Source organism: Burkholderia alba (assembly GCF_034721475.1).
Classification (GTDB): Bacteria; Pseudomonadota; Gammaproteobacteria; order Burkholderiales; family Burkholderiaceae; genus Burkholderia; species Burkholderia alba.
The window spans coordinates 1-55,356 of the sequence record NZ_JAWJWL010000018.1 but is presented as its reverse complement, the minus strand read 5'-3'; the positions used below and the strand labels follow the sequence as shown (position 1 = coordinate 55,356).

Genomic DNA, 55,356 nt, shown 5'->3' with positions numbered 1-55,356 from the left:
CTCCGCCGCCGCCGAGCACGTCGACCGGCCCGGTCACCGGATAGGCGGCGACCGGCGTGCCGCATGCGAGCGCTTCGAGGAGCACCAGCCCGAAGGTATCGGTGCGGCTCGGGAACACGAACACATCGGCGGCGGCATATACCTTGGCGAGCTCCGCCTGCGTCAGCACGCCCAGATAGTTGACTTCAGGATAGCGCGATTTCAGTTCCGCGAGGGCCGGCCCCTCGCCCGCGACCCACTTCGAACCCGGCAGGTCGAGCTTCAGGAAGGCCTCGACGTTCTTCTCGATCGCCACCCGCCCGACATAGAGGAAGATCGGCCGCGCGGTGTTGAGCACCTTCGATTCGATCGGCCGGAAGATATCGAGATCGACGCCGCGGGTCCACAGCACCACGTTGTCGAAGCCGTACGTCTCGAGGTCGTCCTTGACCACGGGCGTCGGCGCCATCACCGCGAGCGAGCTGCCGTGGAACCAGCGCAGGAAGCGGTAGGTCGCGGACAGCGGGATGCCGAAGCGCGCCTGCACGTATTCAGGGAAGCGGGTGTGGTACGCGGTCGTGAACGGCAGCTTGCGGGCACGTGCGTAGCGGCGTGCGGCAAGGCCGAGCGGGCCTTCCGTCGCGATGTGCAGCGCATCGGGCGCGAATTCGTCGATGCGGTCGCGCAGGCGGCCGTACGGCAGCAGCGACAGGCGGATTTCCGGGTAGGTCGGACACGGGATCGTGCGGAATTCGAGCGGCGTCAGCAGTTCGACCCGGTGGCCGAGTTCGGTCAATTCGCGCGACGTGCTCTTGAGCGTGCGGACGACGCCGTTGACCTGCGGTTCCCAAGCATCGGTGACGATCATGATTTTCATCGCGGGCAATCCTGTAGAGGGTCAGACAGTGGCTTTCGTTTTGCGCGGCACGGCGACGGGCGGCGAGTGCATCACCGTCCAGTAGACGATCTTCAGTTCGCCTTCCATCGTCTCGACGAGCGCGGACAGGCTTTCGACCCAGTCGCCGTCGTTGCAGTACAGCACGCCGTCGATGTCGCGGATCTCGGCCTTGTGGATGTGGCCGCAGACGACGCCGTCGCAGCCCCGCCGGCGGGCCTCGTCGGTCATCGCCAGCTCGAACGACGAGATGAAATTCACCGCGTTCTTCACCTGGTGCTTCAGGTACTGCGACAGCGACCAGTACTGGAAGCCGAGCCGGCTGCGGATCCGGTTGAACCAGCGGTTCAGCACGAGGATCAGCGTGTACAGCGTGTCGCCGAGATACGCGAGCCATTTCGCGTGCTGGATCACGCCGTCGAACAGGTCGCCGTGGACGATCCAGAGGCGCTTGCCCGCGAGCGTCGTGTGGAACGCCTCGCCGCGCACGTGGATGTCGCCGAACGCGAGGTCGCAGAACTGCCGCGCCGCCTCGTCGTGGTTGCCGGGGATGTAGACGACCTGGGTGCCCTTGCGGGCCTTGCGCAGGATCTTCTGCACGACGTCGTTGTGCGCCTGCGGCCAGTACCAGCCCTTGCGCAGTTGCCAGCCGTCGATGATGTCGCCGACCAGGTACAGGTATTCGGATTCGTTGTGCCGCAGGAAGTCGAGCAGATAGGTGGCCTGGCAGCCGCTCGATCCGAGGTGGATATCCGACAGCCAGATGGTCCGATAGCGGTGGGAGGCGGCGTCGTGATCGTCGTGAGGGGCCGCGACGACGGCGGGTGGCTGGGGTGGAGCGAGCGCTTCGCCTGCCGCCGAGCCGGACAGGAAGGCGCTGGTGGCGGCGCGGGGGCCGACCGGGTGACGGAAGAAAGAGGTCGCGGACGTTTTTTGGCCCATGCATGACTCGCGCCGGTTGACATTACCGGCATTGCGCCATGCGGCCGTGACTGTGCCATGACAGTCACGAGACGTTCTTATTACGGTGGAATACGGTGGGCGCCAGGCCGGCAGCGTCTAGCGCGGCGCGGACACGATGCGGGTGCCGGCCAGCCGGTCGTGCAGGAACTGGCGGGTCGGATGGAGCCGCGCGGCGCACGCCCACATCAGAAACCAGACGGCCGTGAGCGCGAGCGTGTACGGCACGCTGAAGCCGAGCAGCGGATGCAGCGCGAGCGGCGGCAGGAACCACAGCCAGCCGAGGAGGTAGCGCACCAACGCGCGCGCGGCGGACAGCGGCGCGCCGTCGGCGGCTTCGATGCGCAGCCGCCAGGTCTTCATCGGCAGGGTCTGGCCGCCATGGGTCCAGAACCAGACGAAATATGCACCGACGACGAGCGCGACCCATGCGGCAAGCAGGTTGTGATGGACGAGGCCGTTGCGTTGCTGCATCGCGAGCCCGAAGATCAGCCCCGCGAAGAACACGACGCCGAACAGCAGGAGGCTTTCGTAGAGCAGCGCGGCGAGCCGGCGCCGCACGCTGGGCGGCGCGGCGGGAACGGGGGACGCGACGGAGGGCGCCACGGGCGGCTACGATCCGTTGAAGATCGACGGCGCCTCGGACGGCGAGACGGGAATCGGCGTGGCGGGCACCGCGGAGCCGGGCGCGGGAGAGGTCGCGGCCGGGGCACTGGCGGGCGCGGGCGGGACGATCGACGGAGCGGCGGCTCCGCTCGCCGGGCGGTCGTGCGCGTTCACGAGCCGGTTGATGTCACGGTCGCTCTTGCCGGTGGGCGGCGCGCTCACGACGGTCGGGCGGCGCCGCCGCTCGGCGGCCGCGAGCTTCTCTTTCAGGTCCTCCGGCAATTGCTGATAGGCCTTCCATGCCTTTTCGCGGGCCTGGGCCGGCAGATCCTTCGACACCTGGTAGTTTTCACGCGCGACGCGCCGCTGCTCGGGCGTCATCGTGACCCATTCGGTCATGCGTTCCTGTAGGCGTTTTTGCGCTTCAGGCGACATCTTCGAGAAACGTGATGCGATCTTCAGCCATTTTCGCTTTCTTTCGTCGCTGAACGAATCCCACTGATTGGCGAACGGCGCGAGCGCGACGCGCTGCGCGGGCGACAGGCGCGCCCACGACAGCGGGCCGGTCGACGGCAGGGCGGGAAATTCGCTGGACAGCGCGATGGCCGCCGATGCGAGCGCCGGCGCGCTCGCCACGGCGATGGCGGCCGGTTGCGGGTGAAAGCGCGGATATGTGGCGGCATACGCGACGACGATCGCGATCACGCATCCGAAAAAGACAGCCAGTCCCCGTTTCTGACTCACCCGTGCGGTCCTCTTGGTATCGTTAGTGGGTGTGCGAAAGGTACGCGTTGAACCCGTGGTCGAGATACGCGTTGAGGGGCAGGTTGTCGCTCAGCATCGCGGCGTCGATATCCGCGAGTTCGGCCGTGCGCTGCATGTCCTCCCAGTAGGCGATGCCGATCAGCCCCGCGAGCAGCAGCGCGAGCGGCCACGCGCGCACGAGCCGGCGCGTCAGCGAGGCCGGGCGCGACATGTCGGGAGGCGGCAGGCCGATCGAGCCGGCCGCGCCCGCGAAGGCGGGCACGAGCACCAGTTCGGCCTCGGGCTTCTTGCGGGCGAGCGCGGTACGGCGCGCGGCCGCCAGGCGCTCGGCCGTGCCGGCGGGCAGGTCGGCCGCGCGCTCGTCGAGCGCACGGCGCACCTTCAGGGCGAATTCGAGTTCTTTCGTTACGGGAGCGGAGCTCATAGCGTGATTCCTTTGGCCTTGAGCGCAAGCGCCAATGTGTGCGTAGCCCGCGAGCAGTGCGTCTTGACGCTGCCCTCGGAGCACCCCATGGCGGCGGCCGTCTCGGCGACATCCATATCTTCCCAGTAACGCATCAGGAAGGCTTCCCGTTGACGTGTCGGCAGTTTCTGGATTTCGTCGTCGATCAGCGTGAGCACTTGCGCCCGTTCGAGGCGGGTTTCGCTGCTTTCGACCCCACTGCCGCTATCGGCCGATTCCAGGGTCTCGAGCGGGTCGAACTCGTCATCGTCGGTATTGTTGAGCGACGAAAAAAGGCTCACCCAGGTATTTCGCACCTTCTGGCGGCGGAAATAGTCGTGGATCGCGTTTTGCAGGATTCGCTGAAAAAGCAGGGGCAACTCGGCGGCCGGGCGGTCGCCGTATTTTTCCGCGAGCTTGATCATCGCGTCCTGCACGATGTCGAGCGATGCGTCGTCGTCGCGCACGGCGTAGGCGGCCTGCTTGAACGCGCGCCTTTCGACGCCCGCCAGAAAGTCGGCGAGTTCCTTGTCTGATGCCATTCCGTGAAAGGTCTGCGCTGCGCTCTTGTTGCGGCGAAAAGGTCGAAAAATTTCGTAAAACTGGCGGATGCTAACAAATTTTCGCGCCCGGCGGCATCCCCGTCGGTTTTCGCGTTGCGGCGAAACCGCCTCGGCGTCCCGCCGGAAGGGGCGAGCGGGGCGGATGATGCGGTGCGGGATTTTCCGCTTGACCGTCCGCGCACGAGTCGCTATCGTTGCCAGTTCGCAACATATGTGATGGTCACAATTGAGGTGAGCCCAAGAAGCTCCCTTTCAACTGGACGCGCCGCTTGAACCTGAGCCACAAGCCCAGCAGAGAGCACCCGATCAATTTTTTGCCGAAAATTCGAAAGGTCAACGAATGAACATGCCCAGCGCGGAATTCTCCACGTCGGAACTTCTTTCCCCTACGCAAACCGATTCCATCGGCGGCACCGTGCTCATGAAGGCGCTGGCCGACGAGAATGTCGAGTTTATATGGGGCTACCCCGGCGGCTCGGTTCTCTATATCTACGACGAGCTGTACAAGCAGGACAAGATCCAGCACGTGCTCGTGCGCCACGAACAGGCCGCCGTGCATGCCGCCGACGCGTATGCGCGCTCGACGGGCAACGTGGGCGTCTGTCTCGTCACCTCCGGCCCCGGCGTCACCAATGCGGTCACCGGCATCGCCACCGCCTACATGGATTCGATCCCGCTCGTCGTGATCAGCGGCCAGGTGCCGACTGCCGCGATCGGCCAGGATGCATTCCAGGAGTGCGATACCGTCGGCATTACGCGGCCGTGCGTGAAGCACAACTTCCTCGTGAAGGATGTGCGCGAGCTGGCCGAAACCGTCAAGAAAGCGTTCTACATCGCCCGTACCGGCCGTCCCGGCCCAGTGCTGATCGACATCCCGAAGGATGTGTCGAAGACGCCGTGCGATTACGTGCCGGTCAAGAACGTATCGCTGCGTTCGTACAACCCGGTCACCAAAGGTCACTCGGGGCAGATCCGCAAGGCGGTCTCGCTGCTGCTGTCGGCCAAGCGGCCGTACATCTACACCGGCGGCGGCATCATCCTCGCCGACGCGTCGCGCGAACTGAACCAGTTCGCGGACCTGCTCGGCTATCCGGTCACCAACACGCTGATGGGCCTCGGCGGCTATCGCGCGTCCGACCGGAAATTCCTCGGCATGCTCGGCATGCACGGCACGTACGAAGCCAACATGGCGATGCAGCACTGCGACGTGCTGATCGCGATCGGCGCGCGCTTCGACGACCGCGTGATCGGCGACCCGGAGCACTTCGCGTCGCGGCCGCGCAAGATCATTCATATCGACATCGATCCGTCGTCGATCAGCAAGCGCGTGAAGGTGGACATCCCGATCGTCGGCGACGTGAAGGAAGTGCTGAAGGAGCTGATCGAGCAACTGCAGACGGCCGAACACGGCCCCGACACCGAAGCGCTCGCGCAATGGTGGAAGGACATCGAGAGCTGGCGCGAGAAGGACTGCCTGAAGTTCGACCGCGAGAGCGAGATCATCAAGCCGCAGTACGTGGTCGAGAAAGCGTGGGAGCTGACGGGCGGCAATGCGTTCGTGTGTTCCGACGTCGGCCAGCATCAGATGTGGGCCGCGCAGTTCTATCGCTTCAACAAGCCGCGCCGCTGGATCAACTCGGGCGGCCTCGGCACGATGGGTTTCGGCTTGCCGGCGGCGATGGGCGTCAAGATGGCGCACCCGGACGACGACGTGCTGTGCATCACCGGCGAAGGCTCGATCCAGATGTGCATCCAGGAACTGTCGACCTGCAAGCAGTACGACACGCCCGTGAAGATCATTTCGCTGAACAACCGCTACCTCGGCATGGTCCGCCAGTGGCAGCAGATCGAATACAGCAAGCGCTATTCGCATTCGTACATGGATGCGCTGCCGGATTTCGTGAAGCTCGCCGAGGCGTTCGGCCATGTCGGCATCCGGATCGAAAGGACCGCGGACGTGGAGCCGGCGCTGAAGGAGGCGCTGCGCCTCAAGGATCGCACCGTATTTCTCGATTTCCAGACCGATCCGACCGAAAACGTCTGGCCGATGGTCCAGGCCGGTAAGGGCATCACGGAGATGCTGCTCGGGTCGGAAGATCTTTAACGGCGCCGCGCGCCGGCCGCGCGCACCCGCTTTCACGAAGAGCGGGCGCGGCGAGGGCGTTGCGGGCGAATCTGGATTAGTCGAGAACGAATCGGGAAGAAGCGAACATGAGACACATCATTTCCGTCCTGCTGGAAAACGAACCGGGCGCGCTGTCGCGCGTCGTGGGGCTGTTTTCGGCACGCGGCTACAACATTGAAACCTTGACGGTGGCGCCGACCGAAGATCACTCGCTGTCGCGGCTCACCATCGTATCCATCGGCTCCGACGACGTGATCGAACAGATCACGAAGCATCTGAACCGCCTGATCGAGGTGGTGAAAGTGGTGGACCTGACCGACGGTGCCCACATCGAGCGCGAGTTGATGCTGATCAAGGTCAGAGCGGTAGGCAAGGAGCGCGAGGAGATGAAGCGGATGGCGGATATCTTCCGCGGCCGCATCATCGACGTGACCGAAAAGACCTACACGATCGAATTGACGGGCGCGAGCGACAAGCTCGACGCATTCATCCAGGGGCTGGACGCCAGCGCGATCCTAGAGACCGTGCGCACCGGCAGCTCCGGCATCGGCCGTGGCGAGCGCATCCTGAAGGTTTGACGCCGGCCCATCGAATGAAGCCGGGTACGCCGTCACGTCCCGGTCGCAGTCCCTCATTAAACCTATTTCATTGAATCAGCGAAGGAACCCATCATGAAAGTTTTCTACGACAAAGACGCCGACCTCTCCCTCATCAAGGGCAAGCAGATCACGATCATCGGCTACGGCTCGCAAGGCCACGCGCACGCGCTCAACCTGAAGGACAGCGGCGTGAACGTGACGGTCGGCCTGCGCAAGGGCGGCGCGTCGTGGAGCAAGGCCGAGAACGCCGGCCTGACGGTGAAGGAAGTGGCGGACGCGGTGAAGGGCGCCGACGTCGTGATGATGCTGCTGCCCGACGAGCAGATCGCCGAGGTGTACGCGAAGGAAGTGCACGCGAACATCAAGCAGAACGCCGCGCTCGCCTTCGCGCACGGCTTCAACGTCCATTACGGCCAGGTGATCCCGCGCGCCGATCTCGACGTGATCATGATCGCGCCGAAGGCGCCGGGCCATACGGTGCGCGGCACCTACTCGCAAGGCGGCGGCGTGCCGCACCTGATCGCGGTGGCGCAGGACCAGTCGGGCGCGGCGCGCGACATCGCGCTGTCGTACGCGGCGGCGAACGGCGGCGGCCGGGCCGGCATCATCGAAACCAACTTCCGCGAAGAAACCGAAACCGACCTGTTCGGCGAACAGGCCGTGCTGTGCGGCGGTACCGTGGAGCTGATCAAGGCCGGCTTCGAAACGCTGGTGGAAGCGGGCTACGCGCCGGAAATGGCGTACTTCGAGTGTCTGCACGAACTGAAGCTGATCGTCGACCTGATCTATGAGGGCGGCATCGCGAACATGAACTACTCGATCTCGAACAACGCCGAGTACGGCGAATACGTGACGGGTCCGCGCGTCGTGACCGAAGAAACCAAGAAGGTCATGAAGGACGTGCTGAAGGACATCCAGACCGGCGAATACGCGAAGAGCTTCATTCTGGAGAACAAGGCGGGTGCGCCGACGCTGCAGTCGCGTCGCCGTCTGACGGCCGAGCACCAGATCGAGCAGGTGGGCGGCAAGCTGCGCGCGATGATGCCGTGGATCGCGAAGAACAAGCTCGTCGACCAGTCGAAGAACTAAGCGAGCAGGTCATCCGGCCCTCTGAAACGGAGGGTCGGTATCAAAAAGCCGCCCGAAGGCAGCAGTGCCACGGGCGGCTTTTGCTATCCTACGGGCTTTGCAATTCACCGAACGAATCATGAACTATCCTCATCCGATCATCGCGCGCGAAGGCTGGCCGTTTATCGCGATTGCAGCCGTCGTCGCGTTGCTGATCCATGCCGTTGCCGGGTTCGGCCTTGCATGGCCGTTCTGGCTGCTGCTGATCTTCGTGGTGCAGTTCTTCCGCGATCCGCAGCGCCCGATCCCGACTCAGGCCAATGCGGTGCTGTGTCCGGCCGACGGCCGTATCGTCGCGGTGGAAACGGCGCACGATCCGTACGCCGGCCGTGACGCGCTGAAGATCAGCGTGTTCATGAACGTCTTCAATGTCCACTCGCAGCGTTCGCCGGTGGACGGCGCGATCAGCAAGGTCCAGTATTTCCCGGGCGCGTTCCTGAACGCGGCGATCGACAAGGCGTCGACCGAGAACGAGCGCAACGCCGTCGTGATCCAGACGGGCAGTGGTCATACCGTGACCGCCGTGCAGATCGCCGGCCTCGTCGCGCGTCGGATCCTGTGTTACGTCCGCGCGGGCGAGCCGCTGTCGCGCGGCCAGCGCTACGGTTTCATCCGCTTCGGTTCGCGCGTCGATGTGTACCTGCCGCTCGGCAGCCGGGCGCGCGTGTCGATCGGCGAAAAGGTGTACGCGTCGTCGACGATTCTCGCCGAACTCGAACAGTAAGCGGCAAGGAGTCTCGATGGCCGCATTCAAACCGCGCAGGCCGCGCAACGGCAACGCTCCGTTGCCGCGGTCGTTCCGCCACAACAAATCGGTCGGGCAGGACGCCGTACCGGTCGAGAGTCGGCGCGCCGCGCGCCAGCGTTTCCTCCGGACGCGCGGGATCTACCTGCTGCCGAACGCCTTCACGACGGCCGCGCTGTTCTGCGGCTTCTTCGCCGTGGTCCAGGCGATGAACGTGCGTTTCGAGACTGCCGCGATCGCGATTTTCGTCGCGATGGTGCTGGACGGCATGGACGGCCGCGTCGCCCGGATGACGCACACGCAAAGCGCGTTCGGCGAACAGTTCGACAGCCTGTCCGACATGGTGTCGTTCGGCGTCGCCCCCGCGCTGGTGATGTACGAATGGGTGCTGAAGGACCTGGGCCGCTGGGGCTGGCTGGCCGCTTTCGTCTACTGTTCGGGCGCGGCGCTGCGGCTCGCGCGCTTCAACACCAACATCGGCGTGGTCGACAAGCGCTTCTTCCAGGGGCTGCCGAGCCCGGCCGCCGCGGCGCTGATCGCGGGCTTCGTGTGGCTCGCCACCGATAACCGGGTGCCGGTCCAGCTGGGCTGGCTGCCGTGGGTCGCGTTCGTGCTGACCGTGTACGCGGGCGTGACGATGGTGTCGAATGCGCCGTTCTACAGCGGCAAGGCGCTCGATGTCCGGCACCGGGTGCCGTTCGCGGCGATCCTGCTGGTGGTGGTCGCGTTCGTGCTGGTGTCGTCGGATCCGCCGCTGATGCTGTTCGGCCTGTTCGTGCTGTACGGCCTGTCGGGCTATGTGTTCTGGGCCTATATGGCCGTGCGGGGGCGGGCCAATCCGGCGCGCTCGTCGCAGCGCGAGCACTGACCTCGTTTTGCGCCTGGACGGCGGCCCGCGCGGCCGCCGTTTTTACGAGATGCCGGCGTCCGGGCGGGCGCGCGGATGTGCGGGACGGCGCCGATTGCATGGCCCTCTGAATGCCGCTATATTCGTCGGCATGACTGATTTTCCCCGCCTCATTCTTCTTTCCGCCGGTGTGCCGCTAGGCGTGCCGGCGCCGGCGCCCCTGCCGCGCTGACTGTTTTCGCCCCCGTCGCCTCGTCTGTTGTCGAGCGTCGCCAGCGGTGGCGCAAGCGCACTCGTTTGTTCCTACATAAAAAGTCCCCGGAGTTCCCATGACAGACAAGCTGATCATTTTCGACACCACATTGCGCGACGGCGAGCAATCGCCCGGGGCGTCGATGACGAAGGAAGAGAAGATCCGCATCGCGAAGCACCTCGAGCGGATGAAGGTCGACGTGATCGAGGCGGGCTTCGCGGCCAGCTCGAACGGGGATTTCGACGCGATCCAGACGATCGCGTCGCAGGTCAAGGACAGCACGATCTGCTCGCTCGCCCGCGCGAACGACAGGGATATCCAGCGCGCCGCGGATGCGCTCAAGCCGGCCGACCATTTCCGGATCCACACGTTCATCGCGACGTCGCCGCTGCATATGGAAAAGAAGCTGCGGATGACGCCCGACCAGGTGTTCGAGCAGGCGCGCCTTGCCGTCCGCTTCGCTCGCCAGTTCACCGACGACATCGAGTTTTCGCCGGAAGACGGCAGCCGTTCCGACATGGATTTCCTGTGCCGCGTGCTGGAAGCCGTGATCGCCGAAGGCGCGACCACCATCAACATCGCCGACACGGTCGGCTACGGCGTGCCCGAGCTGTACGGCAATCTCGTCAAGACGCTGCGCGAGCGCATCCCGAATTCGGACAAGGCGATTTTCTCCGTGCATTGCCACAACGATCTCGGGATGGCGGTTGCGAACTCGCTCGCCGGCGTGAAGATCGGCGGCGCACGCCAGATCGAATGCACGATCAACGGTCTCGGCGAGCGCGCGGGCAACACGTCGCTCGAGGAAATCGTGATGGCGGTCAAGACCCGCAAGGACTATTTCGGCCTCGATCTCGCCATCGATACGACACAGATCGTGCCGGCGTCGAAGCTGGTGTCGCAGATCACCGGCTTCGTGGTGCAGCCGAACAAGGCGGTGGTCGGCGCGAACGCGTTCGCGCATGCGTCGGGCATTCACCAGGACGGCGTGCTGAAGGCGCGCGACACCTACGAGATCATGCGCGCGGAAGACGTGGGCTGGAGCGCGAACAAGATCGTGCTCGGCAAGCTGTCGGGTCGCAACGCGTTCAAGCAGCGCCTGCAGGAGCTGGGCGTCACGCTCGACAGCGAGGCCGAACTCAACGCCGCATTCATGCGCTTCAAGGATCTGGCCGATCGCAAGGCGGAGATCTTCGACGAGGACATCATCGCGATCGTGACCGAGGAATCGGCGCTCGCGCAGGAGAAGGAATACTACAAGTTCGTCTCGCTGTCGCAGCGCTCGGAAACCGGCGAGCAGCCGCAGGCGAAGGTGGTGTTCTCGATCGACGGCGCGGAAATCGCGGGCGAGGCGCGCGGCAACGGCCCGGTCGATGCGACGCTGAATGCGATCGAGAGCGGGGTGGGCAGCGGGGCCGAACTGCTGCTGTACTCGGTCAATGCGATCACGACGGGCACGCAGGCGCAGGGCGAAGTGACGGTGCGCTTGTCGAAGAGCGGCCGCATCGTCAATGGCGTCGGCACGGACCCCGATATCGTCGCGGCCTCGGCGAAAGCGTATATCTCGGCACTCAACAAACTCCACTCGAACGTCGACAAGCTGAACCCGCAGCGTTCGTGAGCGCGGCGGGCGCCTGCCCGGCCGGATCGAAGGCAAACGCCCCGCGAGGCTGTCCGGCCCGCGGGGCGTTTGTCATTCCGGCTCGCCCGGGCTATTGCGCGCTCGGGTTGCGGAACAGCCAGCGGCCGCGGCCGCCGCGCGCATGCTGGGGTTGCCGGTAGTCGACCGTGATCTCGCGGCCGGGGGCCTCCGCGACGAACGCCTCGATCAGTTCGCGCACGTCGTGGTCGATATAGTCGGCGCGGGTCGCGTCGATGATGACGATCGCGCGATCCGGAATCTGCCGCAGGTAATGCTTCACCTGCACCTTGCCGAGAAACGATACGTCCTTGCGGAAGGTCAGCAGGTAGTGGTCGTCGTGCTGCGCGAGCGTGGCAGGGCTGCGCAGATTGGCGAACGCGACGACGAGCACGCTGCACACGAGCCCCAGTGCGATGCCGAACAGCAGGTCGACGGCGAGCACGCCTGCAATCGTCGCGACGAACGGTACGAATGCGCCCGGTCCTTGTTTCGCGACGGACAGGAACAGCGACGGCTTGGCGAGTTTCACGCCGGTATGGATCAGGATCGCCGCGAGCGTGGCGAGCGGGATCAGGTTGATGAGCCCCGTCAGCGCGAACACGCTGACGAGCAGCAGCGCGCCGTGGACGATTGCGGACACCCGGCTTTGCGCGCCCGCGTTGACGTTGACCGAACTGCGCACGATCACCGACGTGATCGGCAGGCCGCCCATCACGCCCGCCACCAGATTGCCGACGCCTTGGGCCTTCAGTTCGCGATTGGGCAGCGACGGCCGGCGCTTCGGATCGATCTGTTCGACGGCTTCGAGGCTCAGCAGCGTTTCGAGACTGGCGACGACCGCCAGCGTGATCGCGACCCGCCACACGTCCGGATTCCACAGCTGCGCGTAATGCGGTCCGAGTTCGGCGCTCTGGAGCGCCGCGCCGAGCGCGGCGAACGACGCCAGTTCCGGCAGCGCGACCCGATGTTCGGCCGGCGGCGCGAGGCTTGGCGAGAGCATGCCGAGTACGAGCGTGGCGCCGATGCCGAGCAGCACGACGGCAAGCGGGGCGGGAATCGTCCGCACGATCGCGAAGCGCCGCAGTGCCCGGGTTTCCCAGCCGGCGAGCAGCGCCAGCGATACGATCGCGATCGCCGAGGCGACGAGTGCGGCGTGGGAGAGCGCCATCCCGCCGGCGTCGCCCGTGATGCCGAGGGCGAACGGCACCTGCTTGACGATCAGCAGCAGGCCGATCGCGGCGAGCATGCCCTTGATCACCGGCGACGGCACGTATGCGGCGAGCTGGCCGGCTTTCAGCATGCCGAGTCCGAACTGGATCACCCCGGACAGCAGGACGGCGAGCAGGAACGCGGGGAAGCTGCCGAGCTGCGCGATGCCCTCCACGACGATCACGACGAGGCCCGCGGCGGGGCCGCTGACGGAGAGCGGCGAACCGCTCAGCAGTGCGACGACGAGGCCGCCGACGATGCCGGATACCAGCCCGGCGAAGGGTTCGACGCCGGAGGCGTTGGCGATGCCGAGACACAGCGGCAGCGCGACGAGAAAGACGACGGTACCGGCGACGAAGTCGCGCGGAAACGTGGTGAAGGAGGCGCGTAGATTCATGGCGTGCGGGAGCGGTTGGGGTCGGAAAAGTCGGTTCGTCGGGGATGGGGGCGGTGCCGGGCCGGTGATCAGGCCAGGGCGGGCGTCATGTCGCGGCGCGCGGCGTCCGGTGCCGCAGGGGCGTAGCCCGACGCCAGTTCCTTGAGGCGGCCGTCGGCGAGCGAGAAGATCCAGCCGTGCACGAGCGGGGCGGGATCGCTGTCGCGGACGATCGCGGTGTCGCGCAGCAAGCGCACCTGTTCCAGCACGTTGAATTCCGCCAGGCGGTCGGCGGCCCGGTCCGGCGGAAGGCCGTCGAGTTCGGTGTGGTGGCGGCCTGCCAGCGCGCATAGCGGCGCGATCCGGCGGTTCACGTGCGGCAGGTCGGGCGACAGGGGCAGCAGCGATGCGCGGACGCCCCCGCAGCCGTAGTGGCCGCAGACGATCACGTGATCGACCTTCAGCACCCGCACCGCATACTCGAGCACGCTCGCGCAATTGTCGTCGTCGGGCTGGAACAGGTTCGCGATGTTGCGATGGACGAACAGCTCGCCGGGGACGCTGTGCGTGATGGTTTCCGCTGGAACCCGGCTGTCGGCGCAGCCGATCCACAGCACTCGGGGGTTCTGTCCGCGCGATAGCGCGTCGAAGAAGTCGGGCGCCCGTTCGGCGGTTTCGCGGGCCCAGGCGATGTTGGCGACGAGCATGCTTTTGGGGCGATTCATAAGTATTCCTTCGGAATGGATCGGATGAAACGAAAGATCGAGGCGTTCGAAACCTAGCACCTTTCTAAGTTGAAAGCTTGTGTTTCGAGTGATATTAGGGGTTAGCCCTATTCGAAAGTTCGTGTTGAAACAATCTGTTTCAAATTAATCAAATGTGCGACGGTTCTGCACCGGAATCGACAATGCGATGGCGGGAGGCGGTGCGAATTGCACCAGAATGGAAGAGGTGGCTGGAGGGTTGGAGCGTGGCGTTAGACGGGCGTCTCACGCTATTTCGTCAATAATTTAAGCCGTTTTATTTCAGATTTTGCTGAATGGATGACGGCAACATGAAAATCAAATAACAAAAAAGCCATTTAGGCGCGAAGCGTAATCTCGCTTCGGCTTAAATGGCTTTTTATCAATCGGTCAGAATGACCGCGGCAGGAAATAATTTCAGAAAATCGACCGGCGATCCGGATCGTGCAGCGGATCGGGCGTCTTCTGCGTGAGACGCAGGATGCCCTGGTCGTCGAAGTAGAAGCTGTAGAGCATGTACCAGACGTTGTCTTCCTGGTAGCGGTAGGTCCAGACCTCGCGCTTCATCAGCGGAAAGTAGGCGGTTTCGACCGGGCGGCCGAAATTGACCAGCACGTCGGTCTTGGTCCACGCGCCGATTTCCGCCCGGTAGAACTCGAGCGGCTGCAACACCTGGCGCACGCTGACGATCTTGCCGGCGGCGTCGACGTCGGCGGCCGTCGTGACCTCGCCCATCGGCTGAGTCGGCCACATCAGGCGCTTGCCGCCGTTCGGCAGGTCGTAGATTTCGCGCGGCGGCCCCATCCGGGCGACGATCGCCGACTGATCCTCGCCCGCTTGAAACTGCTGCCACGGCTGGGCGCACCCGGCGAGGAGCGCCGCGGCGCAGACGAGCAGGACCGGGAGACGGGTGAACATAGGCTTCTCCATGACACGGAATACGGACGTTTTATCACGCCCGGCGTGCCGTCGCGCGCCGCGGTGGCGGAAAAGTTCGCCGGGGCGGCGCACGGACCGCGTCTGTCCGGCGGCCGTACGGCTGCGTCCCCCTTGCCGCCGGGGCGCGGGCGGACCTATGATCCGCGCTTCCCGAATCGAGATACGAGAGGACACACGATGCACGGATGGATGCGGTTGGCCGTCGCCGCCTGGGCCGCCGGCGCGCTGCTCGCGGCCGCACAGGTGCCCGAGGCGCGGGCGCAGGCAACCGGTGCGCCGGTCAGGCTCGCGCTCATCGAGGGAATGTCGGGTCCGTTCGCGAATGCGGGCGCGGCGGTCGAGCGCAACCTCCGCTTCGGCGTCGAGCGGGTGAACGCGCAGGGCGGCGTGAAGCTGCGCGACGGCGCGCATCCGCTCGAACTCGTCGTGCTCGACAGCAAGGGGGGTGTCGAGGAGGCGCTCGTCCAGCTGCGGGCGGCGGCCGACCGCCGGATCGGCTTCGTGATGCAGGGCAACAGCTCGGCGGTGGCCGCGGCGCTCGTGACCGCGCTCGACCGGCAGAACGCCCGCGACCCGGCGCGCCGCGCGCTGTTCCTGAACTATTCGGCCGACGACCCCGCGTTGACCGGCAGCGCCTGCAGCTTTTGGCATTTCCGCTTCGACGCGCACGCCGGCATGCGGATGGATGCGCTGGTTGATCTGCTGGCCGGCGATCAAGCCGTGAAGAAGGTCTATCTGCTGAACCAGGATTACAGTTTCGGCCGCGACGTCAGCGCGCTCGCCCGGGCCGCGTTGAAAATGCAACGGCCGGACATCTCGGTCGTCGGCGACGAGTTCCATCCGATCGGGCGCGTCAAGGATTTTTCGCCCTACGTGGCGAAGATCCGCGCGAGCGGCGCCGACGCGGTGATCACCGGCAACTGGGGCAACGATCTCGCCTTGCTCGTGAAGGCGGCGCGCGAGCAGGGGCTCGGTACCAAGTTCTATACGTTCTACGGCAACAGCCTCGATGCGCCTGCGGCGCTCGGCGATGCCGGGGTGAAGCGCGTGCTCGCGGTGGCCGAATGGCACCCGAACGCGGGCGGTGCACAATCGGACGCGTTCTATCGCGCGTACCGGGCGCGTTTCCCGGCTGCGCGGGACGACTATCCGGTGCTGCGCATGAGCATGATGGTCGAGATGCTGGCCGCCGCGATGTCCAAGGCCGGCACGGCCGATCCGGTCGCGGTCGCGAAGGCGCTGGAGGGCCTGCGGTTCGACAACGGGTTCCATCCGGTCCGGATGCGCGCGGCCGATCACCAGCTGATCCAGCCCCTTTACGTGATGGAAATGGACAAGGCGGGCACGCCGGGCGTGCGTTTCGACAACGAGGGGTCGGGTTATGGTTTCCGGACGGTGCTCGCGCTGGGGCCCGAGCGGACCGAGGCGCCGTCGGTCTGCCGGATGACGCGGCCCTGACGGGACGCGGCGGCCGGGAGGGAGAGTTGTGTTACACTCCCGGCCTGCTGTAAATCACGGCACGGCCATTCTTCCGTGTCCGCCTGTTTAGTCTGAAAGGAAATCAAATGTCTGTTGCTGATATCAAGAAGTCGGAAGTTGTTGCTCAGTTCGCCCGTGGCACGGGTGACACGGGCTCGCCCGAAGTGCAGGTTGCTCTGCTGACGGCGCGCATCACGGAACTGACGGGTCACTTCAAGGCCCACGCGAAGGACCACCACAGCCGCCGCGGTCTGCTGCGCATGGTGAGCCGCCGCCGCAAGCTGCTCGACTACCTCAAGGGTAAGGACGCCGACCGTTACCGCGCGCTGATCGAGAAGCTGGGTCTGCGTAAGTAAGCGGGGCGATCGCCTCTAGCAAGATGCCTGTGTCAGCCCGCTGATACAGGCATTTTGTTTTTGCGCGGTACGCAGCGTCATGCGTATCGCCGGACTTCCGCTCCCCGTCGAGCGGTGCGGAGTCCAACCGGCCTGGCCTCAGGGTTGAGCTTTGTGTCATTCCAGCGCGTTGCTCGCGCGGCGAGCGCGGCGCTGGAATGGCATAAATAACACACCTCATCCCGAGCGGCCCGGTCGCGACGCCGCCGTGCCGGCCGTGTCCGCGCGCGGTGAATGATATGAACGAACAAAAGGAGCGACCATGTCTCTGTTCAATAAAGTCGTGAAGGAATTCCAGTGGGGCCAGCACAAGGTGCGCCTCGAAACCGGTGAAGTCGCGCGTCAGGCGAGCGGTGCCGTGATCGTCGACGTCGAAGACACCGTGGTGCTTGCCACCGTCGTCGGTGCGAAGTCGGCGAAGCCGGGTCAGGATTTCTTTCCGCTGACCGTCGACTACCTCGAAAAGACCTACTCCGCCGGCAAGATCCCGGGCGGCTTCTTCCGTCGCGAAGGCCGTCCGTCGGAGCACGAAACGCTGACGTCGCGCCTGATCGACCGTCCGCTGCGCCCGCTGTTCCCGGAAGGCTTCTACAACGAAGTGCAGGTCGTGATCCACGTGCTGTCGGTGAATCCGGAAGTGCCGGCCGACATCCCCGCGCTGATCGGCGCATCGGCCGCGCTCGCCGTGTCGGGCCTGCCGTTCAACGGCCCGGTCGGTGCCGCGCGCGTCGCCTACATCAACAACGCCTACGTGCTCAACCCGACGCGCGATCAGTTGAAGGCATCGAGCCTCGACCTCGTCGTCGCGGGCACGGAGCGCGCGGTGCTGATGGTCGAATCGGAAGCGGATCAGCTGCCGGAAGACGTGATGCTGGGCGCCGTGGTGTTCGGCCACGAGCAGATGCAGACGGCGATCGATGCGATCCACGAACTGGTGCGCGAAGGCGGCAAGCCCGAGTGGGACTGGCAGCCGGCGCCGAAGAACGAGGCGCTGATCTCGCGCGTGACAGAACTGGCGCAGAACGATCTGCTGGCCGCTTACCAGCTCCGCGACAAGCAGGCCCGCTCGACGAAGCTGAAGGAAGTCTACTCGGCGACCTCGGCGAAGCTCGAGGAAGACGCGCAGGCGGCCGGTACGGTCGCGGCCGACAAGGCCACCGTCGGCAACGTCCTGTTCGACATCGAAGCGAAGATCGTCCGCTCGCAGATCCTGAACGGCGAGCCGCGCATCGACGGTCGCGACACGCGCACCGTGCGTCCGATCGAGATCCGTACCGGCGTGCTGCCGCGTACCCACGGTTCGGCGCTGTTCACGCGCGGCGAAACCCAGGCGCTCGTCGTCGCGACGCTCGGTACGAAGGGTGACGAGCAGATCATCGACGCGCTCGAAGGCGAATACCGCGAGCGCTTCATGCTCCACTACAACATGCCGCCGTTCGCCACCGGCGAAACCGGCCGCGTCGGCTCGCCGAAGCGCCGCGAAATCGGCCACGGCCGTCTCGCGAAGCGCGCGCTGGTCAAGTGCCTGCCGAGCGCCGAGGAATTCGGCTACTCGATCCGCGTCGTGTCGGAAATCACCGAGTCGAACGGGTCGTCGTCGATGGCATCGGTGTGCGGCGGCTGCCTCGCGCTGATGGACGCCGGCGTGCCGATGAAGGCGCACGTCGCGGGCATCGCGATGGGCCTGATCCTCGAAGGCAACAAGTTCGCGGTGCTGACCGACATCCTCGGCGACGAAGATCACCTCGGCGACATGGACTTCAAGGTTGCGGGTACCGAGCAAGGCGTGACCGCGCTGCAGATGGACATCAAGATCCAGGGCATCACGAAGGAAATCATGCAGGTCGCGCTGGCGCAGGCGAAGGAAGGCCGGATGCACATCCTCGGCAAGATGACGTCGGCGGTCGCGGGTGCGAACACGCAACTGTCCGAATTCGCGCCGCGCATGATCACCATCAAGATCAACCCGGACAAGATCCGCGACGTGATCGGCAAGGGCGGTTCGGTGATCCGCGCGCTGACGGAAGAAACCGGCACGACGATCGACATCTCCGACGACGGCGTCGTGACCATCGCAAGCACGAGCAGCGAAGGCATGGCCGAAGCGAAGAAGCGCATCGAGAACATCACGGCCGAGATCGAAGTCGGCCAGGTGTACGACGGCACGGTGCTGAAGCTGCTTGATTTTGGTGCGATCGTGAACCTGCTGCCGGGCAAGGATGGTCTGCTGCACATCTCGGAAATCGTCAACGAGCGCGTGAAGGACATCAACGACTACCTGAAGGAAGGCCAGCCGGTGAAGGTCAAGGTGATCCAGACGGACGAGAAGGGTCGTGTCCGCCTGTCGGCCAAGGCGCTGCTGAACGAAGCAGCGGCTGCCGCACCGCACGAAGATACGCCGCCGCAACAGTAAGCGGCGAACGGCCGGCAGCGCGAATGCGCCGCCGGCCGTTTTTTTGCAGGATGGATGGGTTTGCGCCGGGTGCGGTGCAAACCCATCACGGTCTTGGAGTGGCGCGAATGAAAGCGATCGAAATCACGGAATTCGGTGCACCGGACGTGCTGAAGCTCGCGGAGCGTCCGCGGCCCGAGTTGAAGCGCGGCGAAGTGCTGATCAAGGTGTCGGCGTCGGGCGTCAATCGTCCGGACGTATTCCAGCGCAAGGGCGGCTACGCGCCGCCGCCGGGTGCGTCGGACCTGCCGGGCCTGGAGGTCGCGGGCGAGATCGTCGGCGGGGAGTTGAGCGCCGCCGCGGCGAATCCGTTCGGCCTCAAGCTTGGGGATCGCGTCTGCGCGCTGCTGGCGGGCGGCGGTTACGCCGAATATGCGTCCGCGCCGCTCGCGCAATGCTTGCCGGTGCCGCAGGGGCTCACCGATATCGAGGCTGCGTCGCTGCCCGAGACTTTCTTCACGGTGTGGAGCAATGTGTTCGACCGCGCGCGGCTCGGCGCGGGCGAGGGCGGCGAGCAGGAAACCCTGCTGGTGCAGGGCGGCTCGAGCGGTATCGGCGTGACGGCGATCCAGATCGCGCATGCGCTCGGCTACCGGGTGTTCGCGACGGCGGGCACCGACGACAAGTGCCGCGCGTGCGAAAAACTGGGCGCCGAACGGGCGATCAACTATAAATCGGAAGATTTCGTCGAGGTCGTGAAGTCGCTGACGCATGATCGCGGCGTCGATGTGATCCTCGACATGGTGGCGGGCGCCTATGTGCCGCGAGAGCTGACCGCGCTGGCGGACGGCGGCCGTCTGGTGCTGATCGCGCTGCTGGGCGGCGCGAAGGCCGAGGTGAATCTGAACGAGATCCTGCGCCGGCGCCTGACGATCACGGGCTCGACGCTGCGCCCGCGTCCGGTCGAGTTCAAGGCGCGCATTGCCGCGCAGTTGCACGAGCGGGTGTGGCCGCTGCTCGCGGACGGACGCATCAAGCCGGTGATCTACCGGGTGCTGCCGGCCGCGCAGGCCGCAGCCGCGCACGCGCTGATGGAAAGCGGCGAGCATATCGGCAAGATCGTGCTCGATTGGGGTGCGAACGCTTGACATCGCCGGTTTGACCGGCTCCCGAGCCGCGCAGTAAAATCGCGGGTTTGCTTCGCCAGATGAACCCGACGGCCGGTTTCCCGGCGCGTCCACGACGAGACAAACGATGTCGAAACAGAGAACAAAGCGGGTAATCGGCAACTGGAAGATGCAGGGTCGCCTCGACGGCAACCAGGCGTTGCTGAAGGACGTGATGCAGGGCGCGCAGTCGGTGCCGGGCGAGGTTGGTATCGGCGTGTGCGTGCCGTTCCCGTATCTCGCGCAGGTGCAGGCGCTGCTGCACGGTAGCCGGGTCGCGGCGGGTGCGCAGGACGTGTCGGCGCACGAGCAGGGCGCCTATACGGGCGAAGTGGCGGCCGGCATGGTGGCGGAGTTCGGTGCGACCTATGCGATCGTCGGGCATTCCGAGCGGCGCGCCTACCACGGCGAGACGAGCGAGACGGTGGCCGCGAAGACGCAGCGCGCGCTGGAGGCGGGATTGACGCCGGTCGTATGCGTCGGCGAAACGCTCGACCAGCGCGAAGCCGGCACGACCGAGTCGATCGTCGGCGCGCAACTCGATGCGGTGCTGGCGGTGCTGTCGGCCGACGACGCGGCGCGCATCGTGGTGGCCTACGAACCGGTCTGGGCGATCGGTACGGGCAAGAGCGCGACGGCGGAGCAGGCTCAACAGGTGCATGCCTTTTTGCGTGCTCGCCTCGCAGCGAAGGGCGTCGCGCACGTGTCGCTGCTGTATGGCGGCAGCGTGAAGCCCGAGAATGCGGCCGAGCTGTTCGGCCAGTCCGATATCGATGGCGGCCTGATCGGCGGCGCATCGTTGAAGAGCGAAGATTTCCTGGCGATCTGCCGGGCCGCGCAGTAAGCAGCGAGCTGTCCCGAGCGGCGCTGCCGCGCAATGAATCCAGGTGGCCGGCGGCAATGCCGGCTGCTCAAACCCAAACTCAGGTGAGTGTGATGCCGTATTTGAAAGTATTGATTATTGTGGTGCAGCTGATGTCCGCGCTGGGTGTGATCGGTCTCGTGCTGCTGCAGCATGGCAAGGGTGCCGACATGGGGGCGGCATTCGGTAGCGGCGCGTCGGGCAGCCTGTTTGGCGCAACGGGTTCCGCGAATTTCCTGTCGCGCACCACGGCGGTTCTCGCGACGATCTTCTTCGTTGCGACACTGACCCTGACCTATCTCGGTTCGTACAAATCGGCGCCGTCCGTCGGCGTGTTGGGCGGTGCGGCAACGACGGCTCCGGCTGCTGCCTCCTCGGCCGCTTCGCAGCCGGTCGCGGCGTCCGCATCGGTCGCGTCGGCGGCTTCTGCGCCGGGCACGAACGTACCGAAATAAAAGTTCAAAAAAATCGCGTTTGTGCGTTGAACAATTTGTATGGTCAGGTTAGAATTTAAGTCTTGAAGCGATTCGCGGGTTACGAAGTTCTTCCCGGGTTGCATGCAGTGCCGACGTGGTGAAATTGGTAGACACGCTATCTTGAGGGGGTAGTGGCGAAAGCTGTGCGAGTTCGAGTCTCGCCGTCGGCACCAAAGTTACTCAATGCCAGCCGCTTCGCGTGGGCTGGCATTTTTCATTTCTGGCGTATGCTTGCGGTTGTCTTGGAATCGCGCGTACTCCGAAATGATCCTTTCTCCGGAAGGTGTTATTCTCCGGGGCGCTCAGAACCAACCGATAGAGGATAGCCTTGAACCTCGCAGCCTATTACCCCGTCTTGTTGTTCCTCCTCGTGGGCACTGGTTTAGGTATAGCGTTGGTCGGCATCGGCAAGATCCTCGGCCCCAACAAGCCCGACAGCGACAAGAATGCGCCGTACGAGTGCGGCTTTGAGGCCTTCGAGGACGCGCGCATGAAGTTCGACGTGCGCTACTACCTCGTCGCCATCCTGTTCATCATCTTCGATCTCGAAACCGCGTTCCTGTTTCCGTGGGGCGTCGCCCTGCGCGACATCGGCTGGCCCGGTTTCATCGCAATGATGATTTTTCTGCTCGAATTCCTGCTGGGCTTTGCGTATATCTGGAAGAAAGGCGGCCTCGATTGGGAGTGATGGGTTAATCGCCGGTTTGCATAGGCGGCCACTCTCTGCCGCCTGTCTGGAGTGGAAAGCAAATGAGTATCGAAGGGGTCTTGAAGGAAGGGTTTGTCACCACGACGGCTGACAAGCTGATCAACTGGACGCGTACCGGCTCCCTGTGGCCGATGACGTTCGGTCTCGCGTGCTGTGCCGTCGAGATGATGCATGCGGGCGCCGCCCGCTACGACCTTGACCGGTTCGGGGTGGTGTTTCGCCCGAGTCCGCGTCAGTCGGACGTGATGATCGTCGCGGGCACGCTGTGCAACAAGATGGCGCCCGCGTTGCGTCGCGTGTACGACCAGATGGCCGAGCCGCGCTGGGTGATCTCGATGGGGTCGTGTGCGAACGGTGGCGGCTACTACCACTATTCGTACTCGGTGGTGCGGGGGTGCGACCGCATCGTGCCGGTCGACGTCTATGTGCCCGGGTGTCCGCCCACGGCCGAGGCGCTCGTCTACGGCGTGATCCAGCTGCAAGCGAAGATCCGCCGAACCAGCACCATCGCCCGTCAATAAACGCCCCGAGCACCCCACAATATGGCAAGCAAAATCGAGTCCCTCAAAGCGAACCTCGAAGCCGCTCTCGGCGCTCGCGTGGCGAGCCTGACCGAAGCGGTCGGCGAGCTGACGCTCGTCGTGAAGGCGAGCGACTATCTCGAAGTCGCGACACAGCTGCGCGACGATCGCACGCTCGGTTTCGAGCAGCTGATCGATCTGTGCGGCGTCGATTACCAGACCTACGGCGACGGCGCCTACGACGGCCCGCGTTTTGCCGCGGTGCTGCATCTGCTGTCGGTGGCGAACAACTGGCGCTTGCGCCTGCGCGTGTTCGCGCCCGACGACGATCTGCCGATCGTCGCGTCGATGGTCGATGTCTGGACCTCGGCGAACTGGTACGAGCGCGAAGCGTTCGACCTCTACGGCATCGTGTTCGAAGGCCATCCGGACCTGCGCCGCATCCTGACCGACTACGGTTTCATCGGTCATCCGTTCCGCAAGGATTTCCCGGTTTCCGGCTACGTCGAGATGCGTTACGACCCGGAAGAGAAGCGCGTCGTGTACCAGCCGGTGACGATCGAGCCGCGCGAAATCACGCCGCGCGTGATCCGCGAGGATCGCTATGGCGGTCTGAAACATTAAGAGGGCGCCATGGCAGAAATCAAGAACTACACGCTCAACTTCGGTCCGCAGCACCCGGCAGCGCACGGCGTGCTGCGCCTCGTGCTCGAACTCGACGGCGAAGTGATCCAGCGCGCCGATCCGCACATCGGCCTGCTGCATCGGGCGACGGAAAAGCTCGCCGAAACCAAGACCTTCATCCAGTCCGTACCGTATATGGACCGTCTCGACTACGTGTCGATGATGGTCAACGAGCACGGCTATGTGCTCGCGATCGAGAAATTGCTCGGCATCGAAGTGCCCGAGCGCGCGCAGTACATCCGCGTGCTGTTCGATGAAGTCACGCGCGTGCTGAACCACCTGATGTGGATCGGCGCGCATGCGCTCGACGTCGGCGCGATGGCGGTGTTCCTGTACGCGTTCCGCGAGCGCGAAGACCTGATGGACGTGTACGAGGCGGTGTCCGGCGCACGGATGCACGCCGCATACTATCGCCCGGGCGGCGTCTATCGCGACCTGCCGGACGCGATGCCGCAGTACAAGGCATCGAAGATCCGCAACGAGAAGGCGCTGTCGCGGATGAACGAAGCGCGCCAGGGCTCGTTGCTCGATTTCATCGAAGACTTCTTCAACCGTTTCCCGAGCTGCGTCGACGAGTATGAAACGCTCCTGACCGACAACCGGATCTGGAAGCAGCGTCTCGTCGGGATCGGCGTGGTGACGCCGGAGCGCGCGTTGCAGATGGGCCTGACGGGCCCGATGATCCGCGGCTCGGGCATCGCATGGGATCTGCGCAAGAAGCAGCCGTACGAGGTGTACGATCGCCTCGATTTCGATATCCCGGTTGGCGTGAACGGCGACTGCTACGACCGCTATCTGGTGCGCGTCGAGGAAATGCGCCAGTCCACGCACATTGCGAAACAATGTATTGAGTGGCTGCGGAAGAATCCCGGCCCCGTGATGACGGACAATCACAAGGTTGCGCCGCCGTCGCGGGTCGGCATGAAGACCAACATGGAAGACTTGATTCACCACTTCAAGCTCTTCACGGAAGGTTTCCATGTGCCGGAAGGCGAAGCGTACGCCGCCGTCGAGCACCCGAAGGGCGAGTTCGGCATCTATCTCGTGTCGGACGGCGCCAACAAGCCTTATCGCCTCAAGATCCGCGCGCCGGGGTATGCCCACCTGGCCGCGCTCGACGAGATGGCCCGCGGCCACATGATCGCCGACGCGGTCACGATCATCGGTACGCAGGACATCGTGTTCGGAGAAATCGACCGCTAAGGTAGACGTCGCCCGCGAGCGGGCGACGTGCAGTGAGTCGCAGGCGAGGCGCGCCCGATCCCCGGCGCCGCTTCGCGAGCTGTCAATAGTGAGCGCCAGGTCTGCCGGCGGTACCAGCAAGTCGGCAGGTTGTTCGTTCGGTAGGAATTGAAAGAGTCGTGTCTGAAAATGATCTCAGCTGAAGGCCTGAAAGAAATCGATCGAGCGTTGACGAAGTACCCCGCCGATCAGAAACAGTCCGCCGTGATGTCGGCGTTGGCCGTCGCTCAGGAAGAGCACGGCTGGCTGTCGCCCGAACTGATGCAGTTCGTCGCGGATTACCTCGGCATGCCGGCCGTGGCCGTGCAGGAAGTCGCGACTTTCTACACGATGTACGAACTCGCGCCCGTCGGCAAACACAAGATCACGCTCTGCACCAACCTGCCGTGCCAGCTCGGTCCGGACGGCGGATCGGAAGCAGCGGCGGAATACCTGAAGCGCAAGCTCGGCATCGATTTCGGCGAAACCACGCCGGACGGCAAGTTCACGCTGAAGGAAGGCGAGTGCATGGGCTCGTGCGGCGATGCGCCCGTGCTGCTGCTCAACAATCACAAAATGTGCAGCTTCATGAGCCGCGAGAAGATCGACCAGCTGCTTGAGGAGCTCTCGAAATGACGTCCCTTCACGATCGTCACATCAAACCGCTGATCCTCGCCGGCCTGAACGGCGACAACTGGCATCTCGAAGACTACGTCGCGCGCGGCGGCTACCAGCAGCTGCGCCGCATCCTCGAGGAAAAGATTCCGCCCGAACAGGTGATCGCCGACGTGAAAGCGTCGGGCCTGCGCGGCCGCGGCGGTGCGGGTTTCCCGACCGGCCTCAAGTGGAGTTTCATGCCGCGCCAGTTCCCGGGGCAGAAATATCTGGTCTGCAACTCGGACGAAGGCGAGCCGGGCACGTTCAAGGATCGCGACATCCTGCGCTGGAACCCGCACTCGCTGATCGAAGGCATGGCGATCGGCGCGTATGCGATGGGCATCACGGTCGGCTACAACTACATCCACGGCGAGATCTTCGAGGTCTATCGCCGCTTCGAGGAAGCGCTCGAGGAATCCCGTCGCGCCGGTTATCTCGGCGACAAGATCATGGGTTCGGAATTCACTTTCGAGCTGCATGCGCACCATGGTTACGGCGCGTACATCTGCGGCGAGGAAACGGCGCTGCTCGAATCGCTCGAAGGCAAGAAGGGCCAGCCGCGCTTCAAGCCGCCGTTCCCGGCGAGCTTCGGCGTGTACGGCAAGCCGACCACGATCAACAACACGGAAACGTTCGCCGCAGTGCCGTTCCTGCTCGCGATCGGGCCGCAGAACTACCTGGAAATCGGCAAGCCGAACAACGGCGGCACGAAGATTTTCTCGGTATCCGGCGACGTCGAACGTCCGGGCAACTACGAAGTGCCGCTCGGCACGCCGTTCGCGACGCTGATGGAGCTGGCGGGCGGCATGCGCGGCGGCAAGAAGATCAAGGCGGTGATCCCGGGCGGGTCGTCCGCGCCGGTGATTCCGGGCGACATCATGATGCAGACCGATCTCGATTACGACGCGATCGCGAAAGCGGGGTCGATGCTGGGTTCGGGCGCGGTGATCGTGATGGACGAGACGCGCTGCATGGTGCGCTCGCTGCTGCGCCTGTCGTACTTCTACTACGAGGAATCGTGCGGACAGTGCACGCCGTGCCGCGAAGGTACCGGTTGGCTGTATCGCGTCGTGAACCGTATCGAGCATGGCGAAGGACGTCAGGAAGATCTGGATCTGCTGAACTCGGTCGCCGAGAACATCATGGGCCGCACGATCTGCGCGCTCGGCGATGCGGCGGCGATGCCGGTGCGCGGCATGCTCAAGCACTACTGGGACGAGTTTGCGTACCACGTCGAGCACAAGCACTGCATGGTCGGCGGCCATTCGCACGCGACGTTGGTCGCGGCGGCTGCCTGAAGCACAACCCGGTTGCGGATTTTGAGCGCCCGATCGAGCGAATGCGCGAACGAGCGGTAATAGGTTAAGGACCATTCACCATCATGGTTGAACTTGAAATAGACGGCAAGAAGGTCGAGGTGCCCGAAGGCAGCATGGTGATCCAGGCTGCGCACAAGGCGGACAAGTACATTCCTCACTTCTGCTATCACAAGAAGCTGTCGGTTGCGGCCAACTGCCGGATGTGTCTCGTTGAAGTCGAGAAGATGCCGAAGGCCGTGCCCGCCTGCGCGACGCCCGTGTCGGCCGGCATGGTCGTGCACACCACCTCCGACAAGGCGGTGAAGGCGCAGCAATCGGTGATGGAATTCCTCCTCATCAATCACCCGCTCGATTGCCCGATCTGCGATCAGGGCGGCGAGTGCCAGCTGCAGGATCTCGCGGTGGGCTACGGCAAGTCGTCGTCGCGCTACAACGAAGAAAAGCGCGTCGTGTTCCACAAGAACGTCGGTCCGCTGATCTCGATGGAAGAAATGTCGCGCTGCATTCACTGCACGCGCTGCGTCCGTTTCGGCCAGGAAGTCGCCGGCGTGATGGAGTTCGGCATGCTGGGCCGCGGCGAGCATTCGGAAATCACGACGTTCGTCGGCAAGACGGTCGACTCCGAACTGTCGGGCAACATGATCGATCTGTGCCCGGTGGGCGCGCTCACGAGCAAGCCGTTCCGCTACAGCGCCCGGACCTGGGAACTGTCGCGCCGCAAGTCGGTGAGCCCGCACGATTCCGTCGGCGCGAACCTCGTCGTGCAGGTCAAGAACAACCGCGTGATGCGCGTGCTGCCGTTCGAGAACGAAGCGGTGAACGAGTGCTGGATCTCAGACAAGGACCGCTTCTCGTACGAGGGGCTCAACAGCGAAGAGCGTCTGACGAAGCCGATGATCAAGCAGGGCGGCCAGTGGCTCGAAACCGACTGGCAGACCGCGCTCGAATATGTCGCGAAGGGCCTGAAGGGCATCGCGACCGATCACGGCGCGAATGCGCTGGCCGCGCTGTCGAGCGCGCACAGCACGGTCGAGGAACTGTTCCTCCTCAAGCAGCTCGCGAAGGAACTGAAGACGCCGAACGTCGATTTCCGTCTGCGTCAGGCCGATTTCTCCGCGCCGGTGAACGGCGCGCCGTGGCTGGGCATGCCGATCGCCGATCTGTCGGCGGTCAGCGCCGCGTTCGTGGTCGGCTCGTTCCTGCGCCGCGATCATCCGCTGTTTGCCGCGCGTCTGCGTCAGGCCGCGAAGAACGGTGCGAAGCTGCATTTCCTGCACGCCACCCGCGATGACGCGCTGATTCCGAGCGCGCAGCGTATCGCCGCCGCGCCGTCGGCGTGGCTCGACGAACTGGCCGGCGTCGCCGCCGCGGTCGCGCAAGCGCGCGGCGTGGCGCTGCCGGACGCGCTGGCGGGCGCCGCCGCATCGGAAGCCGCGCAGCAGGTCGCGCAAGCGCTGACGACCGGCGAACGCCGCGTGGTGCTGCTCGGCAACGGCGTCGTGCGTCATCCGCAATTCGCGCAGATCCATGCGGCCGCGCAGTGGATCGCCGACAACACGGGCGCCACGCTCGGCTTCCTCACGGAAGCGGCGAACACGGTGGGCGCCCACCTCGTCGACGCACTGCCGGGCGAGGGCGGCCTCAATGCGCGCGACGCTTTCGCGCAGCCGCGCAAGGGCTATGTGCTGCTGAACGTCGAACCCGAGTTCGACACCGTCGATCCGGAGCAGGCGATCGCCGCGCTGAAGCAGGCGGAGATGGTGGTCGTGATGTCGCCGTTCAGGCAGGGTCTCGACTACGCCGATGTGCTGCTGCCGATCGCGCCGTTCACGGAAACGGCCGGCACGTTCGTCAACGCGGAAGGCCTCGCGCAGTCGTTCAACGGTGTCGTGCGGCCGCTCGGCGACGCGCGTCCGGGCTGGAAGGTGCTGCGCGTCCTGGGCAGCCTGCTGAACCTGCAGAACTTCGAATACGAGACGTCGGAAGACGTGCGGATCGCCGCGCTCGGCGAAGGCGACCTGAGCGCGCGCCTGTCGAACCGGACCGGCGTCGCGCCGGCGCGGGCGGCGGCATCGGCCGGCGGCGGTTTCGAGCGCCTTGCCGACGTGCCGATCTACCACGCCGATGCGCTGGTGCGACGCGCCGAGTCGCTGCATCTGACGGTCGCGGCCAAGGCGGCGAACTCCGCGGGCCTGCCTGCCGCGCTGTTCGACAAGCTCGGCCTGAAGAATGGCGACGCGGTGCGCGTGCGCCAGGGCGATCGCACGGTGCAGTTGCCTGCCGTGCGCGACGAGAATCTTGCGGAAACGGTCGTTCGCGTGTCCGCGGCGACGCCTGCCGGTGCTGCGCTCGGCAGCCTGTCCGGTGAACTGGTGGTGGAGAAGGCGTAAATGAGCTTGTTCGATACGATCAACTCGGGCGGAGCCCAGCTTCTCGGTGTCGCGTGGCCGACGGTGTGGGCGCTCGTGCGCATCCTCGTCGTCTGCGTGGTGATCCTCTTGAGCGTCGCGTACCTGATTCTGTGGGAACGCAAGCTGATCGGCTGGATGCACGTCCGTCTCGGGCCGAACCGCGTCGGCCCGGGCGGTCTGCTGCAGCCGATCGCCGACGTGCTGAAGCTGCTGCTGAAGGAAGTGATCCAGCCGACGGCCGCGAGCCGCTGGCTGTACCTGATCGCGCCGGTGATGACCGTGCTGCCCGCGTTCGCGGTGTGGGCGGTGATCCCGTTCCAGGCGCAGGCGGTGCTGGCCGACATCAACGCCGGCCTGCTGTACGCGATGGCGATCTCGTCGATCGGCGTGTACGCGGTGATCCTCGCCGGCTGGGCGTCGAACTCGAAGTACGCGTTCCTCGGCGCGATGCGCGCCGCGGCCCAGATGGTGTCGTACGAAATCTCGATGGGTTTCGCGCTGGTCGTGGTGCTGATGACGGCCGGCAGCCTGAACCTGTCGGAGATCGTCGGCTCGCAGCAGCACGGCTTCTTCGCCGGCCACGGCGTCAACTTCCTGTCGTGGAACTGGCTGCCGCTGCTGCCGGTGTTCGTCGTGTACTTCATCTCGGGCATCGCCGAAACCAACCGCCACCCGTTCGACGTGGTGGAAGGCGAGTCGGAAATCGTCGCGGGCCACATGATCGATTACTCGGGGATGGCGTTCGCGCTGTTCTTCCTCGCCGAGTACATCAACATGATCGTGATCTCGGCCCTCGCCGCGACGCTGTTCCTCGGCGGCTGGGATGCGCCGTTCGAATTCCTGTCGTTCATCCCGGGCATCTTCTGGCTGGTGCTGAAAGTCTTCGCGCTGCTGTCGGTGTTCATCTGGGCCCGTGCGACGTTCCCCCGCTACCGCTACGACCAGATCATGCGTCTCGGCTGGAAGGTGTTCCTGCCGGTGTGCGTGGTCTGGGTGATCGTGGTCGGTTTCTGGATCATGTCGCCGCTGAATATCTGGAAATAAAGGGCGGATGAAATCATGACGGCAATCCAACAATTCTTTAAGACCTTCTTCCTGGTCGAACTGCTGAAGGGGCTCGCGCTGACGGGACGCTACACGTTCAAGCGCAAGGTCACCGTGCAGTTCCCGGAAGAAAAGACGCCGATCTCGCCGCGCTTTCGCGGGCTGCACGCGCTGCGCCGCTATGAAAACGGCGAAGAGCGCTGCATCGCGTGCAAGCTGTGCGAAGCGGTATGCCCGGCGATGGCCATCACGATCGAGTCGGAAACGCGCGCGGACAACACCCGCCGCACGACGCGCTACGACATCGATCTGACCAAGTGCATCTTCTGCGGCTTCTGCGAGGAAAGCTGCCCGGTCGATTCGATCGTCGAAACGCAAATCCTCGAGTACCACGGCGAAAAGCGCGGCGACCTGTATTTCACGAAGGAAATGCTGCTCGCGGTGGGCGATCGCTACGAGAAGGACATCGCCGCGGCCCGCGCCGCCGATGCGCCGTATCGGTAAATGGTGGTGATGCGCGCCGGCTCGAAGCGAGCCGGCCAAGCCGCGGCAACGGTTGCGGCACGCTGCTCTTGTGCCAACGAACCGTGCCTGTCAAAGGCCTAACGATGAATCGGTAATCATGGACTTCACGACCGTACTCTTCTACATCTTCGCACTGCTCCTGGTGGTATCAGGGCTGAAGGTGATCACTTCGCGCAATCCGGTGGCGTCTGCGCTGTTCCTCGTGCTCGCGTTCTTCAACGCGGCCGCGATCTGGATGCTGCTCCAGGCCGAATTCCTCGCGATCCTGCTCGTGCTGGTCTACGTCGGCGCGGTGATGGTGCTCTTCCTGTTCGTCGTGATGATGCTCGACATCAACATCGACGTACTGCGCCGCGACTTCAAACGCTTCGTGCCGATGGCGACGTTCGTCGGCGCGATCATCGTGGTCGAGACCGCGCTGATCCTCTGGCGCGGCTACGGTGCCACCTCGGCGCCGGTGCGCGACATCGCCTCGGGCGCGCTCGCCGGCATGTCGAACACGCGCCTGATCGGCAAGGTCATCTACACCGACTACATCTTCGCGTTCGAAATCGCGGGTCTCGTGCTGCTGGTGGCGATCATCGCCGCGGTCGCGCTGACCGAGCGCAAGGGCAAGGACAGCAAGCGCCAGCGCGTGTCCGACCAGGTGAAGGTGCGCCGCGAGGACCGCGTGCGCCTCGTGAAGATGCAGGCGGAGAAGCCGCAGCCGGAAGCCGCCGCCAGCGATGCCGGCTCGAGCGGCAACAACGGCTAAGCGGAGGAGAGATAAATATGTTGACCTTGGCTCATTACCTGGTGCTCGGCGCGATCCTGTTCGCGATCAGCATCGTCGGGATCTTCCTGAACCGCCGCAACATCATCGTGATCCTGATGGCGATCGAACTGATGTTGCTTGCGGTGAACACCAATTTCGTCGCGTTCTCGCACTACCTCGGCGACGTGCACGGCCAGATCTTCGTGTTCTTCGTGCTGACGGTCGCGGCGGCGGAAGCCGCAATCGGCCTCGCGATTCTGGTGACTCTGTTCCGCAAGCTCGACACGATCAATGTCGAGGATCTCGATCAGCTCAAAGGTTAATTTCAGGCAACGCTGTTATGTCAACGACACTCAATGAAAACCTGCTGCTGGCGATTCCGCTCGCTCCGCTGGCCGGCTCGCTGATTGCGGGGCTGTTCGGGAACGCGGTGGGACGCAAGGGCGCACACCGGATCACGATCCTCGGCGTGGCGATCGCGTTCGTCCTGTCCGCGATCGTGTTCCTCCAGGTGATGGGCGGCGCGAGCTACAACGCGACGGTCTACGAATGGATGAACGTCGGCTCGCTGAAGCTCGAGGTGGGCTTCCTGGTCGATTCGCTGACCGCGATGATGATGGTGGTGGTCACCTTCGTCTCGCTGATGGTGCACATCTACACGATCGGCTACATGTCGGAGGAGGACGGCTACCAGCGCTTCTTCTCGTACATCTCGCTGTTCACGTTCTCGATGCTGATGCTCGTGATGAGCAACAACTTCCTGCAGCTGTTCTTCGGCTGGGAAGCGGTGGGTCTCGTGTCGTACCTGCTGATCGGTTTCTACTTCACGCGGGAAAGCGCGATCTACGCGAACATGAAGGCGTTCCTCGTGAACCGCGTCGGCGACTTCGGCTTCCTGCTCGGCATCGGTCTGCTGCTCGCCTACGCCGGGTCGATGAACTACGGCGAAGTGTTCGCGAAGCGCGGCGAACTCGCCGCGCTGCATTTCCCGGGTACCGACTGGGGTCTGCTGACGGTTGCCTGCATCTGCCTGTTCATCGGCGCGATGGGCAAGTCGGCGCAGTTCCCGCTGCACGTGTGGCTGCCCGACTCGATGGAAGGTCCGACGCCGATCTCCGCGCTGATTCACGCGGCGACCATGGTGACGGCCGGCATCTTCATGGTGACGCGCATGTCGCCGCTGTTCGAGCTGTCCGATGCGGCGCTCTCGTTCATCACGGTGATCGGCGCGATCACGGCGCTCTTCATGGGTTTCCTCGGCATCGTCCAGAACGACATCAAGCGGGTGGTCGCGTATTCGACGCTGTCGCAGCTCGGCTACATGACGGTCGCGCTCGGCGTGTCCGCGTACCCGGTCGCGGTGTTCCACCTGATGACGCACGCGTTCTTCAAGGCGCTGCTGTTCCTCGGCGCGGGTTCCGTGATCATCGGCATGCACCACGACCAGGACATGCGCAACATGGGCGGCCTGCGCAAGTACATGCCGATCACGTGGATCACGTCGCTGGTCGGTTCGCTGGCGCTGATCGGCACGCCGTTCTTCTCGGGCTTCTATTCGAAGGACTCGATCATCGATGCGGTGAAGCTGTCGCATCTGCCGGGTTCGGGCTTTGCCTACTTCGCGGTCGTTGCGAGCGTGTTCGTGACGGCGCTGTATTCGTTCCGCATGTACTTCCTGGTGTTCCACGGCGAAGAGCGCTTCCGCAAGCCGAAGCACCCGGAATCGCCGATGGGCATCGAGGCCGCGCACGGTCACGGCGACCACGGTCACGGCCATGACGATCACGCGCACGAACCGCACGAAACGCCGTGGGTGGTGTGGGTGCCGCTCGTCCTGCTGGCGATTCCGTCCGTCGTGATCGGCGCGATCGCGATCGGCCCGATGCTGTTCGGCGACTTCTTCCAGCATGGCGTGGCGTTCGACCAGGTGATCTTCATCGGCCAGAACCACCCGGCGGTTGCCGAGATGGCGGAAGAGTTCCACGGCTGGGTCGCGATGGGCCTGCATTCGGTGTCCGGCCTGCCGGTCTGGCTCGCGCTGGCGGGCGTGGTGACCGCCTGGTTCCTGTACCTGAAGCGTCCGGACCTGCCGGCGGTTATTCGTCGCGCATTCGGCCCGATCTATACGCTGCTCGACAACAAGTACTACATGGACAAGATCAACGAGGTCGTGTTCGCCAAGGGCTCGGTCGCGATCGGCCGCGGCCTGTGGAAAGAGGGCGACGTCGTGGTGATCGACGGCCTCGTCAACGGCAGCGCGCGCTTCATCGGCTGGTTCGCCGGCGTGATCCGCTTCCTCCAATCCGGTTACATCTATCACTACGCGTTCGCCATGATCATCGGCATGCTGGGGCTCCTGACCCTGTTTGTAACGCTCGGCGGCAAATAAGGCGGGGAACGACTAATGCACTCTTTTCCGATTCTCAGTACCGCGATTTGGCTGCCGATCGTTTTCGGCCTGCTCGTGCTCGCGGTCGGTTCCGATAAAAATCCGGGCACGGCGCGCTGGATCGCGCTGATCGGCTCGCTGCTCGGCCTCGCCGTCACGATCCCGCTGATCACCGGCTTCGATTCGAGCACCGCGGCGCTGCAGTTCGTCGAGCAGGCGAACTGGATCGAACGCTTCAACATCTCGTATCACCTCGGCGTCGACGGCATTTCGATGTGGTTCGTCGTGCTTACCGCGCTCATCACGGTGATCGTCGTGATCGCCGCATGGGAAGTGATCACCGAGAACGTGTCGCAGTACCTGGCCGCGTTCCTGATCCTGTCCGGGATCATGATCGGCGTGTTCTCCTCGGCGGACGGCCTGCTGTTTTACGTGTTCTTCGAAGCGACGCTGATCCCGATGTACATCATCATCGGGGTGTGGGGCGGTCCGAACCGCGTCTACGCGGCGTTCAAGTTCTTCCTGTACACGTTGGCCGGCTCGCTGCTGATGCTGGTCGCGCTGATCTACCTGTATACGCAGACCCACTCGTTCGACCTCGCCATCTGGCAGAACGCGAAGATCGGGATGACGCCGCAGGTGCTGCTGTTCCTCGCGTTCTTCCTCGCGTTCGCGGTGAAGGTCCCGATGTGGCCGGTGCACACGTGGCTGCCCGATGCCCACGTGGAAGCGCCGACGGGCGGCTCGGTCGTGCTGGCCGCGATCATGCTGAAGCTCGGCGCGTACGGTTTCCTGCGCTTCTCGCTGCCGATCACGCCGGATGCGAGCCACTTCCTCGCGCCCGTGATCATCACGCTGTCGCTCATCGCCGTGATCTACATCGGCCTTGTCGCGATGGTGCAGACGGACATGAAGAAGCTGGTCGCATATTCGTCGATCGCGCACATGGGCTTCGTCACGCTCGGTTTCTTCATCTTCAACCAGCTGGGCGTCGAAGGCGCGATCATCCAGATGATTTCGCACGGCTTCGTGTCGGGCGCGATGTTCCTCTGCATCGGTGTGCTGTATGACCGCCTGCATTCGCGCCAGATCGCCGATTACGGCGGCGTCGTCAACGTGATGCCGAAGTTCGCCGCGTTCGCGATGCTGTTCTCGATGGCCAACTGCGGCCTGCCGGGCACCTCCGGTTTCGTCGGCGAATTCATGGTGATTCTGGCGGCTGTCCAGTTCAATTTCTGGATTGCGTTCGGCGCGGCGTTCACGCTGATCCTGGGCGCTGCCTACACGTTGTGGATGTACAAGCGCGTGTACTTCGGCCCGGTGACGAGCGAGAAGGTCGCCAAGCTGAAGGACATCGGCCGCCGCGAATTCACGATGCTCGCCGTGCTGGCCGCGTTCACGATGCTGATGGGCCTGTATCCGAAGCCCTTCACCGACGTGATGCACGTTTCCGTGGAAAACCTCCTCTCCCATGTCGCGCAGTCGAAGCTGCCGCTGGCCCAGTAAGCGCGAGCGGAGGACATAAAGATCATGCAAAACGCACCTTTCACTCATTTGTTGCCCGACGCCATCGTGATGTTGTCGATCGTCGTCGCATCCCGTGTCGGCGACTTCACGTCCGCCGAGATGAACCGGCGCATCATCTACTGGATCGCGATCATTTCGTCGACGGTGGCGGGCGTGTGGTTCGCCGCGCAGGCGCTGGATCCGGAGCAGTATTACTTTTTCTCGCGAATGATCGTCGTCGATTCGTTCGCGAGCGTCATGAAGGCGGTCGTATCGCTCGGCTTCGCCGTGTCGCTGATCTATTCGCGCAAATATCTCGAGGACCGCGGGCTGTTCCGCGACGATCTGCTTCTGCTCGGCATGTTCTCTTTGCTCGGTCAGCTGGTGATGATCTCGGGCAACAATCTGCTGATGCTGTACCTGGGCCTCGAGCTGATGTCGCTGGCGCTGTACGCGATCATCGCGCTGCGTCGCGACGCGGCGCAATCGAGCGAAGCGGCAATGAAGTACTACGTGCTGGGCGCGCTGGCGTCGGGCTTCGTGCTGTACGGGATCTCGATGCTGTACGGCGCGACCGGTACGCTCGAACTGAACGAGGTGCTGAAGGCGGTGGCGTCCGGCCGCATCAATGACGCGGTGCTGCTGTTCGGCGTGATCTTCGTGGTGGCGGGCGTCGCGTTCAAGCTCGGCGCGGTGCCGTTCCATATGTGGGTGCCGGACGTCTACCAGGGCGCACCGACCGCGATGACGCTGCTCGTCGGCGGCGGCCCGAAGGTGGCGGCGTTCGCTTGGGGCTTGCGCTTCCTGGTGATGGGCCTGTTGCCGCTCGCGGTCGACTGGCAGCAGATGATCGTGATCCTGGCCGCGTTGTCGCTGATCGTCGGGAACCTCACCGGTATCGTGCAACGTAACGTCAAGCGGATGCTGGCCTACTCGGCGATCTCGAACATGGGCTTCGTGCTGCTCGGCCTGCTGTCGGGGGTCGTCAATGGCAACCCGGCGTCGGCCGCGGGGGCGTACAGCTCGGCGATGTTCTATTCGATCGTCTATCTGGTGACGACGCTCGGCTCGTTCGGTGTGGTCATGCTGCTCGCGCGCCGCGACTTCGAAGCCGAAACGCTCGACGATTTCAAGGGCTTGAACAAGCGCAGCCCGGTGTTCGCGTTCGTGATGATGGTGATGATGTTCTCGCTCGCCGGCATCCCGCCGACGGTCGGCTTCTACGCGAAGCTCGCCGTGCTCGAGGCGACCGTCAACGCGGGTCTCACGTGGCTGGCCGTGCTGGCCGTCGTCACGTCGCTGTTCGGCGCGTTCTACTATCTGCGCATCGTGAAGCTGATGTACTTCGACGCGCCGCAGGATGCGACGCCGATCGCCGGCGATGCGTGCAAGCGCACGATTCTGGTGCTGAACGGCCTCGCGGTCCTCGTGCTGGGTCTGATTCCGGGCCCGCTGATGACGATCTGCCTGCAGGCCATCAGCCACACGCTGCCGCTGTAATGTCGGCGGCAGGCTGGTTCATCGTGCTGTTGGCGCTCGCGGGCGCCAACCTGCCGTTCCTGAATCAACGGCTCTTTGCCGCGGTGCCGATCGGCGCCGCGAGGAAGAACGGCTGGATCCGGATCGGCGAACTGATCGTGCTGTATTTTGTGGTGGGCGCGCTGGGCTTCTGGCTCGAGTCGCGCGCCGGCAACCGCTTCGAGCAGGGCTGGCAGTTCTACGCGATCACCTTCAGTCTGTTCGTGGTCTTCGCGTTTCCCGGCTTCACGTTCCAGTATCTCGTCAAACGGCGCTGACGGCGGATCGCCGTCGCGCCCCCAATCCGGAGCCGCCGATGGCCGACCTGCCGAATCACGACGCTGCACTCACCGAAACCTGCATCGAAAGCGAGTCGATCTTCGACGGCGCGTTCCTCAAGCTCAAGCGCGACACCGTGCGCCTGCCGGACGGCAAGCAGGCGACCCGCGAATACGTGAAGCATCCGGGCGCCGTGATGATCATCCCGCTGTTCGACGACGGCCGCGTGCTCATGGAGAGCCAGTTTCGCTACCCGATCGGCAAGGTGATGGCCGAATTCCCTGCGGGCAAGCTGGATCCTGAGGAGGGCGCGCTTGCATGCGCGGTTCGCGAACTGCGCGAAGAGACGGGTTACACCGCGCGCGAATACGTGTTCCTGACGCGGATTCATCCAATCATTTCCTATTCGACCGAGTTTATCGACCTGTATCTCGCGCGCGGTCTGACCGCAGGCGAGCGCAAGCTCGACGACGGCGAATTCCTCGAAACCTTCACGGCGGCCTTGCCCGACGTGCTCGAATGGATTCGAACCGGCCAGATTACCGACGTGAAGACCATCATCGGCACGATGTGGCTCGAAAAGGCGCTGTCCGGCGCATGGCCGCTGGGCGACCCGGTACGTCCCTGACGGGCGTGTCCGGCGGCGAATGGCGCCGCACGTTACAATCGACGCCGCCGGCTCTGCCGCGGCGTTCTTTTTGCCGATATTTAGCACGACCGTTCACAAAATTCCCTTTTGCGATACACTCGCAACACGCCCTGATTCAGCATGAAGGTCCTCGATTTGCAGTGCCCGCATGGCCATCGCTTTGAAGGCTGGTTTGCATCGGCCGATGAGTTCGAAGCGCAGTTGTCCCGCAAGCTGGTCGAATGTCCGGTGTGCGGAGCGACCGAGGTCAGCCGCATGCCGTCCGCGCCGCGCCTGAACCTGTCGGGTGCGACGCAGCCGGCCGATCCCCGCGCGATGCAGGCGCAGGTCATGCGCGCGCTGCGGGAGGTGCTGGAGAAAACCGAGAACGTGGGCGAGCGCTTCGCCGAGGAAGCGCGGCGCATTCACTACAACGAAGCGCCCGCGCGCAATATTCGCGGCGTGACCACGCCCGAAGACGCGCAAGCCTTGGTCGAAGAAGGCATCGACGTGATGCCGCTGCCGGTTCCGGCCGCGCTGAAAGAGCCTCTGCAGTGATCGTTCGCTGATCGCCGCGCAAGCTCCCAGCGGCCGCCGGCCGCGGCGAGGAGACACTGCGCATGGATCTGGACTATTCCCCCGCCGACGACGCGTTCCGCGCCGACATCCGCGCCTGGCTTGAGGCGAACCTGCCTCAAGCGCTGCGCGCGAAAGTACTCGATCACAAACGACTGAATCGCGACGACTACACGAGCTGGCATCGCGTGCTCGGCACGCGCGGCTGGTCCGCGTCCGCGTGGCCCAGGGAATACGGCGGGCCCGGCTGGAACGCGACGCAGCGCCATATCTGGGACGAGGAGTGCGCGCGTCTCGGTGCGCCGACGGTACTGCCGTTCGGCGTGTCGATGGTCGCGCCGGTGCTGATGAAGTACGGCAGCGACGAACAGAAGCGCCATTACCTGCCGCGCATCCTCGACGGCACGGACTGGTGGTGCCAGGGGTATTCGGAGCCCGGCTCGGGGTCCGATCTCGCGTCGCTGCGCACTCGTGCCGAGCGGCAGGGCGACCATTACCTCGTCAACGGCCAGAAAACCTGGACGACGCTCGGGCAGCACGCGGACATGATGTTCTGTCTGGTGCGCACCGATCCGGCGGTGAAGAAGCAGGACGGCATTTCGTTTCTGCTGATCGACATGAAGACGCCCGGCATCACGGTGCGTCCGATCATCACGCTGGACGAGGACCACGAGGTCAACGAAGTGTTCTTCGAGGACGTGAAGGTGCCGGTCGCGAATCGGGTCGGCGACGAGAACCGCGGCTGGACCTACGCGAAATACCTGCTCGGGCACGAGCGGACGGGGATCGCCCAGGTCGGCCGCTCGAAACGCGAGCTGGCATTCCTGAAGCGCCTCGCGCTGCGGCAGCACAAGCACGGCAAGCCGCTGCTGGCGGATCCGGTGTTCGCCGCGAAGGTGGCCACGCTCGAGATCGAGTTGATGGCGCTCGAGGTGACGGTGCTGCGCGTCGTCAGCAGCGAGGGGAGCGGGAAGGGGCCGGGGCCGGAGGCGTCGATGCTGAAGATCAAGGGGACCGAGGTCCAGCAGATGCTGACCGAACTGATGTTCGACGCGGCGGGGCCGTTGGCGGCGCCGTTCGACGTACCGTTCCTCGAGGGCGAGCGTGAGCATGCCCTCGCGGGCGACGACGAGATCGCGCCGCTTGCCGCGTACTACTTCAACTTCCGCAAGACGTCGATCTACGGCGGCTCGAACGAAATTCAAAAGAACATCATCGCGCAGATGATTCTCGGACTCTGAGGAGCGGCGCATGGACTTCACCTTTACCGACGAACAGCAGCAATTCGCCGACGCGCTGCGCCGTTATCTCGACGGGCGTTACGGCTTCGACGCGCGGCAGGCGATCGTGCGTACCGACGCGGGCGTATCCGGCGAGCAGTGGCGCGCCTTCGCCGAACTCGGCCTGACCGCGCTGCCGGTGCCGGAGTCGCATGGCGGCTTCGGCGGCAGCGCCGTCGACATGATGGTCGCGATGCAGGAACTGGGCCGGGCGCTGGTCGTGGAGCCCTACTGGGCGACCGCGGTCGGCATCGAGGCGCTGCGGACCGCGGGTTCCGGCGCGGGCGAGGACGCCGCGCTGCTCGAGCGCGTCGCGCAAGGCGATGCGAAGCTGGCCGTTGCGTTCAACGAGCCGGACGCGCGCTACGATCTGTTCGCACTGGCTACGACGGCCGCGCCGCAGGGTACGGGGTTCGTGCTGAACGGCGTCAAGTCGGTCGTCCAGCACGGTGCGCAGGCGGACGTGTGGATCGTGCCGGCGCGGGTGGCGGACGGCTCGCTCGGATTGTTCGCGATCGAGCGCGGCGCGGCCGGCGCCGAGGTCGTCGACTATCGGACGATCGACGGCCAGCGTGCCGCGACGATACGCCTGTCGAACACGCCCGGCCGGGCGTTGGCGGGCGGTGAGCACGATGCGGCCGCGCTCGAGAAGATCGCCGATTACGGTATCGTGCTGCTGTGCGGCGAGGCGGTCGGCGCACTCGATGCGCTGAATCGCGCGACGCTTGATTACACGAAGACGCGCGAGCAGTTCGGCGTGCCGATCGCGCGTTTTCAGGCGCTGCAGCATCGGATGGTCGACATGCTGATCCAGGCCGAGCAGGCCCGCTCGATCACGTACCTCGCTGCCGTGCGCTATGCGGGCGCCGATGCCGATGCGCGGCGCCAGGCGGTGTCGGCCGCGAAGGCGCGGGTCGGGCAGGCCGCGCGCTTCGTCGGCCAGCAGGCGGTGCAACTGCATGGCGGCATGGGCGTGACCAACGAAGTGGCGGCGGCGCATCTGTTCAAGCGCCTGTCGATCATCGAGACGACGCTCGGCGACGTCGATCATCATCTCGAGCGGTTCGCCGCGCGGCCGTCATTCATGACCCCGCAGGATGCCTGAGCAGAACGGCGTGCGGCCGCACGCCGAATCAACGGAGAAGCACGATGGGTATCAGCTACGAAGATCTGGAAGTCAACAGCAGCACCGAAGTTGGCCGGCATACGTTCACGCCGGACGAAATCATCACGTTCGCGACGCAGTTCGATCCGCAGCCGTTCCATCTCGACGAGGCCGCCGGCAAGGCGTCGCCGTTCGGCGGGTTGATCGCGAGCGGCTGGCATACCTGTTCCGTGTTCATGGGGATGCTGGTGCGCAACGTGCTGGGCGATTCGACCAGCATGGGGTCGCCGGGCATCGACGAGATCCGCTGGCTCAAGCCGGTGCGCGCGGGCGACACGATCACGATGCACAACAAGATACTCGACAAGCGCGTGTCGGAAAGCCGTCCCGATCGCGGCATCGTGTCGACCGAGTGGGTGGGCGTGAATCAGCACGGCGACACGGTCATCACCGTGCGCTCGAAAGTGATCTTCGGGCTGCGCGATCCGCAGCGTCGCGCATGACGCCGGAGGCGGCCGAACTGCCGCTGATTGCCTCGGCGCAGGCGCTGCGCGAGCTGGCCGGCGCCGAGCCGGTGGCGAGCGGCTGGCTCGAGGTGGATCAGCCGCGCGTGGACCGCTTCGCCGACGCAACGGACGATCATCAGTGGATTCACGTCGATCCCAAGCGGGCCGCGAGCGAGTCGCCGTTCGGCGGCCCGATTGCGCACGGGTTCCTGACTTTGTCGCTGATTCCGGCGCTGATGGCGCGGGCGTTGCGTTTCGAGCAGCGAATGGGGGTGAATTACGGGCTCAACCGCGTGCGTTTCCTGAAGCCGGTGCCGGTGGGTGCGCGGGTGCGCGCCCTGTTCGCGATCAAGGAGGTGCGTGATGCGGCCCAGGGCGGGGTGAACGTGACGTGGTCGGTGTCGGTGCAGATCGAGCATCCGGTCGAGCCGATGCTTGCGTGTGCCGCGGAATTCATCACTCAACACTATTTCTGACCGGATCGGGCATGCATGAACGACGAAGGGACAGGGTTCGTACCCTGTCCCTTCGTCGTTGTGTCGATCCGATCTTGTACGCGGAATCCAGACGGCCGGTGTCAGCGCTTCGCGTACTGGGTCGCGCCGAACAGCATTTCGCGCGCCTTGTCGTCCTGCAGCGGCTTGCGCAGCGACGCCAGCACCTCGACACCACGCTGTACCGCGGGGCGCGCCGCAATCGCCTCGTGCCAGCGCTTCACGTTCGGGAAGTCGTCGAGCGCGATACCCTGGTTTTTCCACGAGCGCGTCCACGGGAACGTCGCGATGTCGGCGATCGTGTATGCGTCGCCCGCGAGGTAGGCGCTTTCACCGAGCTGACGGTCCATCACGCCGTACAGGCGTTTGGTCTCGTTCGTGTAGCGATTGATCGCGTACTCGATGGGCTCCGGTGCATAGATCCGGAAGTGATGCGTCTGGCCGAGCATCGGGCCGACGCCGCCCATCTGGAACATCAGCCATTGCAGCGTCGTATAGCGCGCCGCCGGATCGGCCGGCAGGAACTGGCCGGTTTTCTCGGCGAGATAGATCAGGATCGCGCCCGATTCGAACAGCGACAGCGGCTGTCCACCGGGGCCGTCGCGGTCGATGATCGCGGGGATCCGGTTGTTCGGGCTGATCTTCAGGAAGTCCGGCTCGAACTGGTCGCCGGCTCCGATGTCGATCGGATGCACGCGATAGTCGAGGCCGATTTCTTCCAGCATGATGTGGACCTTGTGGCCGTTCGGGGTCGCCCAGCTATAGACATCGATCATCGTCGTTTCTCGTTTGCGGTTCGTTGAATGCGGCGCCGTTGCGGCACGGCAGCAGGCGGAAATTAGAGCATAGATCGACGGGGGCTGCAGGCGGCGGGGCGAGGTGCCGCCTGCGGGATCGCGCGGGTTGCGCGGCGGCGGTGGCCGCGCATTCGTGCTACGCCGCCGACGGCGCGATGGGCGCATGGCGCGCCAGTTCGAGTTTTGCGATCGCGTTGCGATGTACCTCGTCGGGGCCGTCGGCGAAACGCAGCGTGCGTGCCGATGCATAGGCATAGGCGAGCGGAAAATCGTCGCTGACGCCGCCGCCGCCGTGCGCCTGGATGGCCCAGTCGATCACCTGGCAGGCCATGTTCGGCGCGACTACCTTGATCATCGCGATCTCGCCGCGCGCCCCCTTGTTGCCGACCGTGTCCATCAGGTAAGCGGTCTTGAGCGTCAGCAGGCGCGCCTGCTCGATCAGGCACCGGGCTTCGGCGATGCGCTCCTGCGTGACGGTCTGCGCGGCGATCGGCTTGCCGAACGCGATGCGCGACGATGCACGCCTGCACATCAGTTCGAGCGCGCGCTCCGCGAGTCCGATGAGACGCATGCAGTGATGAATCCGACCCGGCCCCAGGCGCCCCTGCGCGATCTCGAAGCCGCGTCCTTCGCCGAGCAGCAGATTCGACGCCGGCACCCGCACGTTCTCGAGCGTGATTTCCATGTGGCCGTGCGGGGCATCGTCGTAGCCGAATACGTTGAGCGGGCGATGGACCGTAATGCCCGGCGCGCCGGCCGGCACCAGGATCATCGATTGCTGGGCGTGGCGGGGCGCGTCGGGGTCGGTCTTGCCCATCACGATGTAGAGCTTGCAGCGCGGGTCTCCGGCACCTGACGACCACCATTTATGGCCGTTGACGATGTAGTCGTCGCCGTCGCGTTCGATGCGGGTCTGGATATTGGTCGCGTCGGAAGATGCAACCTCCGGTTCGGTCATCAGGAACGCGGAGCGGATCGCGCCGTCGAGCAGCGGGTCGAGCCAGGCGCGCTTGTGCGCATCGGTGGCGTAGCGTTCGAGGGTTTCCATGTTGCCGGTATCGGGCGCGCTGCAGTTGAACACCTCGGGTGCCCACGGCACGCGGCCCATGATTTCGCACAGCGGCGCGTATTCGAGATTCGTGAGTCCCGCGCCCAGTGCCGAATCGGGGAGGAACAGATTCCACAGGCCGGCGTCGCGGGCCTTCCGCTTGAGCGTCTCGATCAGCGAGACGGGCAGCCATGCGTTGCCGTTGCCCCGGTTGCGCGCGATTTCCTCGTAGAACGCGCGCTCGTTCGGATAGATGTGTTCGTCGAAAAAGGCGTTCAGTTGCCGGCGCAGCGCCTGAACCTTCGGGGAGTAGTCGAAATGCATCGCGAACCTCGCTGGTCGGGTACATCGATCTGAAAAGACGTGCGCGGATCAGCGCACCTTCTGCGCGTAGCGCCAGGCCAGTTCGGCCATCGGCTTCGCGCGGCGGCCCGCATCGAGCGCCTGGGCGCTCGATGCGGTGCCGTCCACGACGCGTTTCATGATCCCTTGCAGGATCGCCGCGATCCGGAACATGTTGTAGGCGAGATAGAAATTCCAGTCGCCGCGGATCGTCAGTCCGGTGCGTTCGCAATAGCGCTCGACGTAGCGCGTTTCGTCCGGAATGCCGAGGGCTGCCCAGTCGAGCCCCGCGATGCCGCGGAAGCGCTCCGGGTCGACATGCCATGCCATGCAGTGATAGGCGAAATCGGCGAGCGGGTCGCCGAGCGTCGACAGTTCCCAGTCGAGCACGGCGAGTACGCGCGGCTCGGTCGGGTGGAAGATCAGGTTGTCGAGCCGATAGTCGCCGTGCACGATCGAGACGCGCGCCGGGGGATCGGCTTCGGGCGGCATGTGATGCGGCAGCCAGTCGATCAGCCGGTGCATCGCGTCGATCGTTTCTGTTTCCGACGCGAGATACTGCTTGCTCCAGCGGCCGATCTGACGCGTGAAATAGTTGCCGGGCTTGCCGTAGTCCGCGAGACCGGCTGCTTGCGGATCGACCGCGTGCAGCGCGGCGATCACGCGATTCATCTCATCGTAATAGGTCGCGCGTTCGGCGGGCGTCATGCCGGGCAGCGACGGATCCCACAGTACCCGGCCCGGCACGAACGCCATCACGTAGAACGCGCGGCCGATCACGCTTTCGTCGTCGCACAGCGCAAGCATGTCCGCGACCGGTACGTCGCTATCGGCGAGTGCCGCCATCACACGGTATTCGCGATCGATCGCGTGCGCGGACGGCAGCAGTTTCGCGGCGGGCGCCGGCTTCGCGCGCAGCACGTAGCTGCGTCGCGGTGTCACGAGCTTGAAGGTCGGGTTCGACTGCCCCCCCTTGAACTGCTCGACAGCGAGGGGGCCCGCGAAGCCTTCGACGTGCCGTGCGAGCCACGCGGTCAGCGCATCGAGATCGAAGCGCTGCGCGGCGCCTATCGGGCGGGTACCTTCGAACGCGGTGTAATCGGTCTGCGGCGCTTCTGGCTGGCTGGGATTCGCCATGGTCTCCTCCAGGTCCGTGAATGACGTTCAGGTGCGCGTGTACTGCAGGAATTGCTGATAGAAAACTTCCATCGTCGTGTTGCGGTTGTCGCGATGCAGCGCTTCCGGCGGCGCGTAATTGAGCAGGCGGATCACCCAGTCGTCGTCGCGTTCGCCGACGTCGAGGGCGTTGATGCAGCCCGTGGTCTGCGACAGGTTGCCGATGAAGAGCCGCTGGCCCGGAACCGTGGCGTGAGACAGCAGCGCGCAGTTCACGCCGCCGTGCAGCACCAGCAGCACGGTATCCCATGCGGGATCGGCGCGCAGCGCGGCGAGCGGTGGCAGTACGCGATCGATCAGTTCGCCGATCGTTTCGCCGCCGAGAAAGCGGGTATTTTCGGGGACGATGCCGTCGAGCACGCGGAGGAACGCTGCCTCCTGCTGGTCGGGGGCAATGTCGGCGAGATGGCCGCCGCGGATTTCGCGCCACGCCGGCTCGATGTCGATCGCGACGGACTGCCCGGTCTCGGCGAGTACGTGCCGAGCGGTCTCGATCGTACGGGGCAGGCCGCTCGTGATCACGCGGTCGAAGCGGATCTCCTGTTGCGCGAACACTCGGCCCGCCGCGCTGGCCTGTGCGCGGCCGCGCTCGTTGAGCGGCACGGTGTCGGGATCGATCGCGCGGCCGCTGCCGTCGAAATAGGTGACGTCGCCATGCCGCATCAGGAAGATGCGGCGGCGTTTCGGTAACTGATAACGGGTCATGGAAGGGCTCAACGTTTGTAGACGGGTGGGCGCTTGTCGAGGAATGCGCGGATTCCTTCGAGAGCGTCCGCATGATGTAGCGCGGCAACGAAGTTGTCGCGTTCTGCGATCAGGTGGGGCGCGAGCGGTTGCGTCTGCGCATCGGCGAGCAGCGACTTGATGCGCGTGAGCGCATGGGGCGAGATCCTGCCGAGTTCGTCGGCCCAGCCGACGGCCTCGTCGCGCGCGGCGCCGGGCTTCGCGAGGCGGTTGACGACGCCGAGCGCATGCAGTCTCGGGGCGGCGACCGGCTTGCCTTCGTAGAGGATTTCGGCCGCCAGCGCGCGGGGCAGCGCGCGAGCGAGGAACCACGAACCGCCGCCGTCCGGCGTCAGCCCGACGCGGGCGTAGGACATCAGGAATTTCGCGTCGTCGGCCGCCACGATCAGATCGCAGGCAAGCGCCAGCGAAAAGCCGGCGCCGGCCGCCGCGCCCTCGACCGCCGCGATGACCGGCTTCGTCGACGTATGCAGCGCGGTCACCCATTCGGCCAGCAGGTCGATGCTGGCCGCCTGCATGGCGGGGTCTTTCGCGCGGTTCTCCAGCAGGCGGTTGAGATTGCCGCCCGCGCAGAAGAAGTGGTCCGCACCTGTCAGCACGACGGCGCGAATCGCCGGATCGCGCTCGGCCGTATTGAGCGCTTCGAGACCGGCGGCATACATGTCCGGGTGCAGCGCGTTGCGTGCGCCGGGATTGGATAGGGTGAGGACGAGGGTCGATTCGCTTTCGGGCGGGCGCGCTGCGAGTAGTTCTGCGCTCATGCGAGGGTCTCCTTGGGGGCGGCGATTCGCGACCGGAACGGGCGTCGACGGATAGCCGGTTGAAGGGATACTGCGCTCGGGCAAACGATCCTGTCGTGACAAGTGCCGAAGTTGCTTTAGACTAGCACGAACGTGCTTTTTAACGCGATGCCGAACCGGCGGCCATCACGCAGGATGCGGCCGTGATCCGGTAACAGGAAGGAGACATCCCATGTTGCAGCTTTGTGGTTTCCCGCTGTCCAACTATTACAACAAAGTGAAGTTCGTGCTGCTCGAGTACGGCATTCCGTTCGAGGAATTGCCGATGACGATTCCGCTCGACGATCCCGCCGCGCTGGCCGATTCGCCGTTCGGCAGGGTGCCGTTCCTGCGGACCGAATCCGGTCCGCTGAGCGAGTCGCAGGCGATCGTCGACTATCTCGCCGCCCGTTACCCGGAAAAGGGAATTTACCCGGCCGATCCGTTCGCTGCAGCGAAGGCGCGCGAGCTGATCGCGTGTACCGAACTGTATATCGAATGGCCCGCCCGCGACCTGTACCCGGAAGCCTATTTCGGCGGACGGGTGAGCGACGGCACCAAGGCGCGGGTGGAGAAGCGCCTGCCGCGTTCGCTCGAGGTGTTCAAGCGAATGACCGTGTTCGGGCCGTACGTGCTCGGCGACACATTCTGTATCGCGGATGCCGCCGCGTTCGTTCATTTGCCGCTCATCGCACTGACGACGAAAACGATCTACGGGCGGGATTTCGTGCTCGATGCGGGGATCGACTGGAAGGCGTACATGAAGTGCGTCGGCGAACGTCCGGCCGCGCGGCGCGTGACGGACGAGCGCAAGGCTTATATCGCGGCAACCACGAAGCCGCGCTGACGCGGTCGGCCTGTTCGTCGCGCGTCCACGCCGGGCGCGCGACGCAATGCCGTTACAGGCCGGCGAGCCGCTCCAGTGCGTTGGCCAGCGTCTGCTCCTGCTTCGCGAAGCAGAAGCGCACGACGCCCGATTCGTGCGGCTCGTGATAGAACGCGGAGACCGGTATGGCCGCTACGCCGATTTCAGTCGTCAGCCACTTCGCGAATTCCGCCTCCGGCAGGTCGCTGATCGCTGAATAGTCGACGCACTGGAAGTAGGTGCCGGTACACGGCAGCAGCTTGAAGCGGCTGCGGGCCAGACCGGCGCGGAAGAAGTCGCGCTTCTGCTGGTAGAACGCCGGCAGCGTCAGGTAGGGCTCGGGGTTGCCGAGATAGTCGGCGAGGCCGATCTGCATCGGCGTGTTCACGGTGAACACGTTGAACTGATGGACCTTGCGGAACTCGGCTGTCAGCGCGGCGGGCGCGGCCACATAGCCGACTTTCCAGCCCGTTACATGGAATGTCTTGCCGAAACTCGACACGATGAAGCTGCGCGAGGCCAGTTCCGGATAGCGCGCGACGCTCTCGTGCCGTTCGCCGTCGTACACCATGTGTTCGTACACTTCGTCGGACAGGATCAGGACGTTGGTGCCGCGCACGATGTCCTCGAGCTTGCGCAGGTCCGTATCGCGCCAGACCGTGCCGGTCGGATTGTGCGGCGTGTTGATCAGGATCAGGCGGGTATTCGGTGTGATCGCGGCGGCGAGCCGGTCGAACGGGATGGCGTAATCGGGCGCGTCGAGCGTGACGAACACGGGTTTGCCGCCCGCCAGCTCGATCGAGGGCAGGTAGCTGTCGTAGGTCGGTTCGACGACGATCACCTCGTCGCCAGGATGCACGGCGCAGAGGATGGCCGTCAGCAGCGCCTGCGTGGCGCCGGCCGTGACGGTGATTTCCGTGCCGGCGTCGTAGCGGCGGCCATAGAGCCGGGCGATCTTGTCCGAGATCGCTTCGCGCAGCGGCGCGACGCCCGCCATCGGCGGATACTGGTTGTGGCCGTCGCGCATCGCCTTCGTCACGGCGTCGATAATGCGCGGATCGCAGCCGAAATCGGGAAAGCCCTGGCCGAGGTTGACCGCGCCCGCTTCGGCGGCGAGTGCGCTCATCACCGTGAAGATGGTGGTGCCCACCTCGGGGAGGCGGGAAGGGAAGGACGGCGTCGTCGGCATGTCGTGAGGTGCGTTCATCGTGGCGTACGGGTAAGAGTGCGAAACGGTAACGGGAAGGAGGGTGTCAGACGGAGACCGGCTCGGGCTCTCCGTCCGCGAGCGCGCACGCGGCGACGAACGGCGCGGGCTGCGCGATCCGGAACCCGAAGTCGCGGGCGGTGCGGCGCGCGAGTTTCAGCAATGCCCTGTCTTTCGAGACCAGCCATTCTGCCTGCGCGGCGTGGGCGAGCTCGAGGAATTTCTGATCGTCGCGGTCCTTGCATCTGGGCAGCGGCCGGCTTTCGGCCGCGTCGGCGGCTGCCTGGGCGGGCGAAGCCACCTGGCGGGCGAGACGGGCCACCGTCGCGAGCGCGGCCGCCTTGTCGAGCGCGCGTTCGCGAAACTGCGGATAGTCGAGCACGCGCTCGAGTTCCGTCAGGCAGCGGGCGTCGATGAGCGCGACGAGCGTGCCGGCTTCAAGGGCGGCGCGGATCGGGCGCGTGGCGGGGTCGTCGAACACGAGGATGTCGATCCAGACATTCGAGTCGAGTACCACGCTGCGCGGGACGTGAGGGCTGGGCATTCGTTACAATCGGTGGTTTTGGTCTGACCGCACGGCACGGCGTGCCTGCGAGCCTCTATGATAATCGTTCTCTCCCCCGCGAAATCGCTGGACTACGACACCCCGCCGCATATCCCGACCCATACGCTGCCCGACTTCGTCGACGACGCCGCGCAACTGATCGACGAACTGCGCCGGCTGTCGCCGCAGCAGATCTCGGCGCTGATGGGCATTTCCGATCCGCTTGCCCGGCTGAATTTCCAGCGCTACGCCGACTGGTCGCGCGTCTTCAGCCCGGCGAACGCGAAACAGGCGGTACTCGCGTTCAACGGTGACGTCTATGAAGGTTTCGACGCCGCGTCGCTGTCGGCGGCCGACCTCGATTACGCGCAGCGCCACGTGCGGGTGCTGTCCGGGCTCTACGGTCTGCTGCGTCCGCTCGATCTGCTGCAGCCGTACCGGCTCGAGATGGGAACCCGGTTCGAGAACGAGCGCGGCAAGGATCTGTACGCGTTCTGGGGCGAGCGGATCACGCACGCGCTGAACGAGCAATTGAGGCGCCGCACGGGCCCGGCGCGGGTGCTGATCAATTGCGCATCGACCGAGTATTTCAAATCGGTGAAGCCGAAACTGCTCGATGCGCCCGTCATTACGCCGGTATTCGAGGACTGGAAGGGCGGCCGCTACAAGATCATCAGCTTCCACGCGAAGCGGGCGCGCGGCTTGATGGCGCGCCATCTGGTCGAGAACCGGATCGAGGCGCCCGACGCGCTGAAAGCGTTCGCGGCCGAAGGCTACGCGTTCGATGCCGATGCGTCGAACGATGCGACTTACGTGTTTCGCCGGCGAATCGGCGCTTAATCGACCAGGCGGTTCACGAGACCGCTGAACCAGGAGATGCAATGAACCTCTCGATCACGAGCAATTTTGATGCGGGCGCGATCGACGTCGTGTCGTGCGAGCGTGCCGACGCGATCCGTCTGCGCGTGCGCGGCGACAACCGCTCGGAATTCGCCCAGTGGTTTTACTTTCGCCTGTCGGGCGCGCGCGGCGAGCGCTGCGTGATGACATTCGAAAACGCGAACGACTGCGCGTATCCGGCCGGCTGGCGCGACTATCGCGCGGCCGCGAGCTATGACCGGGTCAACTGGTTCCGCGTGCCGACCTCCTACGACGGCACCGTGATGACGATCGATCATACGCCGGAGTTCGACAGCGTCTATTACGCGTACTTCGAACCGTACAGCGAGGAGCGCCACTCGGAGTTCCTGGGCGCCGTGCAGCAGATGCCGCAGGCGAACGTCGTCGAGCTGGGCCGCACGGTCGAGGGGCGACCGATGTCGCTGCTCGTGCTCGGCACGCCGGACGACGCGGGCGTGCCGAAGAAGAAAGTATGGATCATCGCGCGCCAGCATCCGGGCGAGTCGATGGCCGAATGGTTTGTCGAAGGGCTGGTGAAACGCCTCGCGGGCTGGGGCGATTGGGCCGGCGACCCGGTCGCGCGCAAGCTATACGATCACGCGACGTTCTACATCGTCGCGAACATGAATCCCGATGGCAGCGTGCACGGCAATCTGCGCACCAACGCGGCCGGCGCGAACCTGAATCGCGAATGGATGGAGCCGGATGCCGAACGCAGTCCCGAGGTACTGGCCGTGCGCGATGCAATCCATGCGATCGGCTGCGATCTCTTTTTCGACATCCATGGCGACGAGGATCTGCCGTACGTGTTCGTTGCCGGATCGGAGATGCTGCCGGGCTTCACGGAGCAACAGCGCAAGGAGCAGGCCGCATTCATCGAGGCGTTCAAGTGGGCGAGCCCCGATTTTCAGGATCAGCACGGCTACGCGGCGAGCAAGTACAAGGAAGACGCGCTCAAGCTGGCGTCGAAGTACATCGGTCACCAGTTCGGTTGCCTGTCGTTGACGCTGGAAATGCCGTTCAAGGACAACGCCAATCTGCCTGACGAGCGTGTCGGCTGGAACGGCGAGCGCAGTGCCGCGCTCGGCGCGGCGATGCTGGTCGCGGTTCTCAACCACGTTCAGGCATTCGCCTGACACGTCGCCGCGCCCTGCTTGCTGGGGGGGCGGCGTGCCAATCCGGTAAAAAACCGGCGCGCGTTGGGTGACGTGCACCGGTTTTTTATGGGGTCGCTAATCCGCGGCTCAGGACGACTTCTTCGCAGTCGACTTCTTGACGGTTTTCTTCTGCGTGCCCGACTTCTTCGCCGCGGCGGATTTCTTGGTGCTTTTGCCCGAGGCTTTCGCCTTGCTCTTGCCTTTGCCGGCGTGACCCTTGAATTTCTTCTTCGACGACGCGGGGCGCTCGGCGCGCGGCTGCGCGGGCGGCACGGGATCGTTCCAGCTGAACGCCAGCATTTGCGTGCCGACGTAACCGCAGCGGAACTTGAGGTGTGCCGGGTCGCTGCCGTTGTTGCGGATGCCGAGTCCTTCGACGGTGACGATGTTGTCGACCTTGACGCGCTGTTTGCCCTGGTCGAACGAATCGTTCCACGGCGTGATGGCGGCGCTGCTGGGATCGAAGGCGCTTGGCGGGAATTCGACGTGATCGAAGGCGGTCGACGTGCCGGCGATGAAGTTGCCGTGAGCGGCGCAGTCCGCGACGAGCGGATCGGCATGCATCTCGTTGACGAACTTGTTGACGAGTTTGGCGCGCTGGTCGAGCAGATCGGCGAACGCGGGTGCGGAGCACACAAGCGACAGGCCCGCGATGCAGGCTGCCAGCTTGCCGAGCGCGCCCAGAATGCGGTGCGAGGCGGGGAAGCTGTCCATCTAGATATGAGGTATGCGCAATAGAGACACCGGGCACGTAAGATGTCCGGTGAAGAGCAGGAGTTCAATCTTAGCGCAATTTTTTTGCAGGTCAGTAGGGGAAGTGCTCATTTCGACCGATGCATGGCGTTGTCCGACTGCGATGAGGCAGTGAAGCCGGGTGGGCGAGACGGAGGTGTCGTTCAGGCGCGCGGTCCGCCGAGGCGATAGCGGCGCACGTCGAACGTTGTGACCCACGCGGGTTTGTATACCGCGATGAGCGCGGTTGCCATGCCGGTGAACCAGGCTTCGCCGAGCGCGAGCAGCAAGGTATTGAAGCCATAGCCCGTCGGGAGCACGGCGGCGTCGCCGCCTGCGAGCGCGATCTGCACGCCGGCGGCTGCGCCGGCCACCGCGCCGATTGCCACCATCGGCGAAACGAAGCCCTGCGCGGTGATGAGTGCGAACAGATTATGCGGCAGCCAGGCGATGGCCGCGCGCTGCAGCAGCGCGGAAACGGCGACGGGCAGTGCACCGTACACCAGATACGTAATGCCGATGCCTTGCCAGGAGGCGTCGAAGATGACCGCGGCGACGCCGGCGATGACCGCCGTCGCGACGAGCGCAAGGGTCCAGTCGAACAGGATGACAAGCAGCGTGGCGCCCAGCAGGTGCATGACGAGGCCATCGTCGAGCCAGGCATTGGATGCCCACAGGGCCGTGATCGCTGTAACGAGCGCGAGCCAGACGTGCTGCAGCGTGGCGTCCTGCAGGCGGGCGAACGGGGCTTTCCACAGCGCGAGCGCGAGCAGTGCCACGGCGGCGATCCAGCCACCGACGGCGATCCAGAACGGAAGCGGCGTGTAGAGGAAACCCATGTTTTTATATTACTCGTTGAATCCCAAATAGGGGAATGGATTCAATGCCCGACTAAGGTTTCGCCAGCCGGCGGCCGGGCTCGAACGGAACCGTGGGCTCGGCGGCCATCGGCTGGATGCTGCGCGCGCGGCTGTCGGGCATAAGGGGGTATTTGCGTCGCTCGGGCCCGCCGCGCAATGGTATCGGGCAAGGCGCCCCCAGCACGGGGCGGGGTGCGCTGTCGCGGACGGAGAGCAGCACCTCGAGATGTGGCGGTAACCAGCCGTTATAAATGGCGACCGCGGCGGCGCGATTGGTGGCGCCCAGTTGCTGGAAGATACTGGCCAGATGGATCTTGACCGTGCCTTCGCTGATTCCCAGCGTGCGCGCGATCATCTTGTTGGTGCTGCCCATGTGAACGAAACGCATGATCTGCGCCTGCCGGGGCGACAACACGCTGCGTGTTGTCCGTCGCCTGGGCGGCAATTCATCGATCAGGTGGTGAGCCCGTGCGTCGCTGGCCGGCGGCGGCTCGGCGAGATCGAGCGCGCCGGGCGGGACATAGTGGCCACCGAGCAGGACCATTTCGAGCGCACGGACGATCAGATGGGGGCGGGTCGAACGCGGGATCACGCCGAATACGCCGGATTTGAAGAGCGCGTGAGTCTGCTCGGGCGACGCGTCGTCGGTCAGCACTGCGACTGGCGTGGACCCACAGGCCTTGCAGAGCAGATGCAGATCGCCGAGGCACTTGATGTCGTGCCAGTCGACCGCGATCAGGTCGAAGTTGTGCTGCTTGAGAAGTCGTTGCGCGTGGCGCCAGTCCTTCGCATCGTTGTAGCCGGCTTGGCGGGCGATCTGCTTGAGGAGAGCCTTGAGTCCATCACGCCGTTCGGCATCGGAATTGAGCACCAGGAATCGCATGTTTTGCCTCTTTTTTTTGCAGAGATTTTGGAATGGCGGCAACGCGCCACCGACCCAATCATGACAAATTCCTTACGATATGTCGGCCTAGCTGAACGACATAAGACGATTCGTCGAAGCATAAAAGAAAAGGCCGCCCCGGTAGCCGGGGCGGCCTTGGTGTGATGTGCGGATGTGAACGCGCGGCGTTTCAGTGGAAATGCGGCTGCGCGGGCGTCGCGTCTTCAGGCATTTCGGCATGCACGATCTCGCCGAGCGGGTCCGCATAGAGCGGCACGCCGCAGTCGTCGCAGTACTCGGGTTCGAAACGCCCGGCATGCCGTCTGATATCGGTCACACCGGCCTCCTTGAGGAGCGTCGCGATTTCTTCGAGCGGTCCGTCCGCGGGGGTGTCGGTTTCCGTCACGGTTTCGTCGAGCACCGCGTCGCCGTTTTCGCGGCCGTACAAAGGCCAGACGACGCCATAGATCACGTCGTTGCTGCCGCGCCGGGTGAAGCCGACACGATACTCGTCGATGCGGCGTTCGCCGAACCCCGCGATCACTGCGCGCAGCTCCTGGGGCGCGGCGCCAATTGTGTCGAACAGATAACGAATCGCGGTCCGGACGGTGTGCGGACGTACGCGTTCGTCCGCGTCGCGGCATGCGGAGTAGTAGGCATCCGGCAGCAGACATTCGAATTCGCAGCCCGGCAAGGCGGCGGCGAGATTGACGCCGCCTTGTGCTGCCCATTGCTCGAGGCATTGACTGCGTTCGATCCGGGTGCCGCCCGGCTCTTCTTCCTGCCAGCGGAACAGGGGCGCGCCGGCGGGCGCCGCGACGACGGCCAGCAGGAAGCGCGGATCGGCGAGGATCGGCGAGGTTTCGGGCAGGTCGCCGTAGCTGAGCTTGACCGGGTGACCGCCCAGCGCCGCATGGGCGAGCTGCTGGGCGAGCCGGTAGGTTTCGACGTGATGGCGCGGGAGCTGATCGATGCTGTACAGGAACGGTGCCATCGCGACGAGCGTGTCCTGCGCCAGCACGTGGGCTTGCAGATGGGTGCGCAGCACGTCGGCGATATCCGTCTTGAGTGAGCCGGATGGAATCATGTAGCGGGTCCATGCGAGCACGGGAACGGCGACGAGGAGGGCTTCGTAGGGTTTGTCGTCGTGTTCGACGTGCAGCGATTCGCTGTGCGTTTCGGCCATGTCCGCAAGCGCGCCGTAGGCGTCGGGATGGTTTTGCTGGAGGTGGTCGAGCGCGGCGTCGAGCGTAGTCTGGTTGCCGTTGCGAACGACCTTCGCGAGCAGGGCGTCGAGCTTCGCTTCCCAGAAGCGGTCTTCGACGCGGCTGCCGGAGGCGAACAGCGCGAGCGACAGGCCGACCAGTTTGTCGGCATCGGGAGGAAGGCGTTTGGCGATTCGCTGGCGCATATATATAGACGTGGTAGATGCGGAGAACCCACCATTCTAGTCCGATCCGTGCCTGTTAAGCGTCTAGATGGGCGTAGGCGCTGTTGGTCGACCGCAGATATGGGGTATGAAAATAATTTCAGGAAACCTCTTGCGCGAAGTGAGCAGGGTACCTACAATCACGCCTCTTTCGCAGTAACGGAGACGTGAAGCGGAAGGC

At 64.7% G+C, this 55,356-nt stretch carries 56 protein-coding genes and 1 tRNA gene (1 of these 57 only partly in view); 37 read left to right on the top strand and 20 right to left on the bottom strand.

Annotated features, from left to right (window positions below; genetic code table 11):
* The 6 genes from RZR99_RS20615 to RZR99_RS20590 all read right to left on the bottom strand — a co-directional run.
* Positions 1-856 carry the 5' portion of a glycosyltransferase family 4 protein gene (locus RZR99_RS20615; RefSeq protein ID WP_323121627.1) on the bottom strand. Its footprint begins 179 nt before the window's first position, so 856 of the gene's 1,035 nt are visible here — the first part of the coding sequence; its start codon is at positions 854-856; the stop codon falls past the left edge of the window.
* Between the two features lie 21 nt (positions 857-877).
* Positions 878-1,816 carry a UDP-2,3-diacylglucosamine diphosphatase gene (locus RZR99_RS20610; RefSeq protein WP_323121626.1) on the bottom strand — a complete coding sequence of 313 codons (939 nt, stop codon included), beginning with the start codon at positions 1,814-1,816 and terminating at the stop codon, positions 878-880.
* 117 nt (positions 1,817-1,933) lie between these two features.
* Positions 1,934-2,440, bottom strand: a complete 507-nt coding sequence (locus RZR99_RS20605; RefSeq protein ID WP_323121625.1) for an RDD family protein — start codon at positions 2,438-2,440, stop codon at positions 1,934-1,936.
* 6 nt (positions 2,441-2,446) lie between these two features.
* A complete protein-coding gene (locus RZR99_RS20600) occupies positions 2,447-3,184 on the bottom strand; it encodes a DUF3106 domain-containing protein (protein ID WP_323121624.1) in 738 nt (245 codons plus the stop codon).
* Between the two features lie 22 nt (positions 3,185-3,206).
* Entirely contained in the window at positions 3,207-3,629 is a 423-nt protein-coding gene (locus RZR99_RS20595; protein ID WP_323121623.1) for a DUF3619 family protein, read from the bottom strand.
* Positions 3,626-4,189, bottom strand: coding sequence for an RNA polymerase sigma factor (locus tag RZR99_RS20590; protein ID WP_323121622.1), 564 nt, complete (start codon positions 4,187-4,189; stop codon positions 3,626-3,628). Before RZR99_RS20590 ends, RZR99_RS20595 begins: the two co-directional genes overlap by 4 nt.
* Before the next feature lie 361 nt (positions 4,190-4,550).
* Between RZR99_RS20590 and RZR99_RS20585 the strand changes: the two genes are divergently transcribed.
* The 6 genes from RZR99_RS20585 to RZR99_RS20560 all read left to right on the top strand — a co-directional run bounded on the left by RZR99_RS20585 (position 4,551) and on the right by RZR99_RS20560 (position 11,528).
* Positions 4,551-6,314 carry an acetolactate synthase 3 catalytic subunit gene (locus RZR99_RS20585; RefSeq protein WP_323121621.1) on the top strand — a complete coding sequence of 588 codons (1,764 nt, stop codon included), beginning with the start codon at positions 4,551-4,553 and terminating at the stop codon, positions 6,312-6,314.
* A gap of 107 nt (positions 6,315-6,421) precedes the next feature.
* Positions 6,422-6,913 carry an acetolactate synthase small subunit gene (ilvN, locus tag RZR99_RS20580; RefSeq protein ID WP_323121620.1) on the top strand — a complete coding sequence of 164 codons (492 nt, stop codon included), beginning with the start codon at positions 6,422-6,424 and terminating at the stop codon, positions 6,911-6,913.
* Between the two features lie 93 nt (positions 6,914-7,006).
* Positions 7,007-8,023 (top strand): ketol-acid reductoisomerase, encoded by a 1,017-nt coding sequence (ilvC, locus tag RZR99_RS20575; protein ID WP_323121619.1) that lies wholly within the window; start codon positions 7,007-7,009, stop codon positions 8,021-8,023.
* Positions 8,024-8,141: 118 nt separating this feature from the next.
* Complete coding sequence (locus RZR99_RS20570; protein WP_323121618.1) at positions 8,142-8,786, top strand: phosphatidylserine decarboxylase; 645 nt, start codon at positions 8,142-8,144, stop codon at positions 8,784-8,786.
* Between the two features lie 16 nt (positions 8,787-8,802).
* The gene (gene pssA, locus RZR99_RS20565) at positions 8,803-9,675 is read left to right on the top strand and encodes a CDP-diacylglycerol--serine O-phosphatidyltransferase (protein WP_323121617.1); all 873 of its coding nucleotides are present in this window, start codon (positions 8,803-8,805) and stop codon (positions 9,673-9,675) included.
* A 308-nt stretch (positions 9,676-9,983) separates the two neighbouring features.
* Positions 9,984-11,528, top strand: coding sequence for a 2-isopropylmalate synthase (locus RZR99_RS20560; protein ID WP_323121616.1), 1,545 nt, complete (start codon positions 9,984-9,986; stop codon positions 11,526-11,528).
* A gap of 91 nt (positions 11,529-11,619) precedes the next feature.
* On the opposite strand, the gene RZR99_RS20555 is transcribed toward RZR99_RS20560, so the two are convergent.
* The 3 genes from RZR99_RS20555 to RZR99_RS20545 all read right to left on the bottom strand — a co-directional run bounded on the left by RZR99_RS20555 (position 11,620) and on the right by RZR99_RS20545 (position 14,795).
* A complete protein-coding gene (locus tag RZR99_RS20555; protein WP_323121615.1) occupies positions 11,620-13,155 on the bottom strand; it encodes a SulP family inorganic anion transporter in 1,536 nt (511 codons plus the stop codon).
* A 68-nt stretch (positions 13,156-13,223) separates the two neighbouring features.
* Positions 13,224-13,859, bottom strand: coding sequence for a carbonic anhydrase (locus RZR99_RS20550; protein ID WP_323121614.1), 636 nt, complete (start codon positions 13,857-13,859; stop codon positions 13,224-13,226).
* 435 nt (positions 13,860-14,294) lie between these two features.
* On the bottom strand, positions 14,295-14,795 hold the full coding sequence (locus RZR99_RS20545) for a hypothetical protein (RefSeq protein ID WP_323121613.1): 501 nt from the start codon (positions 14,793-14,795) through the stop codon (positions 14,295-14,297).
* Positions 14,796-14,993: 198 nt separating this feature from the next.
* Here RZR99_RS20545 and RZR99_RS20540 point away from each other — a divergent pair, with 198 nt between their 5' ends.
* From RZR99_RS20540 to RZR99_RS20405, 28 genes are all read left to right on the top strand, one after another.
* On the top strand, positions 14,994-16,274 hold the full coding sequence (locus tag RZR99_RS20540; RefSeq protein ID WP_323121612.1) for a branched-chain amino acid ABC transporter substrate-binding protein: 1,281 nt from the start codon (positions 14,994-14,996) through the stop codon (positions 16,272-16,274).
* A 107-nt stretch (positions 16,275-16,381) separates the two neighbouring features.
* The gene (gene rpsO / locus RZR99_RS20535; protein WP_323121611.1) at positions 16,382-16,651 is read left to right on the top strand and encodes a 30S ribosomal protein S15; all 270 of its coding nucleotides are present in this window, start codon (positions 16,382-16,384) and stop codon (positions 16,649-16,651) included.
* A gap of 301 nt (positions 16,652-16,952) precedes the next feature.
* On the top strand, positions 16,953-19,103 hold the full coding sequence (gene pnp, locus RZR99_RS20530; protein WP_323121610.1) for a polyribonucleotide nucleotidyltransferase: 2,151 nt from the start codon (positions 16,953-16,955) through the stop codon (positions 19,101-19,103).
* A gap of 107 nt (positions 19,104-19,210) precedes the next feature.
* Positions 19,211-20,230, top strand: a complete 1,020-nt coding sequence (locus RZR99_RS20525; RefSeq protein WP_323121609.1) for an NAD(P)H-quinone oxidoreductase — start codon at positions 19,211-19,213, stop codon at positions 20,228-20,230.
* 106 nt (positions 20,231-20,336) lie between these two features.
* A complete protein-coding gene (tpiA, locus tag RZR99_RS20520; protein ID WP_323121608.1) occupies positions 20,337-21,092 on the top strand; it encodes a triose-phosphate isomerase in 756 nt (251 codons plus the stop codon).
* Positions 21,093-21,184: 92 nt separating this feature from the next.
* The gene (secG, locus tag RZR99_RS20515; RefSeq protein ID WP_323121712.1) at positions 21,185-21,565 is read left to right on the top strand and encodes a preprotein translocase subunit SecG; all 381 of its coding nucleotides are present in this window, start codon (positions 21,185-21,187) and stop codon (positions 21,563-21,565) included.
* 109 nt (positions 21,566-21,674) lie between these two features.
* Positions 21,675-21,759 (top strand) — tRNA-Leu (locus tag RZR99_RS20510).
* A 155-nt stretch (positions 21,760-21,914) separates the two neighbouring features.
* A complete protein-coding gene (locus RZR99_RS20505) occupies positions 21,915-22,274 on the top strand; it encodes an NADH-quinone oxidoreductase subunit A (RefSeq protein ID WP_323121607.1) in 360 nt (119 codons plus the stop codon).
* Positions 22,275-22,336: 62 nt separating this feature from the next.
* Positions 22,337-22,816 (top strand): NuoB/complex I 20 kDa subunit family protein, encoded by a 480-nt coding sequence (locus tag RZR99_RS20500; RefSeq protein ID WP_004186402.1) that lies wholly within the window; start codon positions 22,337-22,339, stop codon positions 22,814-22,816.
* Positions 22,817-22,837: 21 nt separating this feature from the next.
* Positions 22,838-23,440 (top strand): NADH-quinone oxidoreductase subunit C, encoded by a 603-nt coding sequence (locus tag RZR99_RS20495; RefSeq protein WP_323121606.1) that lies wholly within the window; start codon positions 22,838-22,840, stop codon positions 23,438-23,440.
* A 9-nt stretch (positions 23,441-23,449) separates the two neighbouring features.
* A complete protein-coding gene (locus RZR99_RS20490) occupies positions 23,450-24,703 on the top strand; it encodes an NADH-quinone oxidoreductase subunit D (protein ID WP_323121605.1) in 1,254 nt (417 codons plus the stop codon).
* Positions 24,704-24,871: 168 nt separating this feature from the next.
* Positions 24,872-25,357: an NADH-quinone oxidoreductase subunit NuoE gene (nuoE, locus tag RZR99_RS20485; protein WP_323121604.1), complete on the top strand. Its 486-nt coding sequence runs from the start codon at positions 24,872-24,874 to the stop codon at positions 25,355-25,357.
* A complete protein-coding gene (gene nuoF, locus RZR99_RS20480) occupies positions 25,354-26,676 on the top strand; it encodes an NADH-quinone oxidoreductase subunit NuoF (protein WP_323121603.1) in 1,323 nt (440 codons plus the stop codon). The genes nuoE and nuoF overlap by 4 nt, the downstream gene beginning before the upstream one ends.
* Before the next feature lie 83 nt (positions 26,677-26,759).
* Positions 26,760-29,087, top strand: coding sequence for an NADH-quinone oxidoreductase subunit NuoG (nuoG, locus tag RZR99_RS20475; protein WP_323121602.1), 2,328 nt, complete (start codon positions 26,760-26,762; stop codon positions 29,085-29,087).
* Positions 29,088-30,152, top strand: coding sequence for an NADH-quinone oxidoreductase subunit NuoH (nuoH, locus tag RZR99_RS20470; RefSeq protein ID WP_323121601.1), 1,065 nt, complete (start codon positions 29,088-29,090; stop codon positions 30,150-30,152).
* Positions 30,153-30,167: 15 nt separating this feature from the next.
* Positions 30,168-30,656 (top strand): NADH-quinone oxidoreductase subunit NuoI, encoded by a 489-nt coding sequence (gene nuoI / locus RZR99_RS20465; protein ID WP_323121600.1) that lies wholly within the window; start codon positions 30,168-30,170, stop codon positions 30,654-30,656.
* Positions 30,657-30,774: 118 nt separating this feature from the next.
* Positions 30,775-31,431 carry an NADH-quinone oxidoreductase subunit J gene (locus tag RZR99_RS20460; protein ID WP_323121599.1) on the top strand — a complete coding sequence of 219 codons (657 nt, stop codon included), beginning with the start codon at positions 30,775-30,777 and terminating at the stop codon, positions 31,429-31,431.
* Positions 31,432-31,448: 17 nt separating this feature from the next.
* Positions 31,449-31,754 carry an NADH-quinone oxidoreductase subunit NuoK gene (nuoK, locus tag RZR99_RS20455; protein ID WP_010102528.1) on the top strand — a complete coding sequence of 102 codons (306 nt, stop codon included), beginning with the start codon at positions 31,449-31,451 and terminating at the stop codon, positions 31,752-31,754.
* A 17-nt stretch (positions 31,755-31,771) separates the two neighbouring features.
* Positions 31,772-33,820 (top strand): NADH-quinone oxidoreductase subunit L, encoded by a 2,049-nt coding sequence (nuoL, locus tag RZR99_RS20450; RefSeq protein WP_323121598.1) that lies wholly within the window; start codon positions 31,772-31,774, stop codon positions 33,818-33,820.
* Positions 33,821-33,835: 15 nt separating this feature from the next.
* Positions 33,836-35,326 carry an NADH-quinone oxidoreductase subunit M gene (locus RZR99_RS20445; RefSeq protein WP_323121597.1) on the top strand — a complete coding sequence of 497 codons (1,491 nt, stop codon included), beginning with the start codon at positions 33,836-33,838 and terminating at the stop codon, positions 35,324-35,326.
* Between the two features lie 24 nt (positions 35,327-35,350).
* A complete protein-coding gene (gene nuoN / locus RZR99_RS20440; protein WP_323121596.1) occupies positions 35,351-36,826 on the top strand; it encodes an NADH-quinone oxidoreductase subunit NuoN in 1,476 nt (491 codons plus the stop codon).
* Positions 36,826-37,122, top strand: a complete 297-nt coding sequence (locus RZR99_RS20435; RefSeq protein WP_323121595.1) for a DUF2818 family protein — start codon at positions 36,826-36,828, stop codon at positions 37,120-37,122. The genes nuoN and RZR99_RS20435 overlap by 1 nt, the downstream gene beginning before the upstream one ends.
* Before the next feature lie 38 nt (positions 37,123-37,160).
* A complete protein-coding gene (locus tag RZR99_RS20430; RefSeq protein ID WP_323121594.1) occupies positions 37,161-37,751 on the top strand; it encodes an NUDIX hydrolase in 591 nt (196 codons plus the stop codon).
* Between the two features lie 141 nt (positions 37,752-37,892).
* Complete coding sequence (locus RZR99_RS20425) at positions 37,893-38,309, top strand: DUF1178 family protein (RefSeq protein ID WP_323121593.1); 417 nt, start codon at positions 37,893-37,895, stop codon at positions 38,307-38,309.
* A 62-nt stretch (positions 38,310-38,371) separates the two neighbouring features.
* Positions 38,372-39,568 (top strand): acyl-CoA dehydrogenase family protein, encoded by a 1,197-nt coding sequence (locus RZR99_RS20420; protein ID WP_323121592.1) that lies wholly within the window; start codon positions 38,372-38,374, stop codon positions 39,566-39,568.
* 10 nt (positions 39,569-39,578) lie between these two features.
* A complete protein-coding gene (locus tag RZR99_RS20415; RefSeq protein ID WP_323121591.1) occupies positions 39,579-40,712 on the top strand; it encodes an acyl-CoA dehydrogenase family protein in 1,134 nt (377 codons plus the stop codon).
* A 44-nt stretch (positions 40,713-40,756) separates the two neighbouring features.
* A complete protein-coding gene (locus RZR99_RS20410) occupies positions 40,757-41,215 on the top strand; it encodes a MaoC family dehydratase (RefSeq protein WP_323121590.1) in 459 nt (152 codons plus the stop codon).
* On the top strand, positions 41,212-41,694 hold the full coding sequence (locus RZR99_RS20405) for a MaoC family dehydratase (RefSeq protein ID WP_323121589.1): 483 nt from the start codon (positions 41,212-41,214) through the stop codon (positions 41,692-41,694). The genes RZR99_RS20410 and RZR99_RS20405 overlap by 4 nt, the downstream gene beginning before the upstream one ends.
* 101 nt (positions 41,695-41,795) lie before the next feature.
* On the opposite strand, the gene RZR99_RS20400 is transcribed toward RZR99_RS20405, so the two are convergent.
* From RZR99_RS20400 to RZR99_RS20380, 5 genes are all read right to left on the bottom strand, one after another.
* Positions 41,796-42,488, bottom strand: a complete 693-nt coding sequence (locus tag RZR99_RS20400) for a glutathione binding-like protein (RefSeq protein WP_323121588.1) — start codon at positions 42,486-42,488, stop codon at positions 41,796-41,798.
* Between the two features lie 157 nt (positions 42,489-42,645).
* Entirely contained in the window at positions 42,646-43,881 is a 1,236-nt protein-coding gene (locus RZR99_RS20395; protein ID WP_323121587.1) for an acyl-CoA dehydrogenase family protein, read from the bottom strand.
* A 48-nt stretch (positions 43,882-43,929) separates the two neighbouring features.
* Positions 43,930-45,036 (bottom strand): phosphotransferase, encoded by a 1,107-nt coding sequence (locus RZR99_RS20390; RefSeq protein WP_323121586.1) that lies wholly within the window; start codon positions 45,034-45,036, stop codon positions 43,930-43,932.
* Between the two features lie 27 nt (positions 45,037-45,063).
* Positions 45,064-45,780, bottom strand: a complete 717-nt coding sequence (locus tag RZR99_RS20385) for a histidine phosphatase family protein (RefSeq protein WP_323121585.1) — start codon at positions 45,778-45,780, stop codon at positions 45,064-45,066.
* Between the two features lie 8 nt (positions 45,781-45,788).
* The gene (locus RZR99_RS20380; protein ID WP_323121584.1) at positions 45,789-46,580 is read right to left on the bottom strand and encodes an oxepin-CoA hydrolase, alternative type; all 792 of its coding nucleotides are present in this window, start codon (positions 46,578-46,580) and stop codon (positions 45,789-45,791) included.
* Between the two features lie 211 nt (positions 46,581-46,791).
* On the opposite strand from RZR99_RS20380, the gene RZR99_RS20375 reads away from it, so the two are divergent.
* A complete protein-coding gene (locus RZR99_RS20375) occupies positions 46,792-47,445 on the top strand; it encodes a glutathione S-transferase family protein (RefSeq protein ID WP_323121583.1) in 654 nt (217 codons plus the stop codon).
* Positions 47,446-47,497: 52 nt separating this feature from the next.
* Here the strand turns inward: RZR99_RS20375 and RZR99_RS20370 are convergent, their stop codons facing one another.
* Together RZR99_RS20370 and RZR99_RS20365 are read right to left on the bottom strand one after the other, a co-directional pair.
* Entirely contained in the window at positions 47,498-48,670 is a 1,173-nt protein-coding gene (locus RZR99_RS20370) for a pyridoxal phosphate-dependent aminotransferase (protein ID WP_323121582.1), read from the bottom strand.
* A gap of 46 nt (positions 48,671-48,716) precedes the next feature.
* Positions 48,717-49,214, bottom strand: a complete 498-nt coding sequence (locus tag RZR99_RS20365; protein ID WP_323121581.1) for a putative toxin-antitoxin system toxin component, PIN family — start codon at positions 49,212-49,214, stop codon at positions 48,717-48,719.
* 57 nt (positions 49,215-49,271) lie between these two features.
* On the opposite strand from RZR99_RS20365, the gene yaaA reads away from it, so the two are divergent.
* Positions 49,272-50,054, top strand: a complete 783-nt coding sequence (yaaA, locus tag RZR99_RS20360; protein WP_323121580.1) for a peroxide stress protein YaaA — start codon at positions 49,272-49,274, stop codon at positions 50,052-50,054.
* Between the two features lie 41 nt (positions 50,055-50,095).
* Positions 50,096-51,250 carry a M14 family metallopeptidase gene (locus RZR99_RS20355; RefSeq protein ID WP_323121579.1) on the top strand — a complete coding sequence of 385 codons (1,155 nt, stop codon included), beginning with the start codon at positions 50,096-50,098 and terminating at the stop codon, positions 51,248-51,250.
* A 108-nt stretch (positions 51,251-51,358) separates the two neighbouring features.
* Here the strand turns inward: RZR99_RS20355 and RZR99_RS20350 are convergent, their stop codons facing one another.
* From RZR99_RS20350 to RZR99_RS20335, 4 genes are all read right to left on the bottom strand, one after another.
* Positions 51,359-51,985 (bottom strand): BspC domain-containing protein, encoded by a 627-nt coding sequence (locus tag RZR99_RS20350; RefSeq protein ID WP_323121578.1) that lies wholly within the window; start codon positions 51,983-51,985, stop codon positions 51,359-51,361.
* A gap of 182 nt (positions 51,986-52,167) precedes the next feature.
* Entirely contained in the window at positions 52,168-52,842 is a 675-nt protein-coding gene (locus RZR99_RS20345; protein ID WP_323121577.1) for an energy-coupling factor ABC transporter permease, read from the bottom strand.
* Positions 52,843-52,894: 52 nt separating this feature from the next.
* A complete protein-coding gene (locus RZR99_RS20340; RefSeq protein WP_323121576.1) occupies positions 52,895-53,746 on the bottom strand; it encodes a response regulator transcription factor in 852 nt (283 codons plus the stop codon).
* Between the two features lie 190 nt (positions 53,747-53,936).
* Positions 53,937-55,157: a DUF2863 family protein gene (locus RZR99_RS20335; RefSeq protein ID WP_323121575.1), complete on the bottom strand. Its 1,221-nt coding sequence runs from the start codon at positions 55,155-55,157 to the stop codon at positions 53,937-53,939.
* Positions 55,158-55,356: the final 199 nt, after the last annotated feature.

Bases quoted from the DNA above. Each gene is read 5' to 3' on its own strand.
- RZR99_RS20425 (WP_323121593.1), top strand. From the start codon at position 37,893: ATGAAGGTCCTCGATTTGCAGTGCCCGCATGGCCATCGCTTTGAAGGC.
- RZR99_RS20395 (WP_323121587.1), bottom strand. From the start codon at position 43,881: ATGCATTTCGACTACTCCCCGAAGGTTCAGGCGCTGCGCCGGCAACTG.
- yaaA (WP_323121580.1), top strand. From the start codon at position 49,272: ATGATAATCGTTCTCTCCCCCGCGAAATCGCTGGACTACGACACCCCG.
- tpiA (WP_323121608.1), top strand. From the start codon at position 20,337: ATGTCGAAACAGAGAACAAAGCGGGTAATCGGCAACTGGAAGATGCAG.
- RZR99_RS20345 (WP_323121577.1), bottom strand. From the start codon at position 52,842: ATGGGTTTCCTCTACACGCCGCTTCCGTTCTGGATCGCCGTCGGTGGC.
- RZR99_RS20400 (WP_323121588.1), bottom strand. From the start codon at position 42,488: ATGATCGATGTCTATAGCTGGGCGACCCCGAACGGCCACAAGGTCCAC.
- pnp (WP_323121610.1), top strand. From the start codon at position 16,953: ATGTCTCTGTTCAATAAAGTCGTGAAGGAATTCCAGTGGGGCCAGCAC.
- RZR99_RS20375 (WP_323121583.1), top strand. From the start codon at position 46,792: ATGTTGCAGCTTTGTGGTTTCCCGCTGTCCAACTATTACAACAAAGTG.
- RZR99_RS20445 (WP_323121597.1), top strand. From the start codon at position 33,836: ATGCACTCTTTTCCGATTCTCAGTACCGCGATTTGGCTGCCGATCGTT.
- pssA (WP_323121617.1), top strand. From the start codon at position 8,803: ATGGCCGCATTCAAACCGCGCAGGCCGCGCAACGGCAACGCTCCGTTG.
- RZR99_RS20500 (WP_004186402.1), top strand. From the start codon at position 22,337: ATGAGTATCGAAGGGGTCTTGAAGGAAGGGTTTGTCACCACGACGGCT.
- ilvC (WP_323121619.1), top strand. From the start codon at position 7,007: ATGAAAGTTTTCTACGACAAAGACGCCGACCTCTCCCTCATCAAGGGC.
- RZR99_RS20380 (WP_323121584.1), bottom strand. From the start codon at position 46,580: ATGAGCGCAGAACTACTCGCAGCGCGCCCGCCCGAAAGCGAATCGACC.
- RZR99_RS20495 (WP_323121606.1), top strand. From the start codon at position 22,838: ATGGCAAGCAAAATCGAGTCCCTCAAAGCGAACCTCGAAGCCGCTCTC.
- RZR99_RS20525 (WP_323121609.1), top strand. From the start codon at position 19,211: ATGAAAGCGATCGAAATCACGGAATTCGGTGCACCGGACGTGCTGAAG.
- RZR99_RS20610 (WP_323121626.1), bottom strand. From the start codon at position 1,816: ATGGGCCAAAAAACGTCCGCGACCTCTTTCTTCCGTCACCCGGTCGGC.
- RZR99_RS20585 (WP_323121621.1), top strand. From the start codon at position 4,551: ATGAACATGCCCAGCGCGGAATTCTCCACGTCGGAACTTCTTTCCCCT.
- RZR99_RS20560 (WP_323121616.1), top strand. From the start codon at position 9,984: ATGACAGACAAGCTGATCATTTTCGACACCACATTGCGCGACGGCGAG.
- RZR99_RS20435 (WP_323121595.1), top strand. From the start codon at position 36,826: ATGTCGGCGGCAGGCTGGTTCATCGTGCTGTTGGCGCTCGCGGGCGCC.
- nuoF (WP_323121603.1), top strand. From the start codon at position 25,354: ATGACGTCCCTTCACGATCGTCACATCAAACCGCTGATCCTCGCCGGC.
- RZR99_RS20490 (WP_323121605.1), top strand. From the start codon at position 23,450: ATGGCAGAAATCAAGAACTACACGCTCAACTTCGGTCCGCAGCACCCG.
- RZR99_RS20350 (WP_323121578.1), bottom strand. From the start codon at position 51,985: ATGGACAGCTTCCCCGCCTCGCACCGCATTCTGGGCGCGCTCGGCAAG.
- ilvN (WP_323121620.1), top strand. From the start codon at position 6,422: ATGAGACACATCATTTCCGTCCTGCTGGAAAACGAACCGGGCGCGCTG.
- RZR99_RS20550 (WP_323121614.1), bottom strand. From the start codon at position 13,859: ATGAATCGCCCCAAAAGCATGCTCGTCGCCAACATCGCCTGGGCCCGC.
- RZR99_RS20410 (WP_323121590.1), top strand. From the start codon at position 40,757: ATGGGTATCAGCTACGAAGATCTGGAAGTCAACAGCAGCACCGAAGTT.
- RZR99_RS20595 (WP_323121623.1), bottom strand. From the start codon at position 3,629: ATGAGCTCCGCTCCCGTAACGAAAGAACTCGAATTCGCCCTGAAGGTG.
- RZR99_RS20545 (WP_323121613.1), bottom strand. From the start codon at position 14,795: ATGTTCACCCGTCTCCCGGTCCTGCTCGTCTGCGCCGCGGCGCTCCTC.
- RZR99_RS20540 (WP_323121612.1), top strand. From the start codon at position 14,994: ATGCACGGATGGATGCGGTTGGCCGTCGCCGCCTGGGCCGCCGGCGCG.
- RZR99_RS20430 (WP_323121594.1), top strand. From the start codon at position 37,161: ATGGCCGACCTGCCGAATCACGACGCTGCACTCACCGAAACCTGCATC.
- RZR99_RS20555 (WP_323121615.1), bottom strand. From the start codon at position 13,155: ATGAATCTACGCGCCTCCTTCACCACGTTTCCGCGCGACTTCGTCGCC.
- secG (WP_323121712.1), top strand. From the start codon at position 21,185: ATGCCGTATTTGAAAGTATTGATTATTGTGGTGCAGCTGATGTCCGCG.
- RZR99_RS20420 (WP_323121592.1), top strand. From the start codon at position 38,372: ATGGATCTGGACTATTCCCCCGCCGACGACGCGTTCCGCGCCGACATC.
- RZR99_RS20355 (WP_323121579.1), top strand. From the start codon at position 50,096: ATGAACCTCTCGATCACGAGCAATTTTGATGCGGGCGCGATCGACGTC.
- nuoE (WP_323121604.1), top strand. From the start codon at position 24,872: ATGATCTCAGCTGAAGGCCTGAAAGAAATCGATCGAGCGTTGACGAAG.
- nuoG (WP_323121602.1), top strand. From the start codon at position 26,760: ATGGTTGAACTTGAAATAGACGGCAAGAAGGTCGAGGTGCCCGAAGGC.
- RZR99_RS20460 (WP_323121599.1), top strand. From the start codon at position 30,775: ATGGACTTCACGACCGTACTCTTCTACATCTTCGCACTGCTCCTGGTG.
- nuoL (WP_323121598.1), top strand. From the start codon at position 31,772: ATGTCAACGACACTCAATGAAAACCTGCTGCTGGCGATTCCGCTCGCT.
- RZR99_RS20365 (WP_323121581.1), bottom strand. From the start codon at position 49,214: ATGCCCAGCCCTCACGTCCCGCGCAGCGTGGTACTCGACTCGAATGTC.
- RZR99_RS20385 (WP_323121585.1), bottom strand. From the start codon at position 45,780: ATGACCCGTTATCAGTTACCGAAACGCCGCCGCATCTTCCTGATGCGG.
- nuoI (WP_323121600.1), top strand. From the start codon at position 30,168: ATGACGGCAATCCAACAATTCTTTAAGACCTTCTTCCTGGTCGAACTG.
- RZR99_RS20570 (WP_323121618.1), top strand. From the start codon at position 8,142: ATGAACTATCCTCATCCGATCATCGCGCGCGAAGGCTGGCCGTTTATC.
- RZR99_RS20370 (WP_323121582.1), bottom strand. From the start codon at position 48,670: ATGAACGCACCTCACGACATGCCGACGACGCCGTCCTTCCCTTCCCGC.
- RZR99_RS20415 (WP_323121591.1), top strand. From the start codon at position 39,579: ATGGACTTCACCTTTACCGACGAACAGCAGCAATTCGCCGACGCGCTG.
- RZR99_RS20340 (WP_323121576.1), bottom strand. From the start codon at position 53,746: ATGCGATTCCTGGTGCTCAATTCCGATGCCGAACGGCGTGATGGACTC.
- RZR99_RS20590 (WP_323121622.1), bottom strand. From the start codon at position 4,189: ATGGCATCAGACAAGGAACTCGCCGACTTTCTGGCGGGCGTCGAAAGG.
- rpsO (WP_323121611.1), top strand. From the start codon at position 16,382: ATGTCTGTTGCTGATATCAAGAAGTCGGAAGTTGTTGCTCAGTTCGCC.
- nuoK (WP_010102528.1), top strand. From the start codon at position 31,449: ATGTTGACCTTGGCTCATTACCTGGTGCTCGGCGCGATCCTGTTCGCG.
- nuoH (WP_323121601.1), top strand. From the start codon at position 29,088: ATGAGCTTGTTCGATACGATCAACTCGGGCGGAGCCCAGCTTCTCGGT.
- RZR99_RS20405 (WP_323121589.1), top strand. From the start codon at position 41,212: ATGACGCCGGAGGCGGCCGAACTGCCGCTGATTGCCTCGGCGCAGGCG.
- nuoN (WP_323121596.1), top strand. From the start codon at position 35,351: ATGCAAAACGCACCTTTCACTCATTTGTTGCCCGACGCCATCGTGATG.
- RZR99_RS20390 (WP_323121586.1), bottom strand. From the start codon at position 45,036: ATGGCGAATCCCAGCCAGCCAGAAGCGCCGCAGACCGATTACACCGCG.
- RZR99_RS20335 (WP_323121575.1), bottom strand. From the start codon at position 55,157: ATGCGCCAGCGAATCGCCAAACGCCTTCCTCCCGATGCCGACAAACTG.